Origin of the sequence: Streptomyces pyxinicus (assembly GCF_024753135.1) — a bacterium.
Lineage (GTDB): Bacteria > Actinomycetota > Actinomycetes > Streptomycetales > Streptomycetaceae > Streptomyces > Streptomyces pyxinicus.
The window spans coordinates 226,933-283,443 of the sequence record NZ_JANUGP010000007.1 but is presented as its reverse complement, the minus strand read 5'-3'; the positions used below and the strand labels follow the sequence as shown (position 1 = coordinate 283,443).

At 73.7% G+C, this 56,511-nt stretch carries 49 protein-coding genes and 4 pseudogenes (2 of these 53 cut by a window edge); 31 read left to right on the top strand and 22 right to left on the bottom strand.

Annotated features, from left to right (window positions below):
- Positions 1-785: the 5' portion of a hypothetical protein gene (locus NX794_RS12735; protein ID WP_258778574.1), read on the bottom strand. 472 nt of this gene lie to the left of the window's left edge; the window shows 785 of its 1,257 coding nt (coding positions 1-785); the start codon lies at positions 783-785; its stop codon lies beyond the left edge, outside the window.
- Between the two features lie 260 nt (positions 786-1,045).
- On the opposite strand from NX794_RS12735, the gene NX794_RS12730 reads away from it, so the two are divergent.
- Both NX794_RS12730 and NX794_RS12725 read left to right on the top strand, forming a co-directional pair.
- Positions 1,046-2,671, top strand: a complete 1,626-nt coding sequence (locus tag NX794_RS12730; protein ID WP_258778573.1) for an MFS transporter — start codon at positions 1,046-1,048, stop codon at positions 2,669-2,671.
- Positions 2,672-2,804: 133 nt separating this feature from the next.
- A complete protein-coding gene (locus NX794_RS12725) occupies positions 2,805-3,995 on the top strand; it encodes an acyl-CoA dehydrogenase family protein (protein WP_258778572.1) in 1,191 nt (396 codons plus the stop codon).
- Between the two features lie 36 nt (positions 3,996-4,031).
- On the opposite strand, the gene NX794_RS12720 is transcribed toward NX794_RS12725, so the two are convergent.
- Positions 4,032-4,472 (bottom strand): cell division protein SepF, encoded by a 441-nt coding sequence (locus NX794_RS12720; RefSeq protein ID WP_258778571.1) that lies wholly within the window; start codon positions 4,470-4,472, stop codon positions 4,032-4,034.
- Between the two features lie 246 nt (positions 4,473-4,718).
- On the opposite strand from NX794_RS12720, the gene NX794_RS12715 reads away from it, so the two are divergent.
- Positions 4,719-5,867: a DUF5685 family protein gene (locus NX794_RS12715; protein ID WP_258778570.1), complete on the top strand. Its 1,149-nt coding sequence runs from the start codon at positions 4,719-4,721 to the stop codon at positions 5,865-5,867.
- A gap of 81 nt (positions 5,868-5,948) precedes the next feature.
- On the opposite strand, the gene NX794_RS12710 is transcribed toward NX794_RS12715, so the two are convergent.
- On the bottom strand, positions 5,949-6,896 hold the full coding sequence (locus NX794_RS12710; RefSeq protein WP_258778569.1) for an ABC transporter substrate-binding protein: 948 nt from the start codon (positions 6,894-6,896) through the stop codon (positions 5,949-5,951).
- A 421-nt stretch (positions 6,897-7,317) separates the two neighbouring features.
- Between NX794_RS12710 and NX794_RS12705 the strand changes: the two genes are divergently transcribed.
- The 10 genes from NX794_RS12705 (at position 7,318) to NX794_RS12660 (ending at position 21,279) form a co-directional block, all read left to right on the top strand.
- The gene (locus tag NX794_RS12705) at positions 7,318-8,175 is read left to right on the top strand and encodes an amino acid ABC transporter permease (protein WP_258778568.1); all 858 of its coding nucleotides are present in this window, start codon (positions 7,318-7,320) and stop codon (positions 8,173-8,175) included.
- A complete protein-coding gene (locus NX794_RS12700) occupies positions 8,172-9,929 on the top strand; it encodes an FAD/NAD(P)-binding protein (protein WP_258778567.1) in 1,758 nt (585 codons plus the stop codon). The genes NX794_RS12705 and NX794_RS12700 overlap by 4 nt, the downstream gene beginning before the upstream one ends.
- Positions 9,930-9,972: 43 nt before the next feature.
- On the top strand, positions 9,973-10,734 hold the full coding sequence (locus NX794_RS12695) for an amino acid ABC transporter ATP-binding protein (RefSeq protein ID WP_309505984.1): 762 nt from the start codon (positions 9,973-9,975) through the stop codon (positions 10,732-10,734).
- Between the two features lie 2 nt (positions 10,735-10,736).
- Positions 10,737-11,816, top strand: coding sequence for an LLM class flavin-dependent oxidoreductase (locus tag NX794_RS12690; protein ID WP_258778566.1), 1,080 nt, complete (start codon positions 10,737-10,739; stop codon positions 11,814-11,816).
- Complete coding sequence (locus NX794_RS12685; RefSeq protein ID WP_258778565.1) at positions 11,813-13,102, top strand: NtaA/DmoA family FMN-dependent monooxygenase; 1,290 nt, start codon at positions 11,813-11,815, stop codon at positions 13,100-13,102. The genes NX794_RS12690 and NX794_RS12685 overlap by 4 nt, the downstream gene beginning before the upstream one ends.
- On the top strand, positions 13,099-13,890 hold the full coding sequence (locus NX794_RS12680) for a DUF1684 domain-containing protein (protein WP_258778564.1): 792 nt from the start codon (positions 13,099-13,101) through the stop codon (positions 13,888-13,890). Before NX794_RS12685 ends, NX794_RS12680 begins: the two co-directional genes overlap by 4 nt.
- A 225-nt stretch (positions 13,891-14,115) precedes the next feature.
- Positions 14,116-15,018 carry a S1 family peptidase gene (locus tag NX794_RS12675; RefSeq protein WP_258778563.1) on the top strand — a complete coding sequence of 301 codons (903 nt, stop codon included), beginning with the start codon at positions 14,116-14,118 and terminating at the stop codon, positions 15,016-15,018.
- Positions 15,019-15,374: 356 nt separating this feature from the next.
- The gene (locus NX794_RS12670) at positions 15,375-16,457 is read left to right on the top strand and encodes a S1 family peptidase (RefSeq protein WP_258778562.1); all 1,083 of its coding nucleotides are present in this window, start codon (positions 15,375-15,377) and stop codon (positions 16,455-16,457) included.
- 209 nt (positions 16,458-16,666) lie between these two features.
- Positions 16,667-20,308 carry a DNA polymerase III subunit alpha gene (locus tag NX794_RS12665; protein ID WP_258778561.1) on the top strand — a complete coding sequence of 1,214 codons (3,642 nt, stop codon included), beginning with the start codon at positions 16,667-16,669 and terminating at the stop codon, positions 20,306-20,308.
- Positions 20,305-21,279 (top strand): DNA polymerase Y family protein, encoded by a 975-nt coding sequence (locus tag NX794_RS12660; protein ID WP_258778560.1) that lies wholly within the window; start codon positions 20,305-20,307, stop codon positions 21,277-21,279. The genes NX794_RS12665 and NX794_RS12660 overlap by 4 nt, the downstream gene beginning before the upstream one ends.
- A 16-nt stretch (positions 21,280-21,295) precedes the next feature.
- On the opposite strand, the pseudogene NX794_RS12655 reads toward NX794_RS12660, so the two are convergent.
- Positions 21,296-21,463, bottom strand: a pseudogene (locus NX794_RS12655) (cupin domain-containing protein); the annotation flags it as partial.
- On the opposite strand from NX794_RS12655, the gene NX794_RS12650 reads away from it, so the two are divergent.
- Positions 21,423-21,842: a MarR family winged helix-turn-helix transcriptional regulator gene (locus NX794_RS12650; protein WP_428985892.1), complete on the top strand. Its 420-nt coding sequence runs from the start codon at positions 21,423-21,425 to the stop codon at positions 21,840-21,842. The pseudogene NX794_RS12655 and the gene NX794_RS12650 overlap by 41 nt on opposite strands.
- Positions 21,843-22,012: 170 nt before the next feature.
- Positions 22,013-22,873, top strand: a complete 861-nt coding sequence (locus tag NX794_RS12645; protein WP_258778558.1) for an esterase/lipase family protein — start codon at positions 22,013-22,015, stop codon at positions 22,871-22,873.
- A 50-nt stretch (positions 22,874-22,923) separates the two neighbouring features.
- Here NX794_RS12645 and NX794_RS12640 read toward each other — a convergent pair whose 3' ends face one another.
- Both NX794_RS12640 and NX794_RS12635 read right to left on the bottom strand, forming a co-directional pair.
- A complete protein-coding gene (locus NX794_RS12640; RefSeq protein WP_309505983.1) occupies positions 22,924-23,892 on the bottom strand; it encodes a lytic polysaccharide monooxygenase auxiliary activity family 9 protein in 969 nt (322 codons plus the stop codon).
- Between the two features lie 168 nt (positions 23,893-24,060).
- Positions 24,061-24,195, bottom strand: coding sequence for a hypothetical protein (locus tag NX794_RS12635; protein ID WP_258778557.1), 135 nt, complete (start codon positions 24,193-24,195; stop codon positions 24,061-24,063).
- Between the two features lie 138 nt (positions 24,196-24,333).
- Here NX794_RS12635 and NX794_RS12630 point away from each other — a divergent pair, with 138 nt between their 5' ends.
- Positions 24,334-24,972 (top strand): class I SAM-dependent methyltransferase, encoded by a 639-nt coding sequence (locus NX794_RS12630; protein ID WP_258778556.1) that lies wholly within the window; start codon positions 24,334-24,336, stop codon positions 24,970-24,972.
- 1 nt (position 24,973) lies between these two features.
- Here NX794_RS12630 and NX794_RS12625 read toward each other — a convergent pair whose 3' ends face one another.
- Together NX794_RS12625 and NX794_RS12620 are read right to left on the bottom strand one after the other, a co-directional pair.
- Positions 24,974-25,474 carry a ribonuclease FAU-1 family protein gene (locus NX794_RS12625; protein WP_258778555.1) on the bottom strand — a complete coding sequence of 167 codons (501 nt, stop codon included), beginning with the start codon at positions 25,472-25,474 and terminating at the stop codon, positions 24,974-24,976.
- On the bottom strand, positions 25,455-26,387 hold the full coding sequence (locus NX794_RS12620) for a GNAT family N-acetyltransferase (protein WP_258778554.1): 933 nt from the start codon (positions 26,385-26,387) through the stop codon (positions 25,455-25,457). The genes NX794_RS12625 and NX794_RS12620 overlap by 20 nt, the downstream gene beginning before the upstream one ends.
- Positions 26,388-26,458: 71 nt before the next feature.
- Between NX794_RS12620 and NX794_RS12615 the strand changes: the two genes are divergently transcribed.
- Positions 26,459-26,827, top strand: coding sequence for a GntR family transcriptional regulator (locus NX794_RS12615; RefSeq protein WP_258778553.1), 369 nt, complete (start codon positions 26,459-26,461; stop codon positions 26,825-26,827).
- A 108-nt stretch (positions 26,828-26,935) separates the two neighbouring features.
- Here NX794_RS12615 and NX794_RS12610 read toward each other — a convergent pair whose 3' ends face one another.
- Positions 26,936-27,709 carry a DUF72 domain-containing protein gene (locus NX794_RS12610; protein ID WP_258778552.1) on the bottom strand — a complete coding sequence of 258 codons (774 nt, stop codon included), beginning with the start codon at positions 27,707-27,709 and terminating at the stop codon, positions 26,936-26,938.
- Between the two features lie 23 nt (positions 27,710-27,732).
- Positions 27,733-28,827 carry a DUF5925 domain-containing protein gene (locus NX794_RS12605; RefSeq protein WP_258778551.1) on the bottom strand — a complete coding sequence of 365 codons (1,095 nt, stop codon included), beginning with the start codon at positions 28,825-28,827 and terminating at the stop codon, positions 27,733-27,735.
- Between the two features lie 129 nt (positions 28,828-28,956).
- On the opposite strand from NX794_RS12605, the gene NX794_RS12600 reads away from it, so the two are divergent.
- Positions 28,957-30,366 carry a GH39 family glycosyl hydrolase gene (locus tag NX794_RS12600; protein WP_258778550.1) on the top strand — a complete coding sequence of 470 codons (1,410 nt, stop codon included), beginning with the start codon at positions 28,957-28,959 and terminating at the stop codon, positions 30,364-30,366.
- A 15-nt stretch (positions 30,367-30,381) separates the two neighbouring features.
- Here NX794_RS12600 and NX794_RS12595 read toward each other — a convergent pair whose 3' ends face one another.
- From NX794_RS12595 to NX794_RS12570, 6 genes are all read right to left on the bottom strand, one after another.
- Positions 30,382-34,026, bottom strand: coding sequence for a lipopolysaccharide biosynthesis protein (locus NX794_RS12595; RefSeq protein ID WP_258778549.1), 3,645 nt, complete (start codon positions 34,024-34,026; stop codon positions 30,382-30,384).
- Positions 34,019-34,819, bottom strand: coding sequence for a polysaccharide deacetylase family protein (locus NX794_RS12590; protein WP_258778548.1), 801 nt, complete (start codon positions 34,817-34,819; stop codon positions 34,019-34,021). Before NX794_RS12590 ends, NX794_RS12595 begins: the two co-directional genes overlap by 8 nt.
- Positions 34,816-35,889: a glycosyltransferase family 2 protein gene (locus NX794_RS12585; protein ID WP_258778547.1), complete on the bottom strand. Its 1,074-nt coding sequence runs from the start codon at positions 35,887-35,889 to the stop codon at positions 34,816-34,818. The genes NX794_RS12590 and NX794_RS12585 overlap by 4 nt, the downstream gene beginning before the upstream one ends.
- Positions 35,886-36,767 carry a glycosyltransferase family 2 protein gene (locus tag NX794_RS12580; protein ID WP_258778546.1) on the bottom strand — a complete coding sequence of 294 codons (882 nt, stop codon included), beginning with the start codon at positions 36,765-36,767 and terminating at the stop codon, positions 35,886-35,888. Before NX794_RS12580 ends, NX794_RS12585 begins: the two co-directional genes overlap by 4 nt.
- A 393-nt stretch (positions 36,768-37,160) precedes the next feature.
- Complete coding sequence (locus tag NX794_RS12575) at positions 37,161-37,532, bottom strand: hypothetical protein (RefSeq protein ID WP_258778545.1); 372 nt, start codon at positions 37,530-37,532, stop codon at positions 37,161-37,163.
- A gap of 164 nt (positions 37,533-37,696) precedes the next feature.
- Positions 37,697-38,905, bottom strand: coding sequence for a S8 family peptidase (locus NX794_RS12570; protein ID WP_258778544.1), 1,209 nt, complete (start codon positions 38,903-38,905; stop codon positions 37,697-37,699).
- A 314-nt stretch (positions 38,906-39,219) separates the two neighbouring features.
- Between NX794_RS12570 and NX794_RS12565 the strand changes: the two genes are divergently transcribed.
- A complete protein-coding gene (locus tag NX794_RS12565) occupies positions 39,220-40,026 on the top strand; it encodes an SGNH/GDSL hydrolase family protein (protein ID WP_258778543.1) in 807 nt (268 codons plus the stop codon).
- Here the strand turns inward: NX794_RS12565 and NX794_RS12560 are convergent.
- Positions 40,010-41,112 (bottom strand): annotated as a pseudogene (locus NX794_RS12560) (protein kinase domain-containing protein); the annotation flags it as partial. The gene NX794_RS12565 and the pseudogene NX794_RS12560 sit on opposite strands and share 17 nt — an antisense overlap.
- 191 nt (positions 41,113-41,303) lie before the next feature.
- On the opposite strand from NX794_RS12560, the gene NX794_RS12555 reads away from it, so the two are divergent.
- From NX794_RS12555 to NX794_RS12545, 3 genes are all read left to right on the top strand, one after another.
- Positions 41,304-41,846: a sigma-70 family RNA polymerase sigma factor gene (locus NX794_RS12555; protein WP_258778542.1), complete on the top strand. Its 543-nt coding sequence runs from the start codon at positions 41,304-41,306 to the stop codon at positions 41,844-41,846.
- Positions 41,843-42,652: an anti-sigma factor gene (locus NX794_RS12550; RefSeq protein WP_258778541.1), complete on the top strand. Its 810-nt coding sequence runs from the start codon at positions 41,843-41,845 to the stop codon at positions 42,650-42,652. The genes NX794_RS12555 and NX794_RS12550 overlap by 4 nt, the downstream gene beginning before the upstream one ends.
- Before the next feature lie 126 nt (positions 42,653-42,778).
- On the top strand, positions 42,779-43,045 hold the full coding sequence (locus NX794_RS12545) for a hypothetical protein (RefSeq protein ID WP_258778540.1): 267 nt from the start codon (positions 42,779-42,781) through the stop codon (positions 43,043-43,045).
- Positions 43,046-43,203: 158 nt separating this feature from the next.
- Here the strand turns inward: NX794_RS12545 and NX794_RS12540 are convergent, their stop codons facing one another.
- Both NX794_RS12540 and NX794_RS12535 read right to left on the bottom strand, forming a co-directional pair.
- On the bottom strand, positions 43,204-44,400 hold the full coding sequence (locus tag NX794_RS12540) for a CaiB/BaiF CoA transferase family protein (RefSeq protein WP_258778539.1): 1,197 nt from the start codon (positions 44,398-44,400) through the stop codon (positions 43,204-43,206).
- A 47-nt stretch (positions 44,401-44,447) separates the two neighbouring features.
- Positions 44,448-44,705: pseudogene (locus tag NX794_RS12535) on the bottom strand (ABC transporter permease); the annotation flags it as partial.
- 1 nt (position 44,706) lies between these two features.
- Between NX794_RS12535 and NX794_RS12530 the strand changes: the two are divergent.
- Positions 44,707-44,970 (top strand): annotated as a pseudogene (locus NX794_RS12530) (TetR/AcrR family transcriptional regulator); the annotation flags it as partial.
- Between the two features lie 14 nt (positions 44,971-44,984).
- Here the strand turns inward: NX794_RS12530 and NX794_RS12525 are convergent.
- From NX794_RS12525 to hmgA, 3 genes are read right to left on the bottom strand one after another with little or no spacing between them, the layout of a single operon-like run.
- A complete protein-coding gene (locus NX794_RS12525; RefSeq protein WP_258778538.1) occupies positions 44,985-46,139 on the bottom strand; it encodes a type ISP restriction/modification enzyme in 1,155 nt (384 codons plus the stop codon).
- A gap of 26 nt (positions 46,140-46,165) precedes the next feature.
- A complete protein-coding gene (locus NX794_RS12520) occupies positions 46,166-46,915 on the bottom strand; it encodes a GntR family transcriptional regulator (RefSeq protein WP_258778537.1) in 750 nt (249 codons plus the stop codon).
- Between the two features lie 28 nt (positions 46,916-46,943).
- Complete coding sequence (gene hmgA / locus NX794_RS12515; protein ID WP_258778536.1) at positions 46,944-48,260, bottom strand: homogentisate 1,2-dioxygenase; 1,317 nt, start codon at positions 48,258-48,260, stop codon at positions 46,944-46,946.
- 151 nt (positions 48,261-48,411) lie between these two features.
- Here hmgA and NX794_RS12510 point away from each other — a divergent pair, with 151 nt between their 5' ends.
- The 8 genes from NX794_RS12510 to NX794_RS12475 form a co-directional block, all read left to right on the top strand.
- Positions 48,412-49,011: a hypothetical protein gene (locus tag NX794_RS12510; RefSeq protein ID WP_258778535.1), complete on the top strand. Its 600-nt coding sequence runs from the start codon at positions 48,412-48,414 to the stop codon at positions 49,009-49,011.
- Between the two features lie 64 nt (positions 49,012-49,075).
- Complete coding sequence (locus NX794_RS12505) at positions 49,076-49,693, top strand: TetR/AcrR family transcriptional regulator (protein ID WP_258778534.1); 618 nt, start codon at positions 49,076-49,078, stop codon at positions 49,691-49,693.
- Positions 49,694-49,845: 152 nt separating this feature from the next.
- Positions 49,846-51,360 (top strand): CitMHS family transporter, encoded by a 1,515-nt coding sequence (locus NX794_RS12500; RefSeq protein ID WP_258778533.1) that lies wholly within the window; start codon positions 49,846-49,848, stop codon positions 51,358-51,360.
- Between the two features lie 80 nt (positions 51,361-51,440).
- Positions 51,441-52,787: an MFS transporter gene (locus NX794_RS12495; RefSeq protein ID WP_258778532.1), complete on the top strand. Its 1,347-nt coding sequence runs from the start codon at positions 51,441-51,443 to the stop codon at positions 52,785-52,787.
- Between the two features lie 102 nt (positions 52,788-52,889).
- Entirely contained in the window at positions 52,890-53,549 is a 660-nt protein-coding gene (locus NX794_RS12490; protein WP_258778531.1) for a hypothetical protein, read from the top strand.
- Positions 53,536-54,204, top strand: a complete 669-nt coding sequence (locus NX794_RS12485) for a class F sortase (protein ID WP_258778530.1) — start codon at positions 53,536-53,538, stop codon at positions 54,202-54,204. Before NX794_RS12490 ends, NX794_RS12485 begins: the two co-directional genes overlap by 14 nt.
- A gap of 169 nt (positions 54,205-54,373) precedes the next feature.
- Positions 54,374-55,762, top strand: a complete 1,389-nt coding sequence (locus NX794_RS12480; protein ID WP_258778529.1) for an aldehyde dehydrogenase family protein — start codon at positions 54,374-54,376, stop codon at positions 55,760-55,762.
- Positions 55,763-55,799: 37 nt separating this feature from the next.
- Positions 55,800-56,511, top strand: the 5' portion of a protein-coding gene (locus tag NX794_RS12475) for a Zn-dependent alcohol dehydrogenase (protein ID WP_258778528.1). Its footprint extends 371 nt past the window's final position; 712 of the gene's 1,083 nt are visible here — the first part of the coding sequence; it begins with the start codon at positions 55,800-55,802; its stop codon lies beyond the right edge, outside the window.

Genomic DNA, 56,511 nt, shown 5'->3' with positions numbered 1-56,511 from the left:
GTCATGCCGAGCGCCCGGCGCCAATGGGGGGCGCCCGGCCGCTCGGCCGCGCCCCACGGCCCCGGTGCGCTCCCGGCGCGCGCGCATCGCTCCCGCGCCGGGGCGTGACCGTCGATCCGTGCGCCGTGCGCGGTGGGCGCGCTGCGCGCTCGCCCGAAGGAGACCGCGCCCGCGACCCACACCGCCGCGACCACCGCCGCCCCGACCGGCCGGGTCAGCCCCGCGAGCGCCGCCAGCGCACCCGCGCTCACCCAGCGCCCGGTCAGCACCGCGTACAGCGCCCACGCCGCGAGCGCCGTGAACAAGGACTCGCTGTACGCCATCGACTGCACGATCCCGACCGGCAGCACGGCCCACAGCAGCACCGCGCACACCCCGGCCCGGGACCCGTACACGTGCTCGGCGACCGCGAAGATCCCCGCGGCGGCGGCCAGGGAGGCGAGCAGGGCGACGGCGAACCCGGCGTCCGCGTACGACAGCGGCGTCAGGGCGTGCAGCCCCCGCTCCAGCCACGGCAGCAGCGGGAAGAACGCGAGGTTGGAGTGGACGTCGCCGTTCGGCAGCCGCACCTCGTAGCCGTACCCCAGCTCGGCGACCCGGGTGTACCAGAGCGCGTCCCAGCGCGCGGTCAGCAGCGTGTGCGCGCTCTTGCCGTGCGCGGCGCTCCAGACCACCAGCACCAGCAGCCCCAGCGCCCGCACCGCCGCATAGCCCAGCAGGGCCGGTGCCGCCCGGCGTACGAGGGGGGCGCGGGCGCCGGGCGCGCGCGTGTCGAGATCCGTCACCTGCCCGATTATCGACACCACCCGGAACCGGACCGACCGCCGGGTCGTGGTCAAGAGGGGACGGCGTGGCGTACGCCACACGGGTTCCGTCACGCGTGTGAGAGGTCCGCCACGTGACCGCGCGGTGAACTCGCGTACGCTGACGAGTCACCCGCGAGGGTTCGCGCGGGCCGGGGACACCGCTCCTCCCCGGCCGTACGACAGGGAGTCCCCACCCCGTCGCTCCGCCCTCCGCGAGGGATCATCTGGGAGGTACGTACATGTCCGGGACGACCACGGCTGCCGCTCGGCCTGGCCGTCGGGCGGCCGGGGCCGGTGCGAGCCGCTGGGTCGTGCTCGTCGTCCTCTGTGTCAGCCTGCTGCTCGTCGCCCTCGACGCGACCGTGCTGCACGTGGCGGTCCCCGCCGTCACCGAGGACCTCAGGCCCGGCGCCATCGAACTGCTCTGGATCGTCGACGTCTACCCGCTGGTCTGCGCCTCGCTGCTGATCCTCTTCGGCACGCTCGGCGACCGCGTCGGCCGCAGACGCGTCCTGCTGCTCGGCTACGCCCTCTTCGGCGTCGCCTCTGCCGTGGCCGCCTTCGCGCCCAGCGCCCAGACGCTCATCATGGCCCGCGCGCTGCTCGGCGTCGGCGGCGCCATGATCATGCCCGCGACCCTGTCGATCCTGCGCCAGGTCTTCCCCGACCGGCGCGAACGCGCCCTCGCCATCGGCATCTGGAGCGCGGTCGCCGCCGTCGGCGCGGCGGTCGGCCCGCTGCTCGGCGGCTTCCTGCTGGAGCACTTCTGGTGGGGCTCGGTCTTCCTGGTCAACATCCCGCTGATGCTGGTCAGTCTGCCCGTCGGCCGGATGCTGCTGCCCGAGTCCCGGGGCGACACCGCCGGCCCCTGGGACGTGACCGGCGCCCTGATGGCCGCCGCCGGGCTCTTCGGCGTGGTCCTCGGCGTGAAGCGCCTCGGCGGCGGCGAGGCGGTGGCGAGCCCCTTCACCGTGCTGCCGCTGCTGGCCGGCGCCGCCCTGCTCGTCCTCTTCGTCCGGCGCCAGCGCGGTCTGGCCCACCCGCTGGTGGACCTGCGCATGTTCCGCCGGCCCGCGTTCAGCACCTCCGTGGGCTGCATCGTGCTGGCCATGCTCGCGCTGGTCGGCCTGGAGCTGATCGCCGCCCAGTACCTGCAACTGGTGCTCGGGCTCTCGCCGCTCCAGACCGGCCTGCGGCTGCTGCCGCTGACCGTCGCCGCGATGGCGGCCGGCCTCGCGGGCGCCCGGCTGCTGCGCCGGTTCGGGCCGCGCCGGATGGTGTGCGCCGGCTTCTGTCTGACGGCCGTCGCGGTGCTGATCCTGACCGCGATGGGCGGCACCGACGACACCGGCCTGCTGCTGGGCGGCTTCGTGCTGCTCGGCTTCGGCCTGGAGACCACGCTCTTCGGCGCCTACGAGTCGATGCTCAGCGAGGCCCCGGAGGGCCAGGCCGGCGGCGCGGCGGCGATCGGCGAGACCTCGTACCAGCTCGGCGCCGGCATCGGCATCGCCCTGCTGGGCAGCGTGATGAACGCGGCCTACACCCCCGGACTGCGCGCGGTGCCCGGCGTCCCGCACCCCGCCTCGGACGCGGCGGGCCACTCGCTCGGCGAGGCCTACGAGGTCGCGGCCCGGCTCGGCGGCTCCACCGGGGCCGCGCTGCGCCGGGCGGCCCGGGACTCCTTCGTGCACGGGCTGCATGTGACGCTGCTGGTCAGCGCCGGCCTGCTGCTGCTCGGCGCGGTCATGGCGCTGCGCCTGCCGCGGATCATGCAGTGCGGCCCGGAGCCGGCGGCCGCCGAGGTGGAGCTGCCCGCGCCGCGCGGGGCGGAGACACCGGCCGGCCAGCCGAGGGTCACCGCCTGACCTCCTCTGGACGTACGGGACACTGCACCGTAACGTCGGCGTCGGCGTCGTAACTAGCGCTGCTAGTTTTGCCTGGCCGAGGCCGTGTCCGCGCCCGTGCCTGTGTCCGTGTCTGTGTTCGGAGGGTGTCCCCATGTCCGCGTCCGCGAAGCCGCCCCCGTTCGATGCCGCCGACCCGCTCGGGATTGACGACTTGCTGGACGCCGAGGACCTGGCGATCCGGGCCACCGTGCGCGGCTGGGCGGCCGACCGGGTGCTGCCGTACGTCGCCGACTGGTACGAGAAGGGGGAGCTGCCGGGGATCAGGGAACTCGCCCGGGAACTCGGGTCGATCGGCGCCCTCGGCATGTCCCTGACCGGGTACGGCTGCGCCGGCGCGAGCGCGGTGCAGTACGGGCTGGCCTGCCTGGAGCTGGAGGCGGCCGACTCCGGCATCCGCTCCCTGGTCTCCGTGCAGGGCTCCCTCGCCATGTACGCGATTCACCGGTTCGGCAGCGAGGAGCAGAAGCGGGAGTGGCTGCCGCGCATGGCCGCCGGCGAGGTGATCGGCTGCTTCGGCCTGACCGAGCCCGACCACGGCTCCGACCCCGCCGCCATGCGCACGTACGCCAAGCGGGACGGCGGCGACTGGGTGCTGAACGGCCGCAAGATGTGGATCACCAACGGCTCGGTCGCCGGGGTCGCCGTCGTCTGGGCGCGGACGGAGGAGGGCATCCGGGGCTTCGCCGTACCCACCGGCACCCCGGGTTTCTCGGCGCCGGAGATCAAGCACAAGTGGTCCCTGCGCGCCTCCGTCACCAGCGAACTGGTCCTGGACGACGTACGGCTGCCGGCGGACGCCGTCCTGCCGGAGGTCACCGGGCTGCGCGGGCCGCTCAGCTGTCTGTCCCACGCCCGCTACGGCATCGTCTGGGGCGCGATGGGCGCCGCGCGCAGCAGCTTCGAGGCGGCGGTGGAGTACGCGAAGACGCGGGAGCAGTTCGGCCGGCCCATCGGGGGCTTCCAGCTCACCCAGGCCAAGCTCGCCGACATGGCGGTGGAACTGCACAAGGGGATCCTGCTCGCCCACCATCTGGGGCGGCGGATGGACGCCGGCCGCCTGCGTCCCGAGCAGGTCAGCTTCGGCAAGCTCAACAACGTCCGCGAGGCCATCGAGATCTGCCGTACGGCGCGCACGATCCTCGGCGCCAACGGGATCTCCCTCGAATACCCCGTCATGCGGCACGCGACCAACCTGGAGTCGGTGCTCACCTACGAGGGCACCGTCGAGATGCACCAACTGGTGCTGGGCAAGGCGCTCACCGGTCTCGACGCCTTCCGGTGAGCCCCCGGGCGGGCAGGGCCGGCATGCGGCCCTGCCTCAGCTCTGGTTGAAGAAACCGTCCTCGCGGCGCGCGGCCGGCTCCCCGCTGATGATCTCCGTGTTCGCGGGCGTGAGCAGGAAGACCCGGTTGGCGACCCGCTCGATGGTGCCCCGCAGGCCGAAGGTGAGCCCGGCCGCGAAGTCCACCACGCGCTTGGCGTCGGCGGGCTCCATCGCGGTCAGGTTCACCACCACCGGGACGCCGTCCCGGAACAGCTCGCCGATGGCGCGGGCGTCCCGGAAGCTGTCCGGGGTGACCGTGCCGATCCGGCGGCCCTTGTCCTCGGCCGTGTCCGTGGCCACCTTGACCCGGGGGTCCGTGACCCAGGCGGCCTCCCTGGACTCGGTGCCCTCGGAGTAGTCGTCGTCGTAGTAGCGCTCGTCATCGTTGTCGTCGACGAGGCCGAGCCACGCACTCGCCTTGCGTACCGATCCCATGGACGCCTCCTCTCACAGCTGTCCTTCTTGCTTTCCGCATCCCTATGGTCATCCATGATGCGGACGGCGTGCCAAGTGGATAGACGCCGTGCGGGGGGTTTGTGACGGTACTGGTGCACAGCGGATGCGTCGAGAGTCCTTGTGCCCCAAGGGTCGTGATCCATACGGCTGCTGACTGTGAGTGAAATATGATTGTCGGCGGCAGACGGGTGACGCACGGTGCGTCCGGGTGTACGGGGGATCACCTTGTTCGGAATCGTCAGACCATGTTCCCACCGCCTGGGAGGGCGGCTCAAGGCCCAGTGGATGGCGCATTTGTGCGGGCTGTGCCTCGCGCTGCGGCACGACCACGGACAGTTCGCTCGTATCGTGACGAACTACGACGGCCTGCTCATATCGGTTCTGACGGAGGCTCAGGCCGGCGTGGTCGCCGGGTCCCGGCGCACCGCCGGGCCGTGCGCGCTGCGTGGTCTGCGGACCGCGTCCGTCGCGCAGGGTGAGGGCGCCCGGCTGGCCGCCGCCGTCTCGCTGGTGCTCGCCTCGGCGAAGGTGCGTGACCATGTCGCCGACCGGGACGGCCTGCTGGCCCGCCGGCCGGTCGCCGCGGCGGCGCGCCGGGTGGCGGCGGGCTGGGGCCGCGCGGGGGCGCACGGCGGCGCGGCGGTCGGCTTCGACACCGGGGTGCTGGTGGACGCCGTGGACCGGCAGCTCGGCATCGAGACGCTCGCCGGGCCCGGCACCCCGCTCCTGACGGTCACCGAACCGACCGAGACCGCGACCGGCGCCGCCTTCGCGCACACCGCGGTGCTGGCCGGGCGGCCGGGCAACGCGGAGCCGCTGGCGGAGGCGGGGCGGCTGTTCGGGCGGCTCGCGCATCTGCTGGACGCCGTGGAGGACCAGCACGCCGACGGTCTGTCGGGCGCCTGGAACCCGCTCACCGCGACCGGTACGTCCCGCGCGGAGGCCCGCCGGCTCGCCGACGACGCCCTGCGCGGGATCCGATTGGCGCTGCGGGAGGCCGAGTTCACCGACGGGCGGCTCGCGCATCTGCTGCTCGCGCACGAGCTGGGGCGGTCGGTGGACCGGGCGTTCGGGCAGGGGCCGGCCTGCGCGGCACACCAGCCGGGGCCTGGCGGGCGCCCTGGTGCCGACCAGCCGCTCTTCCCGCCCGCCATGCCCGGCCCCAAGCCCCTTTCGCCGCGCGGCTTCCTGGCCGGCTGCGGGATGTTCGCCCTGCTGTGCTGCAGCTGCCAGATGTGCTGCGCGGGGGAGTACGAGGGTCCCTGGTCCCGGAAGAAGCGGGAGGGCTGCTGCCGGGACTGCGACTGCGACTGCCCGTGCGACGGGTGCGACGGGTGCGGGTGCGACTGCTGTTGCCCGTGTGACGGGTGCTGATTCGGGGGCGCCCGGTGCGTGGCCGGGTGCGGGTGCGTCGTGGCCGGTCGCGCAGTTCCCCGCGTCCCTTCGGGGCTCGGGCTAGTTCTTCAGTTCGGGTGGGCTGATACGGGACTTCTTGATGGCCGAGCCCTTGGTGCCCCACTTTTCGAGGATCTTGTCGTAGGTGCCGTCGGTGAGGAGTTTGTTGACCGCCGCCTGGAAGGCGGGGGCCAGCTTGGTGCCCTTCTTGAAGGCGAAGCCGACGTCGAGGCGGTGGAACTCGTTGAGGAACTTCAGGCCCTGCTGCTGGGCGACGGCGTACCGCAGGCCGTTGATCGTGGACATCACGATGTCGCTGCGGCCCTGCTGGAGCGAGGACCAGATGGCGCCGGGCTCCGCGTAGGTCTGCACCTGGTACGCCTTCTCGCCCGCGTCCGTGCACAGGTGCTTGCCGGCCTCCAGCGTGGCCTCGAAGGTCGTGCCGGCGCCGGTCGCCACGTTCAGACCGCACAGCTGCTTCAGGTCGGTGACCTTGGAGAGCTTGCTGTCCTCGCGGGTGGCGAAGCCCTGGCCGTCGTTGATGTAGGTGACGAAGTCGATGGTCTTGCGGCGCTCGTCGGTGACACCGAAGTTGCTCGCGCCGAAGTCGTACTTGCCGCTGTCCAGGGCCGGCAGGATCGCCTCGAAGCTCGCCTGCTCCACCTTCAGCTTCAGCCCGAGGACGTTGGCGACCGCCTTGGTGAAGTCGACGTCCTGGCCGGTCAGCGTGGTGCCGTCGGCGAGGTAGGTGGTGCCGGGCGGCGTGCCGCCGACACTGATGGCGACGGTCAGGCGCGAGGTGCCGGCGGGCAGCAGCCTCGCGATCGACGCGTCCTCCTTCTCGGCGGAGACGACGTCCGTGGTGGGCACGTCGTCCGACGTGGCCGCCACACCGGAGGCGTGCGTCCCGCCCGTACCACCCGAGCCGGAGCCGCAGGCGGTCAGGAGCAGCGCGGCCGAAGTGATCACGGCATAGGGCATGAAATGGCGAAAGGCAGGCGTACGCATCGGGTGGCGGTCTCCTGAAGCGGGAAAGGGCAACGCGGGGCGCGAGGGGAGGGGTGCGCGTGTGAAGGCCTGGCGAGGAAGGCCGAGAAAGAAGGAGAACGCGGGGGCGCCTGCCTGTCGGCGGGCGCGCGCAGGGGGTCAGCTCAACAGGAAGAGGACCACACGCGACCGAAGTCGATGTGGGAGCGGGTGACCAGCCACTGCTGTGGACGCATGGGCCAAGTGGAACAGGCATCCGGTTCCCCGTCAACCGACCTGAGACGTACCGCTCACAGTATGGACAGCCTTGACAGTGGAGGTGAGCGCACCCGTACTCTCGGTGTACGGCCCTGCTGAGGGGCTCGGCCGTGTCCGCGCCGCAGAGCGCGCCCCGTGTGAAGGCACCACCCGCTTTTGACGCTCGACGTCACGGAGCCTTCGCATGTCATCCGACACCCTTGCCAAGATCCCCACCGCGGCGGACACGCCCGAGCCCGCGGACGCCCCGCGGATCGTGCCGCAGCGCCGGTACGGGCAGTGGGCCGCCGCCGTCGTGGTCCTCGTCCTGCTCGGCCTCGCCGTCAATTCCGTCCTGCGCAACAAGGCGTTCCAGTGGGACGTCGTCGCCGACTACTTCACCACCGACTCCGTGCTGCGCGGCCTGTGGCTCACCCTGTGGCTGACCGCGGTCGTGATGGTCCTCGGCTTCGCCCTCGGCACCCTGCTCGCCGCCTTCCGGCTCTCCGCCAACCCGGTGCTGCGCGCGGTCGGTTGGGGGTACGTCTGGCTGTTCCGGTCGATCCCGATCCTGGTGCAGCTGCTGCTGTGGTTCAACATCGGAGCGCTCTACCCGCAGGTGCTCGGCGTCAAGACGGTCGACCTGCTCAGCCCGGTCGCCGTCGCCATCGTCGGCCTCACCCTGCACGAGGCCGCCTACGCCGCCGAGGTCGTGCGCGGCGGCATCCTCTCCGTGGACCGCGGCCAGATCGAGGCCGCCCAGGCGCTGGGCCTGAGCCGGTGGCGGCGGTGGCGGCGGATCGTGCTGCCGCAGGCGATGCGCGCCATCGTGCCGCCGGCCGCCAACATGCTGATCGGCACCCTCAAGGGCACCTCGATCGTCAGCGTCATCGCCGTCAACGACCTGCTGTTCTCCGCCCAGTTGATCTACCACCGCACCTACCAGGTGATCCCGTTGCTGATGGTGGCCACCCTTTGGTACGCGGTCGTCACCTCGGTCCTGGGCATCGGCCAGTACTACGTCGAGAAGCACTACGCGCGCGGCACGGAGAACGCCCGATGAGACCACAGCTGGTGATCGTCGGAGCCGGGCCGCGGGGGACCGGCGTCCTGGAGCGCATCGCCGCCAACGCCCCCGAGCTGTACGCCGGGACGGGCCTGGACATCCACTTCGTCGACCCCCACCCGCCCGGCGGCGGACGCATCTGGCGCGAGGAACAGTCGCCGCTGCTGTGGATGAACTCGCACGCCGAGGACGTCACCATGTTCACCGACGAGACGGTGCCCATGGACGGCCCGGTACGTGAGGGCCCCACCCTGCACGAGTGGGCCGCGCTGGCCGGCCGCACCTTCGCCGACCGGCAGCTCCAGGGCCGCTATCTGCGCTGGGTGTACGACCGGGCCCGCGCCGACCTGCCGCCCGGCGTCACCGTCCACCACCACCGGCGGCGCGCCCTGCGGATCAGCGGCCCCCGCGAGGGCCGCCAGCAGGTCTGGCTGGAGGGCGGGACGCGTCCGCTCCTCGCCGACCTGGTCATCCTGGCCCTCGGTCACCTCGACGCCGAACTCGACACCGACCAGGCCGCGTTGGCCGCGTACGCCGCCGAGCACGACCTGCTGCACCTGCCGCCCGACTTCACCGCCGACAGCGACCTGTCCGCGCTGCGGCCCGGCGAGCCCGTGCTGGTACGGGGCTTCGGGCTGGCCTTCGTGGACCTGATGGTGCTGCTCACCGAGGGCCGCGGCGGACGGTACGACGGCGACACCTACCTCCCCTCGGGCCGGGAGCCGGTGCTGTACGTCGGCTCGCGGCGCGGGGTGCCGTACCACGCGAAGATCGGGTACGACTGGACCGGCGAGCGGCCCCCGCTGCCCCGCTTCCTCGGGCCCGCCGAGATCGAGGAACTGCGCGCCCGGCCGGGCGGGTTCGAGTTCCGGCGCGACGTGTGGCCGCTGGTGGAGAAGGAGCTGGGCTTCGCCCACTACCACCGGCTGTTCACCGCCCACCCGGAGCGCACGGCCATGGCCTGGGCCGACTTCGAGGAGAAGTACGCGCTCGCCGCCGGCCCCGCCGAGACCCGGGCGCTGGTCGCCGCCGCCGTACCCGACCCGGCCGACCGGCTCGACCTCGCCGCGCTCGACCACCCCCTCGACGGCACGTGCTACCCCTCCCACGAGGCCTTCCAGGAGGGACTGCGCCAGTACGTCGAGGACGATTTGAGCCGACGGCACGACCCCGCGCACAGCGCCGACCTGGGCGTCTTCCTCGGGCTGCTCTCCGTCTACGGGCAGTTGGTCCGGCTCGGGAACACCGGGCCCTGGTGGCACGGGTTCTTCAGCTACCTCGCCTCCGGGCCGCCCGGACCCCGGCTGCGGCAGCTGCTCGCGCTGTCCCGGGCCGGGCTGCTCCGCTTCGTCGGCGCCGGCATGACGGTCACCGCCGCGGACGGGGTGTTCCGGGCCGGGAGCCCCACCGTGCCCGGCTTCGCCGTCGAGGCGCGGGCGCTGGTCGAGGCCCGGCTGCCCGAGCCCACCCTCGGCCGGGCCCGTGACAGCCTGCTGCGCGAACTGCACGCCGACGGCGCCGCCGAGACCCCCGACGGCCTGCTGCGGGTCGACCCCGTCGACGGCCGGATCCTGGACGGCGCCGGCCGCCCGCACCCCCGGCGCTTCGCCCTCGGCCCCTACACCGACGCCCGCACCCCCGGCGCCTTCACCCGCCCGCGCACCGGCGGGGCCGCCTTCCGGCAGAACGACGCCACCGCCAGGACGGTGCTGGCCCTCCTGCGCGACCTGGCCGGCCGCGCCGCCGCCTGACCGCCCGCCCGTCTCCCCGCGAATCCGCAAAGGAACCCATGCGATGACCGTCATGGTCGACATCAGGTCCGTGCACAAGAGCTTCGGAGCGCTCCAGGTCCTCAACGGCATCGACCTCCAGGTGCGGGCCGGCGAGGTCACCGTCGTGCTCGGGCCCTCCGGCTCCGGCAAGTCCACCCTGCTGCGCACCATCAACCACCTGGAGAAGGTGGACCGGGGCCGGATCAGCGTGGACGGGGCGCTGGTGGGCTACCGGCGCGCCGGTAACAGGCTGTACGAGCTGCCCGAGCGGGAGGTGCTGCGCCGGCGCACCCGGATCGGGTTCGTCTTCCAGAACTTCCACCTCTTCCCGCACCTCACCGTCGTGGAGAACGTCATCGAGGCACCGGTCTCCGCGCTGAAGCGGCCCCGGAAGGAAGCGGTGGAGAGCGCCCACCGGCTGCTGGAGCGGGTCGGCCTCGCCGACAAGGCCACGGCGTACCCGAGGCAGTTGTCCGGCGGGCAGCAGCAACGTGTCGCGATCGCGCGGGCGCTCGCCCTGGAGCCCCGGCTGCTGCTGTTCGACGAGCCGACCTCCGCGCTCGACCCCGAACTGGTCGGCGAGGTCCTCGACGTCATCCGGGACCTGGCCGGGCAGGGCACCACGATGATCGTCGTCACGCACGAGATCGCCTTCGCCCGGGAGGTGGCCGACACCGTCGTCTTCATGGCCGACGGCCGGATCGTGGAACAGGGGCCGCCCGGCGAGGTACTGGAACGGCCGCGGCACGAGCGCACCCGGGCCTTCCTGTCCAAGGTGCTGTGAGGGTGGCCGCCGCCCACGGCCGCGGACTGCTGCACCTCGCCGCCGCCGTCGACCTGCCGGGCGCCCTGGACGCCGGCCCCTACGCCGAACTGGTCAAGCTGGCCGAACACGGCGGCCTGGACTTCGTGACGCTGGACGACTCCTTCGCGCGCCCCGGGCCCGACGCGCTCGGCGTGCTGTCCCGGGTGGCGCCCGGCACCCGGCGGATCGGGCTGGTGCCCACCGTGACCACCACCCACACCGAGCCCTTCCAGGTGCAGGCCGCCGTGGCCACCCTGGACTGGGTCAGCCGGGGCCGGGCCGGCTGGCGGATCGAGGTGTCCACCACCGAGGGCGAGGCCCGCCTGTTCGGACGCCGGCACGCGGCCCCGGCCGAGACGGTGTGGCAGGAGGCCGGCGAGGTCGCCGACGTCGCCGCACGGCTGTGGGACAGCTGGGAGGACGACGCCGTGTACCGGGAGCCGGCCGGCGGCCGGTACCTGGACCGGGACCGGCTGCACCACGTCGGCTTCACCGGGAGCGCCTTCTCGGTACGAGGCCCCTCGACCCTGCCCCGGCCGCCCCAAGGTCACCCCGTCCGCGTGGTCGACGCCACCGACGGTCCCGCCCGCGCCGTCGCCGCCCGGTACGCCGACGTCGCCCTGGTCCGCGCCGCGAGCCCCGACCGGGCCGCCGCCGCGCGCGAGCAACTGCGCGACGCGGCGGCGGGGTTCGGGCGCCGGCCGGAATCGCTGCTGGTGCTGGTGAGCCTGCTGGTCGACCTCGGCGACGGCGAGCACGCGGCCGAACCCGGGCACGGCGGCGGCGGCCCGCGGCCCACCGTGCAGGGCCCGCTGTACCGGGGCGGCCCCGTCGACCTCGCGGAACTCATCGCCGGCTGGCACGCCGACGGCGCCACCGACGGCTTCCACCTGGTCCCGGTCGCTCCGCGCCGCGACCTGGAGCGACTGGTCAACGGCACGGTGGCGCTGCTCCAGCACCGCGGCCTGTTCCGCACCTTCTACCCGGGCAGCACCCTGCGCGAGCACCTGGGCCTGGCCCGCCCCGCAGGCCGGTACACGGTGACCGGGGGAACGTCATGACCGTACGACGGCGGATGCATCTCGCGGCCGTGTTCCCAGGCACCGACGACACCACCGGATGGCCGGGGCCGCCCGGTGACGCGCGGCTCGCCTTCCCGGCCCTGGAACGGCTCGCCCGGATCGCCGAGCGCGGCCTGTTCGACTTCCTGCTGCTGGACGAGGGGCAGCGGCTGCCCGAGCACCGGGGCCGCGTCCACGACCTGGAGCCGGCGGGCCGGCCCGAACCGGTGGCCGCGCTCAACGCCCTCGCCGACGTCACCACCCGGCTCGGGCTGGCCGCCACCGTGGGCGCCGGCTTCGCCGAGCCGTACGAACTCGCCCGCCGGATCGCCACCCTCGACCAGCTCAGCGCGGGCCGGGCGGCCTGGCGGGTGGCGACCGGGGGCGATCCGCGGGCCGGCGAGAACTTCCGGGGCGGCGCCCGTCCCGAACACCCCGCGCGCACCGCCGAACTCGTCGCCGCCGTCCGGCTGCTGTGGGACTCCTGGTCGCCCGAGGGGACACCCCGGCCGTTCGCCCACCAGGGCCGGCACTTCGACATCGCGGGCGAGTTCGGGCTGCCCCGCTCACCGCAGGGGCGTCCGGTGCTGATCCAGGCGGGGGAGTCGGAGGCGGCGCGGGAGCTGGCCGCGGCCTCGGCCGACGTGTTCCTCACCCGGCACGGCTCACCGGAGGCGGCCCGCTTCCGCTACCGCTACGTCACCCAGCGGCTCGCCGCGTACGGCAGGACGCCGGCCGACCTGAGGATCATGCCCACCGTCACCGTCGTCCTCGGCGACACCGACGCCGAGGCGCAGGAGCGGGCCGCCGACATCCGACGGCAGCGGGTCACCCCGCACTACACGCGGTACGCGCTGGAGCGCCTGTGGGGGCGGGACCTGTCCGGGCACGATCCCGACGGCCCGCTCCCCGAGGCCGCGCCGCGCGGCCGGGACGGCGAGACCCTGGCGCTCGTCGAACGCTGGCGGGCGCTGGCGGCCGAGAAGGGACTGTCCAGCCGGGAGACCGTGATCGAGGCGAGCGGCCGGCAGTCCTTCGTCGGCAGCCCCGAGACGGTCGCCGCCGCCCTGCACACCCGGGTCCGCGAGGGCGCCGCCGACGGCTTCGTCCTCGCCGCCCGGCTCACCGCCGACGGACTCGCGGAGTTCGCGGACCGGGTGGTGCCGTTGCTCCAGGAACGCGGCGCGTTCCGCACGGAGTATGAAGGCACCACCCTTCGCTCCCACCTCGCGCTGTCCCACCGGGCGGCGGGAAGCCGACCGCACAGGAGAGGAAACACGGCATGACGACCGACGCACCCGACGCGTGGAAGCGCTGGCACGAGCGGCGCGAGGAGGCGGTCGCCGCCCCCTACGGGCCGCTCGCCCTGACCGCCACGCACTGGGTCGAGGACCATCCGGACGGACGGCTTCCGGACATTCCCGGGAACTGGGTGGCGGACGACACGGGAGTCGTCCTCACCGCGGGCGGGGAGGACGGCCTGAGCGTGGACGGCCGGCCGTTCACCGGGGAGGTCCACCTCACCGCCGACCCCGGCCCGGAAGCCGAGGCGCGCGTCGCGCTCGGCGCGAAGCGGCTGTTCGTCCTGGTCCGCGAGGGCGTCTGGGGCGTACGGGTCTACGACCCCGACGCCCCGGCCCGGTCCGCCTTCCGGGGCATCGGGGCGACCCCCTACGGGGCGCGCTGGTCGGTGCCGGGGCGCTTCACGCCGTACGACGGCACGCGCACCGTGCGGGTCGGCAACGCGGACGGCCGGGAACGCGGGCTCGCCCTCGCCGGGGAACTCGCCTTCACGCTGGCCGGACGGGAGCGGACCCTCCAGGTCGCGCGGCAGGGCGACGGGCGGCTGTGGGCGGTGTTCGCCGACGCCACCAGCGGCGACACCAGCTTCCGGTTCCGCTTCCTGTACCCGCCGGAGCCGGACACCGAGGGCCGGACCACCGTCGATCTCAACCGCGCCCAGCTCCCGCCCTGCGCCTTCGCCGACCACTTCGTCTGCCCCTTCCCGCCGCCCGGCAACACGCTGGACGTGGCGGTCGAGGCGGGGGAGCGTGCGCTGAACCGACGTCAGTAGGGTTACCCGGTGCGCGCGTCGGGGGCGCGCGCAACCGCGGGGATGTAAAGGTGGTTCAAAATCCAACGGCCGAAAGGCACCCTTGTGCCGACCGGCCGTTCGGCCGAATACTCCCCCACAGCGCTTGTCAGGGGCATGAGGTTCGGAATCCGGCCAGCCCCCTGGCTGCGACTCACGGGCCCCGACCCCACGCGGGCCCCCGAATTCCCTTGGAGGGAACGAAACGTGAGCTTCAAGCGCACCACTCCCCGCAGCGGTATCGCCAGACGGACCCGGCTGACCGCCGTGGCCACCGGTTTCCTGGCCGCGGCCGCGTTCGCCGTCCCCACCGCGAACGCCGTCGACACCCCCCAGTTCAGCGCCGCCCAGCTCACCCAGGCGAGCGACTCCATCCGCCAGGCCGACATCCCCGGCACGGCCTGGTCGGTGGACAGCAAGTCGAACCGCGTCGCCCTCACCGTCGACAGCAGGGTCTCCGAGGCCCAGATCGCCAAGATCAAGGAGCGGGCCGGCGGCACCGCGGACGCCCTCGTCGTCAAGCACACCGCCGGCAGGTTCAGCAAGCTGATCTCGGGCGGCGACGCCATCTACGCCAGCGGCTGGCGCTGCTCGCTGGGCTTCAACGTCCAGGACAACAGCGGCAACTACTACTTCCTGACCGCCGGCCACTGCACCGACGGCGCGGGCACCTGGTGGTCGAACTCCGGGCACACCACCACCCTCGGCACCACGGCCGGCTCCAGCTTCCCGGGCAACGACTACGGCCTCGTGCGCTACACCAACAGCTCGGTGACCAAGTCGGGCTCGGTGGGCAGCCAGGACATCGCCGGCGCGGCCACGCCCTCCGTGGGCACGACCGTCTACCGCCGCGGCTCCACCACCGGTACGCACAGCGGCCGGGTCACCGCGCTCAACGCGACGGTCAACTACGGCGGCGGTGACGTCGTCTCCGGTCTGATCCAGACCACCGTCTGCGCCGAGCCCGGCGACTCCGGCGGCCCGCTGTACGGCGGCAGTACGGCCTACGGGCTGACCTCGGGCGGCAGCGGCGACTGCTCCTCCGGCGGTACGACGTTCTTCCAGCCGGTCACCGAGGCGCTGAGCGCCTACGGGGTGCACGTCTTCTGACGGCCCCTCCCCTCCGCTCCACCGCTGCACCCTTCCGCTCCACCGAGCCCCCGTACGCCACGGCGCGTGCGGGGGCTCTTGGTGTGCCCGGGGCGCAAGAGACGGTTTTCGGCCAGGGCGGACGGTGACGGTCCGCTTACCGGTTACTCGCACGTAGTGTTTGCTGAGCGAATTCCCCCCCTGGAGGAGGCGCGTTGCCGGCGGCCGGGGCGCGCGGACCCGCTCCGTGCGCGCGTCCTGAAGTCGACCTTGTGTGCTCCCTGTGCGGTTCGGAAGAGTGGGCGCCCGTCAACCAGCCTTCCGGCCCGTCAGGTCCCCACAACCTGCCCGGCCGACCCCCCACAGGAGGACGTGAGTTGAAGCACCGACGGATAGCAGGGCGGCGTACCGCCCTGGCCGGAGCGGGCGTTGCCGCCCTGCTCGCAGCGGGCGTCACCTTGCAGAACGCGAACGCCAGCGAACCCGTGAAGTCCACCCCCGAGCCCCGGACCCTGTCCGCCCCGGCGGCCGGAAAGCTCGCCTCCCGGCTCGGCGACGACCTGGGCGCCGGCACGGCGGGCAGCTACTACGACGCCAAGGCCCGGCGCCTCGTCGTCAACGTGCTCGACAAGGCCGCGGCCAGGACCGTCGAGGCGGCCGGGGCCAAGGCCAGAATCGTCGCCCACTCCCTCGCCGACCTCGGCTCCGCGCGGGCGACGCTGAAGAAGGACGCGACCATCCCGGGCACCTCCTGGGCGATCGACCCGGTCGGCGACAGGGTCGTGGTCACCGCCGACCGGACCGTCTCCGGCGCCGCCTTGGCCAAGCTGGGCAAGGTGGTCGAGGGGCTCGGCGGCAAGGCCGAGCTGAAGCGGTCGAAGGGGGAGTTCAAGCCCTTCATCGCCGGCGGCGACGCGATCAACGGCTCGGGCGGGCGCTGCTCGCTCGGCTTCAACGTGGTCAAGGGCGGGCAGCCGTACTTCCTGACCGCGGGCCACTGCACGGCGGACATCTCCACCTGGACGGACTCCGACGGCAAGGAGATCGGGCGGAACGCGGAGTCCCACTTCCCGGGCACCGACTACGGCCTGGTGAAGTACACGGCCGAGGTGGACCACCCGAGCGAGGTCGACCTGTACAACGGCTCCGCCCAGCAGATCACCGGCGCCGCCGAGGCCACCGTGGGCATGAAGGTGACCCGCAGCGGCTCGACCACCCAGGTGCACGACGGCACGGTCACCGGTCTGAACGCCACCGTGAACTACTCCGAGGGCACGGTCAGCGGACTGATCCAGACCGACGTGTGCGCCGAGCCCGGCGACAGCGGCGGTCCGCTCTTCTCCGGGGACAAGGCGATCGGCCTGACCTCCGGCGGCAGCGGGGACTGCACCTCCGGCGGGGAGACCTTCTTCCAGCCGGTCACCGCGGCCCTGTCGGGGACGGGCACCGAGATCGGCTGACCCGGCGGCGTCCTTCCGGCGCGGCCTCTCACTCCGGGTTTCCGGGGTGAGAGGCCGCGCTTTCCGGTGTTTGCGCAGGTGGGAGGCGCCCGAACGCTAGTCGTACACACGTTCGAGAATGAGGGTATGGTGGGTGAGGAAGTAGGGAACTGATGTTCGAAGAGTGATGTTCGAGAGCTGTTCGGGGCTCACGAGTGCGGGAGGTGGGTGTGCCGGGGTTCGCGCATCTGCACACCGCCTCCGGGTTCTCCCTGAGGTACGGGGCCTCCCACCCGGAGCGGCTGGCCGAGCGCGCCTTCGAGCGGGGCATGGACGCCCTCGCCCTCACCGACCGCGACACCCTCGCCGGCACGGTCCGCTTCGCCAAGGCCTGCGCCGCGGCGGGCGTCCGCCCGCTGTTCGGGGTGGACCTGGCGGTCGGGACGGCGGAGGCCGCCCGAGGCCGGGGCCGGCTCGGGGGTCTGCCCGCCGGACGGCCGGAAGTGGTCGGTCAGGCCGGGCGGGTCGCCCAGGCCGGCTCCGTCACCGGGCCCGGCGCCTGGGAGCGGCGGCGCACTCCGGTGCGGGGCGGCGCCTTCCTCGACGAGTCGGCGCCCCGGGTCACCTTCCTCGCCCGGGACGGCGCCCGGGGCTGGGCCGGTCTGTGCCGGCTCGTCACCGCCGCCCACGCGGACGGCGCCGGCACCCCGCTGCTGCCCTGGTCCGCCCAGCCGGGCGAGGGCCTGATCGTCCTGCTCGGCCCCGCCTCCGACGTGGGCCGCGCGCTCGCCGAGGGCCGACCCGACCGGGCCGCCACCCTGCTCGCCCCCTGGCGCGAGGTCTACGGCGACGCGCTGCGCCTGGAGGCTGTCTGGCACGGCCGCACCGGCACCGGGTCCGGCTCCCTGCGGCTCGCCGCCCGCACCGTCGGCTTCGCCGCCGAGCAGCGGATACGGCCCGTGCTGAGCAACGCCGTCCGCTACGCCGACCCCGGCCAGGGCCCGGTCGCCGACGTGCTGGACGCCGCCCGGCGCCTGGTGCCGATCGACCCGCGCCGGGAGCCGGACCCGGGCGAGGCCTGGCTGAAGGACGCGCGGACCATGCTCCGGGCGGCCGAACGGGTGGTGGAGGCGGCCGGCTACCGGCGCGACACCGCCCTCCGGCTGCTGGAGCAGACCGGGGCCACCGCGGCCGAGTGCCGGGTCGACCCCGAGGACGACCTCGGCATCGGCACCGTCCACTTCCCCGAACCGCACCTCGTCGGCGCCGGCCGGCGCACCGCCCAGCGCGCCCTCGCCTCGCGGGCGGCGGCGGGCATGGTCCGGCTCGGCCTCGGCGGCCGGCGCGCCTACTGGGAGCGGATGCACGACGAACTGGACGTCATCGCCTTCCACGGTTTCGCCTCCTACTTCCTCACCGTCGCCCAAGTGGTGGACGACGTACGGGAGATGGGCATCCGGGTGGCGGCGCGCGGTTCCGGCGCCGGGTCGCTCGTCAACCATCTGCTCGGGATCGCGCACGCCGACCCCGTCGAGCACGGGCTGCTGATGGAGCGCTTCCTGTCCAAGGAGCGGGTGGTGCTGCCCGACATCGACATCGACGTGGAGTCCGCGCGCCGCCTGGAGGTGTACCGGGCGATCATCGCCAGGTTCGGCGAGGAGCGGGTCGCCACCGTCGCCATGCCGGAGACCTACCGGGTCCGGCACGCGATCCGGGACGTGGGCGCCGCCCTGTCCATGGACCCGGCCGAGATCGACCGGGTCGCCAAGTCCTTCCCGCACATCCGGGCCCGCGACGCCCGCGCGGCCCTCGGTGAACTGCCCGAGCTGAAGCGGCTGGCGGGGGAGCGGGAGCGGTACGGCAGGCTCTGGGAACTGGTCGAGGCGCTGGACGCGCTGCCGCGCGGGGTCGCCATGCACCCGTGCGGGGTGCTGCTCTCCGACGCCTCCCTGCTCGCCCGGACGCCGGTGGTGCCGACCAGCGGCGAGGGGCTGCCGATGGCGCAGTTCGACAAGGAGGACGTGGAGGACCTCGGGCTGCTCAAGCTGGACGTGCTGGGCGTGCGGATGCAGTCGGCGATGGCGCACGCGGTCGCCGAGGTGCGGCGGGCGATGGGTGAGCGGATCGACCTGGACGCGCTCACGCCGGACGACCCGGCGACGTACGGGCTGGTGCGCTCCACCGAGACGCTCGGCTGCTTCCAGATCGAGTCGCCGGGCCAGCGGGACCTGATCGGGCGGCTCCAGCCGAGCACCTTCGACGACCTGGTGGTCGACATCTCGCTGTTCCGGCCCGGTCCGGTCGCCGCCGACATGGTGCGGCCGTTCATCGAGGCCCGGCACGGGCGGGCGCCGGTGCGCTATCCGCACCCCGACCTGGAGGGGCCGCTGAAGGGGACGTACGGGGTCGTCGTCTTCCACGAGCAGATCATCGACATCGTCGCGATCATGACCGGCTGCGGCCGGGGCGAGGCCGACCGGGTCCGGCGCGGGCTGTCCGACCCGGAGTCGCAGGCCCGTATCAAGGTCTGGTTCGCCCAGCACACGGCGGCCCGGGGATACGGCGCGGAGACGATCCAGCGGACCTGGGAGATCGTGGAGGCCTTCGGCTCCTACGGCTTCTGCAAGGCGCACGCGGTCGCCTTCGCGGTGCCGACCTACCAGTCGGCGTGGCTGAAGACGCACCACCCCGCCGCCTTCTACGCCGGACTGCTCACGCACGACCCCGGGATGTACCCCAAGCGGCTGCTGCTGGCGGACGCCCGGCGGCGCGGGGTGCCCATCCTGCCGCTGGACGTCAACGCCTCCGGGGTCGCACACAGGGTCGAACTGGTGTCTGAATCACCCCGGGTGTGGGGGCTCCGGCTCGCCCTCTCCGACGTGCACGACATCAGCGAGGCCGAGGCGGCGCGGATCGAGGCCGGCCGGCCCTACTCCTCCCTGCTGGACTTCTGGGAGCGGGCCCGGCCGAGCCGCCCGCTCGCCGGCCGGCTGGCCCAGGTGGGCGCGCTGGACGCGTTCGGCGCCAACCGGCGCGACCTGCAACTGCACCTGACCGAGCTGCACCGGGGCGCCCGGGGCGGCGGCGGGGGCCAACTCCCGCTGGCCGGAGGGCGGAAGACGGCACCGGCCGGACTGCCCGACCTGTCGCCGGCGGAACGGCTCAGCGCCGAGCTGGGCGTGCTCTCCATGGACGCCTCGCGCAATCTGATGGACGACCACCGGGAGTTCCTCCGGGAGCTGGGCGTGGTCTCGGCGCGCCGGCTGCGCGAGACGCGGCACGGCGAGACCGTGCTGGTGGCGGGCGCCAAGGCGGCCACCCAGACGCCGCCGATCCGTTCCGGCAAGCGGGTCATCTTCTCCACGCTGGACGACGGGAGCGGCCTGGTCGACCTGGCCTTCTTCGACGACTCCCACGACGCCTGCGCGCACACCGTCTTCCACTCCTGGCTGCTGCTGGTGCGCGGTGTGGTGCAGCGGCGCGGCCCGCGCAGCCTGAGTGTGGTGGGCTCCGCCGCCTGGAACCTCGCCGATCTGGCCGAACTGCGCGCCGAGGGCGGCCTCGACCAGGTCGCCGCCCGGCTCGCCGAACCGCTCGGCGGCGCGGGGGACACCGGCGACACCGGGGGTGCCGGGGGCGGACCGCCGGCGGACGGCGACGGCCCGGCCCGGGCCCGGCTCGCCGGCTCCGAGGGACGGCCCGCCCCGGCCGGCTCCGCGGCCCGGGACCCGATGGCGGACCGGACGATCCGCATGCCCACGGGCTACGAGATGCACCCCTGGGCCGATCTGCGCCCGGCGGGACAGGAGGCCGCGCAAGGGCCCGCGGCGATGAGGAAGTTGTGGCACCAGAGTCCGGGGAGTGCGGGATGACCATCCTCTGCGTATGTTTCCAGCTGCCGTCGGCGCACGAGGCGGCCCTGCCGGGGCTGCTCGGGCTGCTGGAGGAGTTCACACCGGTGGTGGAGGCGCTGCCGCCCGACGGAGCGCTGGCCGATCTCCGGGGCGCCGAGCGGTACTTCGGGCGCACCGCCGGGGAACTGGCCTCGGTGATCCGGGTCCGGGCCCTCGCCCGGTACGGCGTCGACTGCGCGATCGGCGCCGGCCCGGGCCCGATGTCGGCCCGCGTGGCCCTGCGCGACGCCCGGCCCGGGGTGACCCGCGCCGCGCCCGAAGCACCCGACGCCCTCGCGGAGTTCCTCGCCGGCCGGCCGGTGGCCGTCCTGCCCGGCGTCGGGGCGGCGACCGCCCGCACCCTGGGCGAGTACGGCCTGGACACCCTCGGCCTGGTCGCCGCCGCGCCGCTGTCCACGCTCCAGCGGCTGATCGGCGCGCGGGCGGGCCGCGACCTGCGCGAGAAGGCCGCCGGAATCGACCGGAGCCGGGTCGTCCCGAACGGCGTCTCCCGCTCCCTGCTCGCCGAACGCGTCTTCGACGTGGACGAGTTGGACCCCGAACGGCATCGCAGGGCGCTGCTGTCGGCCGCCGAGGAGATCGGCGCCCGGCTGCGCGCGATCGGGAAGGTCTGCCGCACCCTGACCCTCACCGTGCGCTACGCCGACCGTTCCTCGACCGTGCGCACCCGCACCCTGAAGGAGCCGACCGCGCGCTCGGCGGCCCTGACCGAGGCGGCCTACGGCGGTTACGGGGCGCTCGGCCTCCAGCGCGCCCGGGTCCGCGCGCTCACCCTGCGCGCCGAGGGCCTGACCCCCGCCGACCAGGCCTCCCACCAGCTCACCTTCGACCCCGTGGACGAGAAGGTCCGCCGCATCGAGGAGGTCGCGGACCGCGCGCGAGCGAAGTTCGGGCCACGAGCGGTGATGCCGGGGACACTCGCGGCCTGATCCCTTCCCGCACCGCTCAGTTGGCCCACGGCGGGGTGAGCCGGGTGCCGTCGGCCAGCTCCGCCGCCAGGCCGACGGAGGTGGTGACCCAGGAGATCGCGGTGTGGTCGGCGGTGTTCTCCACGCCCAGCGTGGCACCGGCGTTGACGATCACCGTGTCCCCGGCCGGCGACCTGACGCAGCGCATCCAGGACGGGGTGGTGGCGCGCGGCTTCGCGGATGTGCGGCCCGCCCACGGCTTCGCCTTCGCCCGGCTCGCCCCCGACGGGGCCGGTGTCACCGAACTCGCCGCGCACCTCGGTGTCACCAAACAGGCGGCGAGCCAGTTGGTGGACGAGATCGTACGCAAGGGGTACGCCGAGCGGCGGCCGCGTCCCGGGGACGCGCGGGCCAAGTTGATCGTGCTGACCGAGCGGGGGCGGGCCTGCACCCGGGCGGCGGAAGCGGCTGCCGCCGAGGTGGTCGGGGGATGGGTCGAACTGCTGGGCGAGGGTGAGGTGCGCGCGTTGCGGGAACGTCTGGCGCGCCTCGCGCCCTACGGTCCGATCAGGCCCGCTTGGTGACGGATCGTCAGCCGGCATGGTGCGCGATGGTTGACGCCGGAAGTTTTTACTGACGCGTAACTTCACACCTGCGCTACTCGCCCGTAACTTGACGAGTGAACAGCATCCTCGTGATCCGGATCACAGGGTTAGGCCGTCGTACCTCCCTTGAGCCGCAAGGAGATCACCCGATGCTGCCCTGGAAGCGAGTGCTCAGACCCCTCGCCGCGCTGCTCCTCACCGCCGCCGTCGCCACCCTCCCCGCCGCCACCGCCCACGCCGCCACCGCGCCGAGCAGCGGCTGGAACGACTTCTCCTGCAAGCCCTCCACCGCCCACCCCCACCCCGTCGTCCTGGTCCACGGCACCCTGGGCAACTCGGTCGACAACTGGATCTCGCTGGCCCCCTACCTCAAGGACCGCGGGTACTGCGTCTACTCCCTCGACTACGGGCAGTTGACCGGCGTACCGCTCTTCCACGGACTCGGCCCCATCGACACGTCGGCCGAGCAGCTCTCCGCCTACGTCGACAAGGTGCTCGCCGCCACCGGCGCCACGGAGACCGACCTCGTCGGGCACTCCCAGGGCGGCATGATGCCCCGCTACTACCTGAAGTTCCTCGGCGGCGCCGCCAAGGTGAACGCGCTCGTCGGCATCGCCCCCGACAACCACGGCGCCACCCTCAGCGGCCTGACCAACCTGCTGCCGTACTTCCCCGGCGCCGAGGACCTGGTCAAGGCCACCACCCCGGGCCTCGCCGACCAGATCCCCGGTTCCGCCTTCCTCACCAAGCTCAACGCGGGCGGCGACACCGTCCCCGGCGTGCGCTACACCGTGATCGCCACCAAGTACGACGAGGTGGCCACACCCTGGCAGAGCCAATACCTCAGCGGCTCCGGCGTCCGCAACGTCCTGCTCCAGGACCTGTGCCCGCTCGACCTCTCCGAACACGTGGCGATCGGACTCTTCGACCGCATCGCCTTCCACGAGGTCGCCAACGCGCTCGACCCGGCCCACGCCACCGCCACCACCTGCGCGTCGGCCTTCAGCTGACCCGCGCCGGGTCCTGTCCGGCCTGAGCCGCCGGACAGGACCCGGAACCCTCAGCGGCGGTGCGTGCCGGCCGCGCGCCGCCGCACCGACAGGAACAGCGCCGCCGAACCCACCGCCAGCGCCGCCGCGCCGCCGACCGCGAGGTACGACGTGCTCGCGGACCCGCCGGTCTCGGCGAGGTCCGCCGCGGCACCGGCCGCCTTCGGCTGGTTGGCGGCGGCGGGGACGGCCGGTGCGGACGGCTCGGCGGAGGTGCTCGCGTCGTCGTCGCCGTGCCCGTGGTGCTCGATCGTCGACTTGCCGGCACCGGCGGCGATCTGCGCGTCGGAGGGCGCCGAGGCGGTCGGGGCGGGCGCCGCGCCCGCACCGGAGGCACCCCCGCCGAAGTCCACGTCCGAGCAGGAGTAGAACGCCTCCGGGCTGTCCGAGCGCTGCCAGACCGCGTACAGCAGCTGCCGGCCCGAGCGCTTGGGGAGCGATCCGGAGAACGTGTAGAAACCGCCCGACGCGACCGGGTCGGTGACCGTCGCCACCGGGTGCTCCAGGTCCAGCTCGGACCAGGCGAGCGGCTTGGCGGGATCGTACCCGGGCTTGGTCAGGTACACCTTGAAGGTGCCCTTGTGCGGGGCGGTGACCCGGTACCGGAAGGTGTACGCGCCGCTGCGCACCGTCGTCGCCGGCCAGTCGGCGCGCGCCAGGTCGAGGCCCTTGAACTCCTCGCTGTTCGCGCTGCACAGCTTGCCGTCCGGGATCAGCTGCCGGTGCCGCCCGGCCGCGTCACCGATCCGGATGCCGTTCCAGTCGTACAGCGCCTGCGCGCCGCCCGCCGCCACGGCCGCCCGGCACGCGGCCGAGTCGGGGCTCTCGGGCCCCTCGGCATAGCACTGCGAGACCCGGCTGACCGGGTCGCCCATGGTGCCGTGCGCGGCGGCGGGGGCGGTGGCGAGCGCGGTCAGGGCGAGCGGCGCCAGACCGAGCACGGCGACGGCGGCGGCCTTCTGGCGGGCGCGAGCGGGCATGGGAATTCCTCCGAGCGGTCCGTGGGGGTTGCTGATCCCGTGAGGGTGGATCCGAAGCTAGCCCCGGAAGACCGGGAAATCGCCTGCTGAAGGCGGGTGGAGGTGATCCTTAGGCTCCCCTTAAGGGGGCGCTCAGGCTGCGCTCAGACAGCCGGGGTGCGGGACTCGTCAGCCGTCCGGCCACCAGGTGCGGGCGATGTCCTCGCGCACCTCGGGACGGCCCGCGGGGCGGTCCTCCGCCTCGTCGCGGACCCGGCGGCCGTCCGTCCTCTTCAGGGGCTTCTGCACGGTGGTGCGGCGCATGGCTGCCTCCTTCAGTGCCCACCGGGTTCCGCGTTGTCACGGAGGTAGACGCTTTCGGCGAGGGTTCCTCATCGGTGCCGGTCTGTCAGTGGCGGCTGTCACGTCCGCGTTGTCAGTGGCGGGTGTCACTCTGGGGGCATGACGGGCATGACGGGCATGACGAGCGAGGGCGACCCCGGAGTTGCTTCTGTCCCGAACGTGGACTGGGATGCACAAGCCGCCGATTTCGACGCGGAACCGGACCACGGACTGCTCGACCCCGAGGTCCGGGCGGCCTGGGCGGCGAGACTCCGGGCCTGGCTGCCCGAGCACCCCGCCGACCTGCTCGACCTCGGCTGCGGCACCGGCAGCCTGTCGCTCCTCGCCGCCGAGCAGGGACACCGTGTGACCGGTGTCGACCTGTCCCCGGCGATGGTCGAGCGGGCCCGCGCCAAGCTGGCCGGGTCCGGGGCGCGGGTGCTGTGCGGTCCCGCCGACGCCCCGCCGGTCGGCGCCGAGCGCTTCGACGTGCTGCTCGTCCGCCATGTGCTGTGGGCGCTCCCCGACCCGGCCCGGGTGCTGCGGAACTGGCGGGAGCTGCTGCGTCCCGGTGGCCGGTTCGTGCTATTCGAGGGCGTCTGGGGCACCCTGCACCCCGTCGGGGTCCCCGCTGCCCGGCTCGCCGGCCTGCTGGCGCCGCTGGCGGCCGGGGTGCGCGTGGAGCATCTGTCCGGTGACTCCCCGCTGTGGGGCAAGGACGTGACCGATGAGCGGTACGCGGTCGTCGCCACCGTGTGAGTCAGCCCAGCAGCTCCGCGAAGCCGCCCCCGCGGGCCAGCCTCTCCAGCTCGTCGAGGGCGGCCACGGCGGCAGCGGCGGCCTCGGGGTCCCGCTCCACGAGGCCGCTCGCGGCGAACTCGTCCTCGTCCAGCCGCCGTACGTCGATGCCGTCGGCGGAGCGCCACAGGTCCAGGTCGAGATCCTCCACGACCAGCTCCGCCCCCGAGATCATCGCGGGCCGCGTGACATCGCAGTACCAGCCCTTGAGGGCGCCGTCCGCCGCGCGGACCTCCTTGACGGCGTACCAGCGGTCCCGCCAGTAGTACTCCGTGAACACATCACCCCGCTCGAAGCGGACGAAGCCGAAGTCACGGGCCTCGTCACCCGCCCAGGGCGCGCGTACGACGACCCGGGTGCCGTCGTCGCCGAGCAGCGCGGCCCGGTAACGGATCTTCGTGCGGCCCGCCTTGACCAGGAGGACCTCCCAGCGGGCGGCCTCGTCAGCCGAGTTCGCGGACATGGCGCACCTCCGTGGCACAGATCTCGTATCCGAGCCTCTTGTTGATCGCGATCATCGGTTCGTTGCCGGTGTCGTTGCCCGTGAACGCCTCGGCGAAGCCGGCCGCGCGGGCCCGGTGCAGCGAGTGCGTCTTCGCCAGCTTGGCGAGGCCGCGACCCCGGAACGCACGCGCGGTGCCGGTCATCGCGGTGCTGTAGCGCCGGGTGCCGGGGTCGGTGTAGGCCACGCTGAAGGCGACCGGACGGCCCGCCACACACGCGGCCACCGTCAGGTCGAGGTCCAGCAGCGGATGCCGCCAGGACTGCTCCAGCCAGGCCTCGTAGTCCGTGAGCGTGAAGTCGACGTCGCCCGGTTCGTCCCGCGTCGTCTCCGCGTCCAGATCGAACAGCGGGCGCGGGTCGGCCGCGAAGTCCCGGCCCGTGCGCAGCTCGACGTCCGCCGGGACCTCCGGCACCGGCGGCAGGGTGCCGTGCGCCAGGTCGAGACGGAGGAAGTGGGCCGAGCGGCTGCCCCGATAGCCGTGCCGCTCGGCGAAGGCGCGGTTGCCCGGCTCGTCCAGCACCCAGCTCAGCAGCCGGGTCGTCCCCAGCGCGGCGAGGCGCTCCTCGGCCGTCCGCACCAGCAGCCCGCCGGCGCCGCGCCCGGTCCGGTCCGGCCGCACATAGACGTTGACCAGGCCCTGCCCCGGCTCGGTGCTGTCATGGGCCAGGTGCACCTGGGCCGTGCCGATCACCTCGCCGTCCTCCTCCGCGACCAGCGGGCGGTAGTGCGCGTCGGGATGCGTGTGCAGCGCGTTGTGCCGCACCGAGTCCGAGGTGAAGAGGATGTACGGAAGGGCGAGCCGGCGGACCCGGGCGAAGCCCTCGGCGTCGGCCGGCACATCGGGGCGCAGGTCGCGCACGATCACTGTCATGGGGAGGAACCGTACGGCGGGAGGTGCCGGGGATGCCCCTCATTTTCCGGCGGGTGCGGGAGAATCGCCCCGTGAGCCTGAAGATCCGCATCGATGACAGCGCGCCTCCGTACGAGCAGGTACGGGCGCGGATTTCCGAGCAGGCGCGGTCCGGGGCCCTGCCCGTGGGCTACCGGCTGCCGACCGTGCGGGGGCTGGCCGAGTCCCTGGGGCTCGCGGTGAACACCGTCGCCAAGGCCTACCGCGCGCTGGAGGTCGACGGGGTGATCGAGACGCGGGGGCGCAACGGCACCTTCGTGGCCGCCGCCGGCTCGGCCGCGGAACGGGAGGCGTCGCTGGCCGCGCAGGTGTACGCCGAGCGGGTACGCCGGCTCGGACTGCCGGAGGCGGCGGCCCTCACCGCCGTACGGGACGCCCTGCGGGCCACCTACGGGAACTAGCAAGCCCCCTACGGGCACCAGCCGGCCCCCTACGGGACCTGATCGCCCCCTACGGGATCTGGTCGGCCCCTTACGGGAGCTAGCCGGCCCCCTACGGGAACCAGGGGATCACCCGTGGGTGGTCACCGCCCCCGGGGTCCGTGTCACCCTCAGGCCCGCCCGGCGTGCCGCTCGTGCGAAGGTCACCGCGTCCGCCACCGCCGCCCCGCCGGGGTCGTTGTTGAAGTAGGCGTACACGTCCGCCGCGTCCGGCCAGGTGGTGGCGATGCGGTCGGTCCAGGTCTCCAGGCAGCGGCGGCCGTAGCGCGGCCAGGGCCGGGCGCGCCCCTGGTGGAAGCGGACGTACCCCCAGTCGGCGGTCCGCCACAGCGGGGTGACCGGGCGGGCCAGGACGTCCGCCCAGCACAGCGCGGCGCCCCGGGACTCCAGGACCCGCCGGACCTCCGCCGTCCACCAGGACGCGTGCCGGGGCTCCACCGCCACCCGGGTGCCGGCCGGGAAGCGGGCCAGGCAGGCGTCCAGCAGGGGCGGGTCCGCGCGCAGGGTGGGCGGGAGCTGGAGCAGGACCGGGCCGAGCCGGTCGCCGAGGCCCGCCGCGTGGCTCATCAGCCGGTAGACCGGCTCCCCGGGGTCCTTCAGCCGCTTGATGTGGGTGAGGAAACGGCTCGCCTTCACCGCCACCACGAAGCCCGCCGGCACCCGCTCCCGCCAGGCCGCGAAGTTCTCGCGCGTGGGCAGCCGGTAGAACGCGTTGTTCAGCTCCACCGTCGCGAACAGCCGCGTGTACTCCTCCAGCCACAGCCGCGCCGGCACACCGGCCGGATAGACGAGGTCCCGCCAGTCCTTGTACTGCCAGCCCGAGGTGCCGACGAACACGGTCATGCCACCATCAGAACACCGGACGCCTACAGATACAGTCCGGCGTCCGCGCCCTCCCGCGCGCCCGGCACGGACGTCGGTGTCGTGCCCCGGCGCAGCGCGTACAGCTCGGCCAGGGTGGCGCCCTCCCGGCCGACGCCCTCCTCGGTGCCCAGCCAGTTCACCGCCTCGGCGCGGGTCAGCGGGCCGACCTCGATCCGGGCCAGGCAGCGGCCGGGGCGGACCACGGCCGGGTGCAGCCGCTCCAAGTCCTCGTTGGTGGTGACGCCCACCAGGACGTTGCGGCCCTGGCCGAGCAGGCCGTCGGTGAGGTTCAGCAGCCGGGACAGGGCCTGGCCGGCGGTGTGCCGGGCCTCGCCGCGGATCAGCTCGTCGCAGTCCTCCAGCAGCAGCAGCCGCCAGCGGCCCTTGCCGGCACCGTCGTCCTCGCCGATCGCGATGTCCATCAGATAGCCGACGTCGGAGAACAGCCGTTCGGGGTCGAGCACGCAGTCCACCTGGCACCAGTCCCGCCAGGACCGGGCCAGGGTGCGCAGCGCGGAGGTCTTGCCGGTGCCCGGCGGACCGTGCAGAAGCAGCAGCCGGCCCGCGATGTCCTCCGGGGTCGTCTTCATCAGCCGGTCCATCGCGTCCGCCACCGGCCCGGTGTAGTTGGGCCGCACCTCCTCCCAGGTGCCCGCGGAGATCTGCCGGGTGGTGCGGTGCGGACCGCGCCTGGGGGAGACGTACCAGAAGCCCATCGCCACGTTCTCGGGCTGGGGTTCGGGCTCGTCGGCGGCGCCGTCCGTCGCCTGGTCCAGAATCCGCTGGGCCAGTTCGGCGCTGGTCGCCGTCACGGTGACGTCCGCGCCCCGGCTCCAGCGGGAGACCAGCAGCGTCCAGCCCTCGCCCTCGGCCAGGGTCGCGCTGCGGTCCTCGTCGCGGGCGACCCGGAGCACCTGGGCGCCGTCCGGCAGCAGCGTCGCACCGGAGCGCACCCGGTCGATGTTCACCGCGTGCGAGTACGGCTGCTCGCCCGTCGCGAAGCGGCCGAGGAACAGCGCGTCGACGACGTCGGACGGCGAGTCGGAGTCGTCGACGTGGAGCCGGATCGGCAGAGCGTCGTGCGGGTTGGCAGACATGCCGCCATGATCCGGCACGGATGCCCTCCGCGCACGGCATTTCCGCCGCTTGTTCCGCATGTTCCCCAACGGTTCCGGGTCTCGCCGAGTGCCGCCCGCCGCCGGGCGCGCGCCGTTACTGTGTCCCCGATGCGACGTCATGGGTGGGACGTGTGGCCCCGGCGGTGGCGGCTGACCGCCCTGCTCGGGGTGGCCGCGGTCGCGCTGGCGCTGGCCGTGACCCTGCTCGCGGCGCCGTCCGGGGGCCCCGGCACGGCCGGCACCACCCGCGACGGCGACAAGGTGCACGGCACCCCCGCCGCGCCCACCGGGGCCCCGCGGCCCGACGTCGGCTGGGGCTTCACGCACACCCAGTACAGCGCCGACCAGGGCGGGGCGGCCGCCACCCGGCGGGCCGAGCGGCTGCTCGGACAGGGCGGCGGGCTGGCGCAGAACCAGCACATCATGGGCTGGGGCGCCGACAACCCCGAACCGGTGCGGGGACACTACGACTTCGGCGCCCTGGACCGCCGTATCGACTTCATGCGCGCCTCCGGGGCCACCCCGGTCATCACCCTGTGCTGCTCCCCGGACTGGATGAAGGGCGGGGAGGCAGGCGCCACCGACTGGTCGGGGAGCGCCCTGGAGACCGCGCCCACCCCCGCCCACTACCAGGACTTCGCTGACCTCGCCGCGACCGTCGCCCGGCGCTACCCGGACGTCCGGCACTTCGTCGTCTGGAACGAGTTCAAGGGCTTCTGGAACGACGCCCGCTCCCGCTGGGACTACGAGGGCTACACCCGGATGTACAACCTCGTCTACCGGGCGCTGAAGAAGGTCGACAAGGACATCATGGTCGGCGGCCCCTACCTCTCCATGGACAGCGTCGACCCGCGCGACCCGGACGCCTCCGGCGAACTGCGCGGCCCCTGGGGCGCCATGGACCAGCGGGTCCTGGACGCCTTCGGCTACTGGAACGCCCACAAGGCGGGCGCCGACTTCACCGTGGTCGACGGCTCCAGCTACACCCGCGACGACGACCTGCTCCCGGACGAGTTCGCGGCCACCGGCAAGTTCACCGCCGTCGGCGCGTGGGTGCGGCGCCGGACCCACGGCCTGCCGCTGTGGTGGGCCGAGTACTACGTCGAACCCGGCGACGGCGACGACGAGCGCACCGGCTGGTCCGAGCCGCACCGGCTGGCCGTCCAGGCCGCCGGGATGATCGCCATGGCCGAGGGCGGCGCCTCCTCCGGCTTCTACTGGAACCCGGAGAAGAGGACCGGCACCTGCCCCGGCTGCCTGTGGACGCCGACCGAGAACCCGGACGGCGGCCGGGAACTGCCCCTGTACGGCCTGGTCTCGCACTTCGCCCGGGCCTTCCCGCCCGGCACCGCCCGCACCTCCGTGCCCGTCGCCCCGGAGGACCGCGCCGACGTCCGCGTCCTGGCCACCGCCCGCACGGTCCTGGTGGTCAACACCCGCGATCACGCGGTCAGCGCGCGGGTCGACGGCAGACGGCTCGACCTGCGCGCCTACGACGTGCGCTGGCTCGACCGCTGAGCCGGCCCCCGACCCTCACTTCATCGTCAGGAACCGCAGCACCAGCGAGGCCAGCACCACCGCCAGCAGCGGCAGCGAGAACCAGAACCCGCCCTGCACCAGCCGCAGTCGGCGGACGCTCGGCCGCCCCGCCACCCGCACCACCTCGCGCGCGCCCAGCAGCACGATCAGCGCGACGGCGGCCAGCGCGCCCACCACCGACCACGGCGTCCACGTCACCCGCGGCCCGGCCGGCCCCGGATCGGGCTCCGGCACCGCCCCCGCCGGCCGCTCCCGCAGCGCGTACACGGCGACGTCCGCGTTGGCGTAGGCCTTCGTCAGCTCCCGCCTGCGGTCCAGGTTCGCGAGCAGCCGGGGACCCCAGTCCGCCGGATAACCCGCGTCCAGTCGCAGATACGTCTCCTGGCTCCGGTTGACCATCAGGTACGCGTTCGGGCCGGCGTCCCGGAGCGCCTTCACCAGCCCGGACACCAGCGCCGGGTCGGGCGGCGCGAGCGTCGGCACGTAGCCGACCCGCTCCATGTCCCGCCCGCCCCACGGCAGCGCCGGAGTCACGTCGTTCACCGTGTCATCGCTCAGCCACAGCAGCCGTACGGTCGGCCGGTCGTGGGCGTACACCCAGTCCATGGCCGCGACCTCGCCCGGCCGGACCCGCTCGAACGGCTCGTTGCCCCAGCGGGCCACCAGGAAGCCGCCCATCAGCAGCAGCCCGGCGAGCAGCGCGGCCACCGGAGCCGCGGTCAGCCGCCGGCCCGCCGCGCGGGCATGGGTGCGCGGGAACAGCGCGAGCCCGCCGAGCAGGGCCGCGCCCGGCACCGCGAACATGAATACGCGCAGCGCCATCTCACCGCCGTACGACTGCATGCCGAACCCGAGGAACGGCACGAAGGCGAGGATCAGCAGGGAGCGCTCGCGGTACCCGGCGCGGCGCCGCCGCCACCAGCCCCAGCAGGCCAGGCCCAGGACCGAGCCGGCCAGCAGCACCCGGGTGTAGAGCACCAGCTTGTGCGTCGGACTCCCGCCCTGGATACGGCCGGAGACCGAGGAGGAGACGTTGCCGCCGATCCCGCCGACCCCGCCGAAGAGGTCGTCGAAGTGCCCCGACCAGTACGGCTCGGCCATGAAGCCCAGCCACACCGCGACCAGCACCGCGAACAGCAGTGGCAGACCGCGCAGTTCGCACCGGCCGCACAGCACCAGGGCGGCCAGCACGCCGAGCATCACGAACGGGGTCAGCTGGTGCGCCGGGACGCTCGCCGCGTACAAGCCCATCAACACGAGGAGCAGTACGACGCGTTGCCGCCGATCGGCGGGGAGCACCTCGGCCTCGCCGGGGCGCCGGGCGCCCCACAGCACGCGCGGCGGGCGGAACCAGACCAGCAGGATCGCCGCGAACGCCAGGTACAGCAGATAGGTGAAGCCCTGCGGGGAGAAGTAGTCCTGGCCGACCCAGCCGCTCAGCGCGAAGATCCAGACGCCGGTCCACTTCGCCCGCCAGCTCGCCCGCAGCGACCGGGTGAGCAGCAATACCGGCGCCAGATAGGCGAGTTGGATGGCGGTCGGCCACCAGCGGATGACCTCCGTGAAGTCGGTGACCCCGCAGGCCCGGCCGGCGAACGCGGCCACCGCGAAGAAGCCGGGCCAGCTCCAGCGGGCGTCCAGGTCCGGTACGGCCGAGCCGGTGCGGTCGATGTAGTCGAGGAACCCCAGGTGCTGCCAGGCCGTCGGGAACCTGGGCACGGTCTCGATCACCGCGGGCAGCGCGTGCAGCGACACCACCGTCGCCAGCATGGTGACCAGCAGCAGCGCCCGGTGCTCGCGGCGCCGCCGGAGCAGCGCGGCGAACACGGTGACCAGCAGCGCGGCACCCACCAGCGTCGGCACCGGCAGCACGGACACCAGACCGAGCCCGCCCATCCGGTCCAGGTCGGCCTCGCCGAGCCGCAGGGCGGGCACCCAGTACAGCAGCAGCGCGGCGGCCAGCAGACAGGCGAGGGCGACACCGGAACGGGAGGGCGCGAGCCACCTCCCGGGCGGGCGCGGGGCCGGCGGGTCGGGATCCGCGGGGGCGACCGGGCCCGGCGAGACCTCCACCGACGGCCCCGGGACGCCCGGCCCCGGGCGGATGTCCGGGCGGCGCTCGACATGGTCGAAGTCGATCCGCACCCCGAGGGCCAGGGTGTCGGAGTCCCGCGCCCAGGACGGCCGCCGCCCCCCGCCCGGGGACGCGACCGGCATCTCACGGGTCGCCCCGAGGTCGGCGAGGTCCCCGTCCGGCGCCGCCGCGTCGGGGCCGGGGGGCGGCGCCGAGCGCAGGGTCCGCCACAGCTTCGGCGCGGCGATCGCCACGATCACCGCGAGACTGGAGATCTCGGCGACGCCCGCGCCGGTCAGCCCCATCCGGGGCAGGAGCAGCAGCGTCAGGCCCAGCACCAGCACGCACAACAGGCCCTGCATCCAAGCGAGTCCGGCGGTCCGGGACTGCGCGCGCAGCACCGCGAAACAGGTCTCCATCACCACGCGCAGCACCGCGCCGGCCGCGAACCAGCGCAGCAGCGGGGTCGCCGCGTCCGCGTAGCCGTCCCCGAAGACGCCCAGGATCCAGGGCGCGCCGACGAACAGCACGGCCGCGACCGGCAGCATGATCCGGGCCATCCGTTTCAGCGCCGCGCGGGTGTTGGCGGCCAGCCGCGCCGGGTCGTGCGAGCCCTCGACGGTCAGGGAGGCGCCCATGTTGATGGCGAGCAGGTTGGTGGTGCCGCCGATGGTGGTGGTGATGTAGAAGTAGGCGTTCTCCTCGGAGCTGACCTGCGCGGCGATGATCACCGGCACCAGGTAGACCACGGCCAGCGAGAACAGCGAGCCGGTGTAGTCGCCGGCCAGGAACCTGCCGATCTCCCTCGGCGAGGCCGGCCGGGCACGGCCCGCGGTCGCCGCGATGTGCCGGGGCACCAGCCGGCGGAACACCAGCCAGCCCAGCGGCAGCACCGAGGTGGCGATCGCCGCCACCCAGGACACGAAGACACCGGCCACCGGGACGGCGACGGCGAGCGCGACGAGCAGCGCCAGCTTCACCGCCGAGAACACGGTGTTGCCGACCGGCACCCAGGGCGCGCTGCGCAGTCCGGTCAGCACCCCGTCCTGGAGGGTGAGCAGGTTCCAGCCGACGACGGCCACGACGAAGCCGAGCCCGGGCAGCGGCCCGTGCAGGAACCGGTACGACGGCCCCCACACGTCCAGCGTCAGCAGGAACACCCCGGCGGCCACCGCCACGATCAGCGAACTGCCCGCGTAGGTACGCAGGATGAGCCGCCCGGTGCGCTCCCCGGAGACCGGGATGAAGCGGGCCAGGGCGCCGGTCAGGGTCACCGCGGTCAGCCCGGCGAGCAGCTTCATCGCGGCGATGGCGGCCGAGCCCTGGCCGACCGCCGACTCGGAGTAGTACCGCGCGGCGGCCAGCCAGAAGCCGAGTCCCAGGACGGCGGAGATGCCGGTGTTGAGCATCAGCGCGTAGGCGTTGCGGAACAGCGGGCTGCCGCCGGCGGACCCGGCGGCGCCCGGCAGCCGCAGCCGGCGCCGGCTCGTCGCGGGCGCCTCGGCCGCAGGTGCGGCGGATGCGGCGGGCTCGGTCGTGGTGGTCGTGGTGGTCGTGTCAGACACGGGAACGGCTGGCCTTCCGGCGGACCTGGCGGGCTCTGCGGACGAGGGCGTACCCCTGGGTCAGGGCACGGTCCCGGGCGAAGACGCGGGCGACGGCGCGGCCCTGGAGCAGCCGCGCGAACTCCTCGGCGCCGGTGCCGCGGCGGACGGTGACCCGGCGCAGCGCGTACGGCCCCTGGCAGCGCCGGGCCAGGGCGTTGCCGACGGCGAGCGCCTGGCCGTACCCGGCGCCGCGCACGGCCTGACGGACCCGACGGCTGGAGTACCCGTACGGATAGGCGAAAGACCGTGGGCGGGACCCGACTTCACCGGTGACGATCTCCGTGCAGCGCTCCAGCTCGGCGCGCAGCGCGTCGTCGCCGAGTTGGTCGAGCTGCGGGTGGGTGTGGCTGTGGCCGCCGATCTCCACGCCGGCCGCGGCCAGTTCGCGCACCTGCGCCCAGTCGAGCATGGCGTCGAGGCCGCCGCCGGTGTCGTACCCGCCGCGGATCCAGCCGGTGGTGACGAACAGCGTGGCCGGGAAGCCGTGTTCGGCGAGCACGGGCAGCGCGTACCGGTGCACGCCCTCGTAACCGTCGTCGAAGGTGATCAGCACCGGCCGCTCCGGCAACGGCCGGCCCGAGCGCCAGCACGCGGCGAGCACGGCGGTGGTGACCGGGGTCAGCCCCAGCTCACCGATGAGCGCCAACTGCCGGGCGAACGCCTCCGGCGCGACCGACAGAGCCCGGGTGGCGTGGCTGGGCACGGCCGCGACGGAGTGGTACATCAGGACGGGCACGGGCGACTCGGTCACGGGCGTTCCCCTCGCTCCGGGCGGTCTCCTCCGTCCGAACGCCCTCCTCCCTCCGAACGCCCCCTGTTGTCCGGACTCTCCCCGCGATCCGCGCGAGTCCCGGCCCACCCGGCCGCGAACCCGGTAGCCCCCCGCCGAACCCGGGCGCTGCCCACCAGGTAGCCGCCCGCCGCCGTGAGGACCCCGGCGACGATCGCGCCCGCGCGGCCGGCCCCGCCCGGGCGGCCGAGCAGGCTGTCCCTGAGGCCCCGGGCGATGCCGGCCGGCAACACCCGGGTGGTGTAGCGGCGTTCGGACTCCAGGCCCTTGGCGGCACCGACGCTGTGGGCGACCAGGGCCTTGGAGAGGCCCTCCGCGTAGGCGCGGGTGCGGAAGTAGGCGAAGTGCTCGCGTGGGGCCGGGACCCGGTGGTGGATGACCGCGCGGTCGTCGATGAGCAGCACGGCGTCGGGGCGGGCCCGGGTGAGGCGGATGCACAGTTCCGTCTCCTCGCAGCCCAGCGGGCGCCGGTCGCCGTCGCGGCCGATGCCGGTGGCGAAGCCGCCCGCCGCCTCGAACGCGGCCCGCCGGAAGGAGGCGTTGCCGCCCAGCACGTTGCGCACCCGCACCCGGCCCGGCGGCAGCCCCCGGTAGGTGCAGCCCACCACCCAGTCGAACTCCTCGGGGAACCAGACGGGCCGCCGGCCGGACGCCCAGACCGGCTCGGTCCGGCCGCCGACCGCCCAGACGCGCGGGTCGGCGTACCCCTCGGCGAAGCGGCGCAGCCAGTCCCGCTCGGCCACGGCGTCGTCGTCCAGGAAGGCGATCACCTCGCCGCGCGAGGCGGCGATGCCGGTGTTGCGCCCGGCCGACAGACCGCGCGGACCCGCGTTGGCCAGCACCCGGACGCCTTCGGTCTCCTCGAACTCGCGGTCCAGCCGGTCCCGCAGCGCCGGATTGTGGTCCACGACCAGGAGCGTCTCCAGCGCCGGGTACGACTGCGCGCGCACCGAGGCGACCGCCGCGAGGACGTCCGCCCAGCGTTCCCCGGTGTACGCGCAGATCACGACGGAGATGCCGGGATCGGTCACGACACCTCTCCCGGTCCGGTGGGCGCCAGCGGCGAGCGCCGCGGGCGCGGACGTCTGCGCAGCTCCCGCCGGTTGGAGCGCTCCCGCAGGATCACCCGGAGCACCCGCAGCCCGTCCCGTACGGCCCGCAGGTTGCTGGTGCCGTGGATGCGCAGGTACTCGTGGCTCGGGATCTCCTGGACCTTCAGCCCCGCCTTGACCACTCTGATGTTCATCAGCGTCTCGACCTCGAAGCCGGTGCAGTCCAGCTCGATCTTGTCCAGGCAGCGCCGCCAGAAGGCGTTGTAGCCGTAGCACAGGTCCGTGTACCGGGCGCCGAACTTGCGGTTGACCACCGTGCACAGCGCCCAGTTGCCGAGCTTGCGGACGAACGTCATGTCGTCGGTGCCACCGCCGTTGGCGAAGCGCGACCCCTTGGCGAAGTCGGCGCCGGAGACCAGCGCGGAGACGTAGGACACGATCTCGTCGCCGTCCGCCGAGCCGTCCGCGTCGACCATCACGATGATGTCGCCGGCGCACGCCTCGAACCCGGTGATCAGCGCGTCCCCCTTGCCCTTGCCGCGCTGTTCGACGACCTTGACGTCCGGCCGCAGCGACCGGGCCACCTCGACCGTGTCGTCCGTGGAGTTGCCGTCCACGAGCACGACCTCGTGGATCCAGTCGGGAAGCGTCTTGAAGACGTAGGGCAGGTTCGCCGCCTCGTTCATGGCGGGGATCACCACGCTCACCGGCGGTGTGATCGCCAGATGCGAGGAGATGAACCGGAAGTCCGCGGCGATCGAAGGCGCCTGGGCGACCAAAGGTTCCTGGGTGACCAAAGGTTCCTGGGCGACCGAAGGATCTTGGCCCGCACCGGGCGGGCGCAGAACGGAACTCATGGGCTTTCTTTCCCTCTCGTCCGGTGGGCCGCCCGCCCCCGGGCGGCCCGGCTGAGTGTCCGGTTCGAAAGGGGGGTATCCCGTCCCCACGGCACGGCGGATCGCCCTCCGTGCGTGTGGACGAGCTGGCAAAGCTGGCCGGACCGCCGGAACAGACGGCGGCCGGTCGCGCGGCACGGCCCGGAGACGCTCATGGTCACCGGGCACGACACCCCCCTACCGCGCCCCACGCCGGAGACACCGCGGCCCTGAACCCTCCCCTGGAGCCGTCTTCGGCGCCCCGGCGCGAGTGAGATGTAGACGGTATTGACGGTGGAACCCGAAAGGCAAGACCTGGAAGGCTGCCCCACTTTTTCGTTGGTTTGGGCGTTAGACAACTTTGGCCTACGTTGGTCACTCCTGTGGGTGTTTTCCGGAAATTCCCTCCCGGATCAGGACCGGCAGCGCGAGAGCCGCGCTGAGCACGCCGACCGCCACCACGCCGCCGGTGACCGACCAGCGGTGCACGGCCAGCATCCCCTGGGCGACCAGCATGTCGAGGGCCACCGCGCCCGCGAGGGCGGACAGCACCCGGCCGAGGGGGTCGAGGCCGCGCAGCGCGGCACCGATCGCCGTGGCCGGCGCGGCGAGCAGGAAGAACAGCGCGGCCGGTCCGCGCAGGGCGGTGCCGGTGTCGGTGAGCGCGAGCAGCGCGCCGACCGCCGCGACGGCGGTGGCGGCGCCCGCGAGCAGCGCCGAAGGTGCCTTGGTGTGCGAGCTCCGCATGGCCGACTTTGCCCCCCGACGCGCCGGATGCCGGGCTTCAATGTGGCGCAGCCGGTGCGGGACCGTCAAGACGACGATGCCGCGTCGCACACCTGTGCCCCCGAAGACGCGGAGGCCTTCGGGGGCACGGGTACGGGCGCCGGTCGCGCCACCGGTCGCCGTCCTTACGGGACGATCTTCAGGAGCTTGTTCGGGGAGCCGCTGCCCGGACCGGTGACCTTGCCGGAGGTGGCGCCGTTCACCAGAGCCGTGGCCACCTGGGCCGGGGTGGCCGAGGTGTGGCCCGCCAGATAGACCGCCGCCGCGCCCGCCACGTGCGGGGTCGCCATCGAGGTGCCGGAGATGGTGTTGGTCGCGGTGTCGCTGGTGTTCCAGCCGGCCGTGATCGAGGAGCCGGGCGCGAACAGGTCGAGCGCGGGGCCGTAGTTGGAGTAGCTCGCCCGGGCGTCGGCGTTGGTGGTGGCGCCGACCGTGATGGCCTCGGTGACCCGGGCGGGGGAGTAGGAGGAGGCGTTGGCGTTGCTGTTGCCGGCCGCGATGGCGTAGGTGACACCGCTGGCTATGGAGTTGCGCACGGCGGTGTCCAGTGTGCTGGAGGCGCCGCCGCCGAGCGAGAGGTTGGCGACCGAGGGGCCGCTGTGGTGGGCGGTCACCCAGTCCACGCCGGCGATGACCCCGGCCGTCGTACCGGAACCGTTGTTGTCGAGCACGCGGACGGCGACGATCTTCGCCTTCTTGGCCACCCCGTAGGTGGAGCCGGCGATGGTGGTGGCCACATGGGTGCCGTGGCCGTTGCCGTCCTGGGCGGTGGTGTCGTTGTCCACCTCGTCGTAGCCGTAGGAGGCACGGCCGCTGATCTGGGTATGGGTGATGCGCACGCCCGTGTCGATGACGTACGCCGTCACCCCGCCGCCCGCGCTGTCCGGGTAGGTGTAGGTACCGGACAGCGGCAGGTTGGCCTGGTCGATGCGGTCCAGGCCCCAGGGGGCGTTGGACTGCGTGGTGTCGGTCAGGTGGACGCGCTGGTCCTGCTCGACCGAGGCCACCGCGGGGTCGGCGGCGAGTCTCGCGGCCTGGCGCTCGGTCAGCTGGGCGGTGTAGCCGTCCAGGGCGGCGTGGAAGGTCTTCCTCACCGTGCCGCCGTACCGCTTGACCAGGTCCTTGCCGGTGGTGGAGGCGGCCGTGAAGCCGGCCGTCTTCTTCAGGGTGACGAGGTAGCTGCCGTCGACGGCGGTGGGGGAGCCCGCGGCCAGTACCGTGCCGGTGGCCTGGGCGGCCTGGGCGGGCAGGGCGGTGAGCCCGCCGACGAGGGCGGCGGCGGCGACGGCGGTGGCCGCGGCGGTGCGCGACTTCTTCGAACGCAGGTGTGCCATTGCGGGGGAGTCCTCCTCCTGGCGACGCGCGCCCAGGGTGCGGCGCGCACGTGGGGGGTGCGCGCGGGACCGCGCACACGGCCCTGGAGCCTCGCGTTCCACTCCGGGGTCGGGTAAAGGCTCGGTGCGACTCGGGCCAGGAACAAGGCAATTGGTGAGGCGTCAACACATCTGACATGCACACGCAATACATGAGCAGTGAACGTCTCGGGTTGATCCTGTTCAGACCACAAAAGTCTCGGCGTGAGCACTTCCCGTCAACACGCGTAGTTGCTACGAAAGTTGGGGCAGAGATCCTGCTAAAGGGAGGTTCCATGAGACGTTCCCGACTTACCGGATTCGTGACCTCATTCCTTCTCGCCGCCGGCCTCGGTCTCACCGGGGCCGCATCGGCGCAGGCCGGCACCACGGCCGCGGCCGGCGGCTATGTGGCCCTCGGCGACTCCTACTCCTCCGGCGTGGGCTCCGGCAGCTACATCAGCTCCAGCGGCGACTGCGACCGCAGCACCAAGGCGTACCCGTACCTGTGGAACGCCGCCCACAGCCCCTCCTCGTTCGCCTTCAACGCCTGCTCGGGCGCGAAGACGGACGACGTGCTCGCGGGCCAGCTCGGCTCGCTGAACTCCGCCACCTCGCTGGTCTCCATCACCATCGGCGGCAACGACGCCGGGTTCGCAGACGTCATGACGACCTGTGTGCTCCAGTCCGACAGCGCCTGCATCTCCAAGATCAACACGGCGCGGTCGTACGTCGCCAACACGCTCCCCGGCAAGCTGGACACCGTCTACGACGCGATCCGCGCCAAGGCCCCGTCCGCCAAGGTCGTCGTCATCGGCTACCCCCGCTTCTACCTGCTCGGCCAGACCTGCCTGGGCCTGTCCGAGACCAAGCGGTCCGCCATCAACGACGCCTCCGACTACCTCAACGCCACCGTCAAGACCCGCGCCGGCGCCCACAGCTTCGTCTTCGGCGATGTCCGCACCACGTTCTCCGGCCACGAGATCTGCTCCGCCAACTCGTGGCTGCACAGCGTCAACTGGCTCGACATCGGCGAGTCCTACCACCCCACCGCGGCCGGCCAGTCCGGCGGCTACCTCCCCGTGCTCACGAACGCGGCCTGACCCCGAACGGGCTCGCCCGTCGGGGTGAACTCCCCGGCGAAGCCGCACCCGAACCGGAACCCGGCGCCGAGCCCGAGGCCGATGCGGAGGCCCCGTCCGACGGGGTCTCCGCCGTCGTGCACGTCACCGAGAACGGCACCGGGTCCGAGATGACCCGCACCGGTGACCGCACCTCCACACCGACCGTGTTCCCGGCCGTGTCCGAACGGGCCGTCACGGCCACCCGCGCCTGCTTCTTCCGGCCGCCGCCCGCCGGGAAGGACAGGGTGCGCCACCCCGGGCCCGGCACCGAACCGTGCGCCAGGATTCACCGGTAGCGCACCTCGGCGGGCAGCCGCCCCACCGTGAACGTCGCCGTGAACACCGGGGCCCGCGCGGCCGGCGGCGGACACGTCCCGGCGTACGCCGTGTGCGCGCCGGTCAGCGTGACGTGTACGGACTGCGCGGGCGCACCACTCGACGGGGTGCCGGTGTCCCGCGTCCCGCTCGAAGGCGCCCCGCTCCCGCCGTCCCGGGCCGAGGGGTGCGCCCCGCCGGTCGCCGCCGCCGAACTCGCCCCGCCGTCGCTCCCGTCACCGCCCCGGCTCTGGTTCACCAGCGCGTACGTCAGCGCCGCGAGCGCCACCACGACCGCCAGCACCCCCGCGCCCAGGACCAGGCCGGCCCGCCGGTCGCGCTCCGGGCGCGGGCCCGGTTCGGCGGCCGTCGTCGCCGGGTCCGGATACCCGATGGCCTCACCCGCGGGCGGCATGGTCGTCGGGGCGTACGACGAGCGGGCCGGGCCGCTGTCGTCCCGTACCGTGCCGCCCGCCGCGACCAGTCGCAGCTCCCGCTCCGCGCGCTCGGTGGGCAGCCGCTCGGCCGGGTCCTTGCGCAGCAGCCCGGCGATCACCGGCGCCAGCGGCCCGGCCCGGGGGCGGCAACTCCTCGTCCACCACGGCCCGCAGGGTGCTCAGCGGGGTGTCCTGCCGGAACGGCGAGGCCCCCCTCCACCGCCGCGTACAGCAGCACGCCCAGCGACCACAGGTCCGACTCCGGACCCAGGACGCGCCCCAACGCCCGCTCCGGGGCGAGGAATTCGGGAGAGTGGGCGGGGCGGGCGGATTGGTCCGGCGTGAAGAAACGGGAAGAAGACTTCGCGTCCCCTGTGACCCGCGTTTCCGGCCCGCCGATCCGTACCTCCTCGGGGAGGTCCTTACCTCCTCGGGGAGGTGTGTGCGGTGCGGATACGCGGTGCGCGAGGGAGAACCGGCTGTGGCCACGGAGACGGCGCCCGGGTGGCGGCCGACGAGCTGATGGCGCTCGTGGCGGGCGGCGACCACCGGGCGTTCGAGGAGCTGTACCGGCTGGTGTCCGAGCCGGTCTTCGGGCTGGTACGCCGGGTGGTGCGCGACCCCGCCCAGTCCGAGGAGGTCACCCAGGAGGTGCTGCTCGAACTGTGGCGCTCCGCCGCCCGCTTCGACCCCGCCCGGGGCAGCGCCCTGTCCTGGATCCTCACCGTGGCGCACCGCCGCGCCGTCGACCGGGTGCGCAGCGCCCGCGCGGCCGGCGAGCGCGAGCAGCGGGAGGCGCTGCGGGCCGGGGAACGCGACTTCGACCAGGTCGCCGAGGAGGTGGAGGCCGGTCTCGAACGCGAGTGGGTGCGCCGCTGCCTGCACCGGCTCACCGCGCTCCAGCGCCAGTCGGTGACCCTCGCCTACTACGACGGGTACACCTACCGCGAGGTCGCCGAGCGGCTGTCGCTGCCGCTCGGCACCGTCAAGACACGGATGCGCGACGGGCTCACCCGGCTGCGCGACTGCCTGGGAGGGGCCGCATGAGCATCCTCCGGGGACTCCTGCGGCGCACGGACCCGCACTCCCTGGCCGCCCCCTACGCGCTGGACGCTCTGGTACCCGGCGAGCGGCGCCGCTTCGAGAAGCACCTGCGGGGCTGCGCGCGCTGCGCCGCCGAGACGCGGGACCTGGCCGAGGACGCGGTACGGCTCGCCTGGTCCACGGCGGCCCCGGCGCCCGCCGCCCTGCGGGAACGGGTGCTGGCCGCCGTCCGCACCACCCCGCAGGAGCAGGCGCCCGGGCAGGAGCGCGCCACCCGGCTGCCGCCGCACGTCTGGGGCACCCAACCGCCGCCCGGCCGCGCCCGCGCGCCCCGGCGCCCCCTGTTCGCGCCGTTCGCCACGGCCACCGCCACCGCGGCCCTGGTGGTCGCCTCCCTCTTCGCGGTCCAGGCGCACCGCACCGCGGACCGGCTCGCCGCCGAGCAGGCCGGGGCACGTGAGATCGCCCACGTTCTCGCCGCGCCCGACGCCCGCGCCGCCGGTGCCGAGGACGCCCGGGGCCGCCGTATCGGAGTGATCGCTTCCGCGTCGCGCGGGGAGGCCGTCGTCACCCTGCGCGGGTACGGCACCCCGTCCGGCGGGCGGGTTCACCAGCTCTGGCTCGTGCGCCCCGGGGCGCGAGCGCGCTCCCTGGGCCTCCTCGCGGGTGACACGCCCTTGCTCACGAAGGGCCTGGAGAAGTCCTCGTCGTCACTCGCAGTGACCGTCGAGCCTGGCGGCGGATCAGTGCGACCCACCAGCCAGCCGGTTGTTCAACTCACCCTGAAATCGGTTGGATTCGGAGAGTAGTCAACGAGGAATGGTCAACCGCCTTACGGGGAAGGTGAATCCTGTGGCCGGGATACACGCGTGCCTCACTGGGGCGATAGGGTTAGCCTGCCCGGGCCGGGTGGACTCGTACGGGTGGGGAGTGACATGGAGCAGATAGCAGTGCGCAGCAGGGCCAGGGTCCCTGCGATCACCTGCGGGAGCAGCGCGACCAGTTCGCGTCTGGACCGCCATCTCTCGGTACTGGGAGGCCCCGCCATACCGCAGCGGGAGACGGTCGAGGCAACGTCGCTGATGCGTGAGCTGACCGCGCGGAACGCGCACCAGCGCAGTGACCGGGGCCGCCGGGTCAGCCGGGTCTCGCTCTTCGCGCCGCTGCGCCGGCTGCGCCGCTCGCTGTTCGGCGGCCACTAGGGCCGACCGGCCGGGCGCGCACCCAGCGCTCGGCGAGCCCCGCACCGGCCGTCGCTCCCGAGCGAACCGGCACCGAACCGGCACCCCCGGGAAACCCGCCCGGGGTGTCCGCGCCCGGACGCCTCAGGGCGCCCACCGCCTCGGAGCGCCACACCGCCTCAGACCGCCACGCCGTCCCGGCGCAGCGCCGCGATCTCCGCGTCCGTCATCCCCACGGCACGCAGCAGCGTCTCGGTGTGCTGCCCGAGGGCGGGCACCTCACCCATCCGCGCCTCGTCCCCGCCCGGCAGCGTGATCGGTGGCAGCAGCGCCCGCAGCGGCCCGACCGGCGAGCCCACCTCGCGCCACCGGTCCCGGGCCGCGAGCTGCGGATGCTCCGCCAGCTCGTGCAGGTCCCGCAGCCGGGCGCACGCGATGCCCGCCTTCTCCAGCCGGGCCAGCGCCTCGTCCGCGTCCAGCGCCCCGAGCGCCCGGGCCACCAGCGCGTCCGTCCGCCCCCGGTGCGCGACCCGCGCCGCGTTCGTCGCATAGTCCGGGTCGGCCCCCAACTCCGGTCGCCCTATGACCTGTTCGGCCAGCCGCCGCCACTCCCGGTCGTTCTGCACCGACAGCAGCACCTGCCCGCCGTCCGCCGTCGGATAGGCGTCGTAGGGCGCGATGACGGCGTGCGCGAGGCCGGTGCGCGCCGGGGGCTCACCTCCGTGCAGCGCGTGGTGCAGCGGATGCCCCAGCCACTCGGCCAGCGCCTCCAGCATGGACACCTCCACCGGACCGCCTCGCCCGGTCGTCCCGCGCCGCACCAGCGCCGCGAGCACGCCCGAGAACGCGTACATCGCCGCCGCGATGTCGGCCGCCGGGATCCCGGCCTTCACCGGCTGCTCCGGCGTCCCGGTCACCGACACCAGCCCCGCCTCGCACTGCACGAGCATGTCGTACGCCCGCTTGTCCGCGTACGGCCCCGAGCCGCCGTACCCCGAGATGTCCACGGCGATCAGCCGGGGGTGCGCGGCGCACAGCGTGGCCGCGTCCAGACCGAGCCGGGCCGCCGCCCCGTGGGCGAGGTTCTGCACGAACACGTCGGCGTCCGCGATCAGCCGCCGTACGACGTCCAGGCCGCGCGGGTCCTTCAGATCCACGGCCAGGGACTCCTTGCCCCGGTTGCACCACACGAAGTGCGAGGCGAGACCGCGCGCCGCCGTGTCGTACCCGCGGGCGAAGTCACCGCCGTCGACCCGCTCCACCTTGACGACCCGGGCACCCAGGTCGGCGAGCTGCCGAGTCGCGAAGGGCGCGGAGACGGCCTGTTCGACGGCGACGACGGTGATGCCCTCCAGGGGCAGCGGCTGCTGGTCCATGCCCCGGATCATGACCCCTGGACGGCGGCCTTGTCAGCAGGCCGCCATCACTCCCCGCGCGCATACCGGCGCACGGCGAGCGGCAGGAAGAGGGCGGTCAGGGCGAGGCTCCAGCCGAGCGCCCCCGCGACCGGGTGGGCCACCGGCCAGGCGGCGCCCTCCGGCACCGGCGCGTTGCCGAAGAGGTCCCGCGGGGCCGTCGTCACCGCGCTGACCGGGTTCCACTCGGCGAGCGTGCGCAGCCGGCCCGGCATGCCGTCCGTCGGGATGTACGCGTTCGACAGCAGCGGCAGCACGCAGGAGGCCAAGCTGGAGCTGGTCGCCCTGCTGAACGGCGTCGTGACCATCTACGTCCGCAACGAACTCGACACGGCCGAGCGGGCCCGCGCCCTGCCCTGATCGGAGGACGAGGGGAACGCCGTGCGCATCGTCTGCCTCGGCGGTCGGATCGTCTCCGGCGCCTACCCGAGGATGGCGGCGGCGTTCCAGGAGGACGCCGGCCCGATCGACCTGGAGACGGTGTTATCACGGGCGCTGGCCCGCGTGCTGGACGGGTTCGGCCCCGGGTAGCCAGGGGGCCCTGCTCAGAGCAGGGCGAACTGTCCCTCCGGGCCCTCCTCGGGGTGGTCGAGGACCGTGGCGGGGTGGCGGGCCCAGGCCGGAGGCGGCAGGACGCCCGCCGCGCGCAGGCCGGTCGCCGTGACCGTGGCGGTGATCCTCAACCCGGCCCGCAACGGGCGCAGTTCGGCCAGCAGGGACAGCACCGTCACCAGCTCAAGCAGCTCCGAGGTCCAGGCCTGCGGCCAGACCGGCGGGCGGATCGCGGCGAGGGTGCCCGGTTCCGCCGGGGCCGTGCGTGCCGCGAACCAGGCCTCCAGGACCGGGACTCCGGCCACCTGGTGGTCCCAGGCACCCGGCGGGACCGGGGAGACCCGGCCCTCGTCCAGGTGCAGGGTCTCCTCCTCGCGGTCGTAGCGCAGGGCCCCCGGGCGGCTCGGCAGGGGAGCGCGCACGTAGGGGCGGCGGCCGCCCGGCAGTTTGGGGCGCTCCCCGTCGCGGCGCATCAGCCACAGCGCCCGGCGGCCGACGTCGACACCGGCCGCCCACTCGCCGGGGTCGTCGGTGAGCGGCACGGTGTGGTCCGGGCGGACCGCCGCCAGGATCCAGGCCAGCACATCCGGTGCCGTGGGCCGCTCGCCGAGCCGGTCCGCGAGGTGGTCCACCAGGCCGGGCGCCAGGTTCGGCTCCGCGCCGCCCGGGCGCCGGTACAGCGGGCGGACCCGGCCGGTGCGCAGCAGGGGGACGTGGGACGTCGCCAGCAGCGGGGTGTCGTCGTCGGGCGTCTCCACCGTGAACACCTGGTGCGCGTCCGCCACCCGCCACAGCTCCGGCCGGGCCGCGTCCAGCAGCCGGTGGTCGGGGATCAGCCACTGCTCGTCGAAGGGCGCCGCCAGCACCCGTACGGGTTCCGCGCACGGCCCCTCGGCGCGCGCCAGCCGCTCGGTGCCGGCGGCCCGGCCCGGCAGCTGGCCGACGGCCGAGTGCACCGTCCGGGCCCGGGTCGGCTCGAACAGGGCCTCCCGGCCCGGTCCCTCGGCCTTCAGCAGGGCGTCCCAACGGGCCCTGAGACAGGCCGGGTCGGGTGCCGTCGGCCAGGCGCGGCCCGGCCGCGGCGGTGCGACGGACCACGGCATGAGGTCCGCCAGCGGCGGAGCGTCGTCGTGCGGCACGCAGGGCATCGTACGACCTGACCGGCGCCCGGGGATCAGGTCGCGTCCAGCGTGACCGTGAACGAGAAGCGGTCGCCCCGGTAGTGGATCACCGCCACGTCCAGCACCCGCCCCGCCGCGTCGTACGTCACCCCCGTGTAGTGCAGGATCGGGCTGAGCAGCGGCACCCGCAGCAGCCGCGCGGTCTCCGGGTCCGCGAGCCGCGCCTCCACGGTGTCCGTGATCCGGCTGATGTCCGCCTTGACGACGTCCCGCAGCACCTTCGTCATCGGCCAGCGCACCAGGTCGTCCGGGTCGATCCGCGCGGCCAGTTCGGGACGCACGTGGTTGACGGCGTGGTTGGTCGGCTCACCGGTCTTCTCGTCACCGCGCAGCCGGTGGTACGTCGCCACCTCCGCGAGGTCCGGGAAGTACTCGGCGACCGCCGCCGGCACCGGCCCGCGCCCGCTTTCCAGCAGCTCGGTCGTCATCCCGGACTGCTGGGCCACGATCGCGTCGACCGAGCCCAGCAGCCGCACCGGGCTGCCGCGCCGTGCCCCGGGCTCGATGAAGGTGCCGCGCCGCCGGTGCCGGCTGATCAGCCCCTCGTCCTCCAGCTCCTTCAGCGCCTGCCGCATGGTCAGCACGCTGACGCCGTAGTGCCCGGCGAGCTGCTCCTCGGTGGGCAGGCGCAACGGGTCCCGGGGCGAGCGGCCGAGTATCGAGGCGCGCAGCGACTGCGAGACCTGATACCAGAGCGGCAGCTTGCGGTTCAGGACGATCGAGTCCGGGGCGAAGGAGGTCACACCGCTATCCGTACCGTTCGCGGCCCGGTCAGCGCAACGGACGGAAGTGCCGCTCCAGGCCCTGCCACACGTCGTCGTAGCGGTGCTGGAGATGGCCGGCGCCGGCCGCGTCCGGGGTGAGCGTCAGCGGCCAGCGGGTCTCGAACATGAACGCCAGCCCGTCGTCGATCTTCTGCGGCCGCAGTTCGGCGGCGCTCGCCCGGTCGAAGGTCTCCCGGTCCGGGCCGTGCGCGGACATCATGTTGTGCAGGGAGCCGCCGCCGGGCACGAAGCCCTCCGCCTTGGCGTCGTAGGCGCCCTCGATCAGGCCCATGTACTCGCTCATCACGTTCCGGTGGAAGTACGGCGGCCGGAAGGTGTCCTCGCCCACCAGCCAGCGCGGCGCGAACACCACGAAGTCCACCCCGGCCAGCCCCGGCGTGTCCGAGGGGGAGGTCAGCACGGTGAACACGGACGGGTCGGGGTGGTCGTAGGAGATGGTGCCGAGCACGTTGAACCGGCGCAGGTCGTAGACGTACGGCACGTGGTTGCCGTGCCAGGCGACCACGTCGAGCGGGGAGTGGTCGTAGGTCGCCGTCCAGAGGTTGCCGCAGAACTTGTTGACCACCTCCACCGGCCCCTCCACGTCTTCGTACGCGGCGACCGGCGCCCGGAAGTCCCGTGCGTTGGCGAGGCCGTTGGCGCCGATCGGGCCGAGGTCGGGCAGCTGGAGGGGCGCCCCGTAGTTCTCGCACACGTAACCCCGGGCGGACTCGTCCAGCAGCTCCACCCGGAAGCGCACCCCACGCGGGACGAGCGCCACATGCGCGGGCTCCACGTGCAGGCGCCCGAACTCGGTGTGCAGCAGCAGCCCGCCGTGCTCCGGCACGATCAGCAGCTCGCCGTCGGCGTCCGAGAAGACGCGCTCCATCGAGGCGTTGGCGTGGTACAGGTGCACGGCCATGCCGGCCCGCTGCGTCGCGTCGCCGTTGCCGCCCAGCGTCCACAGGCCCGCCAGGAAGTCGGTGCCGGCCGGCGGTGCGGGCAGCGGGTTCCAGCGCAGCCGGTTCGGGTCCGGCACGGTCTCGGTGAACGGGGCCGTGCGCAGCGCGCCGTTGCCGGTGCGGGTGAAGGCCGGGTGCGCGGCGGACGGCCTGATCCGGTACAGCCAGGAGCGGCGGTTGTGGGCGCGCGGCTCGGTGAACGCCGTACCGCTCAACTGCTCCGCGTACAGCCCGAGCGGTGCGCGCTGGGGCGAGTTGCGGCCCTCGGGCAGGGCGCCCGGCAGTGCCTCGGAGGCATGTTCGTTGCCGAACCCGGTCAGATACGACAGCCCCTCGGCGGTCTTGCGTACGTCCCCGCTCATGCGCGCTCCCTTGCGATCCCGATTCCTCTGTATCACCGTAGGAATCGGGAGGGCGGCGCGCAAGGGGGAGCCGCGTCATACGTCCGAGGGACGAGGAGAACCAGACTTCAGGGGGATCCGGTCGCCGAAGCCGTGGCCTAGTCTCCGAACCATGCCCAGGACACCCAGGAAGCGCAGAGCGCTCGTCGCCCTCGCGGCCTGCGTGCTGCTGCCGTTCACGGCGGCCGGCTGCCAGTCAGGCGAGGCGCAGGAGCGCGGCGGCACACCCTCCGCCACCCCCTCCCCGGCCGGCACGATCCTCGACGGCACGGACGACACCGGCCGCAATCTGCGCGAGGTCGCCGCCAAGGGCGCGCCCCGGGTCGCCGTCGAGGTCACCCCGGACACCGCCGGCGGCTGGGACGTCCGGCTGACCTTCCACCGCTTCCGCTGCTCAGCGCCCGGCACCGGGCAGCGGGTCGTGCCCGGCCGCGGACTCGCCCACCTCTTCGTCGACGGCCACCAGGTCGCCCGGCTGCGCACGACCGCCTTCCACCTGCCCGACCGGCTGGTGCCCCGCGGCACGCACCACGTCACCGCCCGCCTGTACGCCGACGACGGCACGGTGTGGGCGGTACGCGGCAGACCCGTGCAGAGCACCGCCGACATCACGGTGTCCGGCGCGGATGCCGGGCCGGCGGAGGGCACCGGCCAGGCCGGCAGTACGCGGGAACCCACGGAGACCACCACCACGGTCGTCGTCCGGGACTGAACACCGGGCCCGCCGCATCCCGTACCGATGGGCGAGGTTCACCCGACGGCGGCGGAGAGGCATCATGAAACCCGTGCCCCACGCGACCCCCCTCCGCCGCACCCCCGTACAGCGACGCAGCGCCGAACGGCTCACCCGCATCCTCGACGCCTGCGCCCAACTGCTGGACGAGGTCGGCTACGAAGCGCTGAGCACCCGCGCGGTCGCCCTGCGCGCCGGCGTGCCCATCGGCTCGGTCTACCGGTTCTTCGGCAACAAGCGGCAGATGGCCGACGCCCTCGCCCAGCGCAACCTGGAGCGGTACACCGCCAGCGTCACCGAACGCCTGAAGGGCGTCCACCAGGGCGACTGGCGGGCGGCGATGGACGCCGTACTGGACGAGTACCTGGCCATGAAGCGCACCGCTCCCGGTTTCTCCCTGGTCGACTTCGGCAACCAGATACCGGTCGGTGTCCGCCAGACCGAGCCCAACACCCTGGTCGCCGACCGGCTCACCGCGATGGTCTCGGGCTACCTCGACCGGGCCCCCGACGACGAACTGCGCCGCGCCTTCCTGGTCGCCGTGGAGAGCGCCGACACCCTCGTCCAACTCGCCTTCCGGCTGGACCCGCAGGGTGACGAGGCGATCATCGCCGAGACGCGGACGCTGCTGCGCGCCTACCTCGGACGCCTGCTGGACTGACCGCCCACCGACCGGCGGCCCGCCGTTGACCTGGACTTTCGCGCTTATTGCTCGCACGTCGACATCTTGTTAACGCCGGACGACGGCACCTAACGTCAACGCACCGCCGACCCCCAGGTGGATGTTCAAGGGCGAACGTTAGGTGTCCACTCATGCTGACCATCCTCGGCTTCGCCATGATCGCGACCTTCCTGGTCCTGATCATGCTGAAGAAGATGTCGCCGATCGCGGCGCTCGTGCTGATCCCCGCGCTGTTCTGCGTGTTCGTCGGCAAGGGTGCCCACCTCGGTGACTACGTCCTCGACGGCGTCACCGACCTCGCGCCCACCGCGGCGATGCTCATGTTCGCGATCGTCTACTTCGGCGTGATGATCGACGTCGGCCTGTTCGACCCGGTCGTGCGGGGCATCCTGCGGTTCTGCCGGGCCGACCCGCTGCGCATCGTCGTCGGCACCGCGGTCCTCGCCGCCATCGTCTCCCTGGACGGCGACGGCTCCACCACCTTCATGATCACCGTCTCGGCGATGTACCCGCTGTACAAGCGGCTGAAGATGAGCCTGGTCGTGATGACCGGCGTCGCCGCCATGGCCAACGGCGTGATGAACACCCTGCCCTGGGGCGGCCCGACCGCCCGCGCCGCGACCGCGCTGAAACTGGACGCCTCCGACGTCTTCGTCCCGATGATCCCGGCACTGGCGGCCGGCCTGGTGTTCGTCCTCGCCCTCTCCTATGTCCTCGGCCGCCGTGAGCGGCGGCGGCTCGGCGTGCTCACGCTGGACGAGGTGCTGGTGGAGGAGAAGGAGACCACCCTGGTCGGCGCCGGTTCCGGGGGCCCGGACGCCGTGACGGCCCCCGCGGGTTCCGGCGGCCCGGGCGGCGGGGCGGAGCCGTCGTCCGAGGAGCCCGCCGGGGAGCGCTTGCCGCACGACCTCGCCGGGGAGCGCTTGCCGCAGGAGCCCGCCGCCGAGCGCTTGCCGCAGGAGTCCGCCGGGGAGCGCTTGCCGCGGGAGCCCGCCGAGGAGGGCTTCCAGGGTCTCGCCCCCGACCGCCCCACCCTGCGCCCCCGGCTGTACTGGTTCAACGCGCTGCTCACCGTCGTCCTGCTGACCGCCATGATCATGGAGTGGCTGCCGATCCCGGTGCTGTTCCTGCTCGGCGCCGCGCTCGTGCTCACCGTCAACTTCCCGCACATGCCGGACCAGAAGGCCCGGATCGCCGCCCACGCCGACAACGTCCTGAACGTCTCCGGCATGGTCTTCGCCGCGGCCGTCTTCACCGGCGTCCTCCAGGGCACCGGCATGGTCGACCACATGGCCGACTGGCTGGTCACCAACATCCCCGACGGCATGGGCCCGCACATGGCCCTGGTCACCGGCGTGCTGAGCATCCCGCTCACGTACTTCATGTCCAACGACGGCTTCTACTTCGGCATCCTGCCGGTGCTCGCCGAGGCCGGCCACGCGCACGGCGTCTCCTCGCTGGAGATCGCCCGCGCCTCGATCGTCGGCCAGCCGCTGCACATGTCGAGCCCGCTGGTCCCGGCCGTGTACGTGCTGGTCGGCATGGCCAAGGTGGAGTTCGGCGACCACACCCGGTTCGTGGTCAAGTGGGCCGCGCTGACCTCCCTGGTGGTGCTCGGCGCGGGCGTCCTGTTCGGCGTCATCTGAAACCTCGTCAAGCTCATCAACCTCGTCAACTCCGTCAACCTCGTCGTCCGAAACCCTCGTCGCGAAGGAGACCCGGCCTCATGACGCCCGGTGGGAACCGCGGCTGGCTGCTCCGCCTCGTCATCGCCTTCGGCTGCGCGCAGGGGGCGGTGTCGATGGCCCGGCCCGCCGTCTCCTACCGGGCGCTCGCGCTGGGCGCCGACGAGCGCGCGGTCGGGGTCATCGCCGGTGTCTACGCGCTGCTGCCCCTGTTCGCCGCCGTCCCCCTCGGCCGCCGTACCGACCACGGCCGCTGCGCGCCCCTACTGCCCGTGGGTGTGGTGCTCCTCTCCGGGGGCTGTGCGCTCAGCGGGGTGGCCGACTCCCTCGCGGCGATGGCCCTGTGGAGCGGTGTGATGGGCCTCGGCCACCTCTGCTTCGTGATCGGCGCCCAGTCCCTGGTGGCCCGCCAGTCCGCGCCGCGCGAACAGGACCGCAACTTCGGCCACTTCACCATCGGCGCCTCCCTCGGCCAACTGGTCGGCCCGATCGCCGCCGGTGCCCTGATCGGCCGTCCCGACCTGGCCGGCAGCAGCGCGCTCGCCCTCGTGGTGGCGGGCGCGGGCGGGGCGGTCGCCCTCACCTCCCTGTGGCGGATCGAGGACCGCCAGGCCGTCAACTCCCCTCGAAGCGAGGGCGCTCGGGTGCCGGTCGGCGGCATCCTGCGCGCCCGGGGTGTACCGGCGGGCATGCTGATCAGCCTGTCCGTGCTGTCCGCCACCGACATCCTCACCGCCTACCTCCCGGTGGTCGGCGACCACCGCGGCATCTCCCCGTCGGCGGTCGGCGTCCTGCTCAGCCTGCGCGCCGGGGCCACCATCGCCTGCCGGCTGGTCCTCACCCCGCTGCTGCGGCTGCTCGGCCGTCCGGTACTGCTCACCGTGACCTGCCTGCCGGCCGCCGTGCTCTGCGCGGGCGTCGCCCTCCCGGTGCCGGTGTGGGCGCTCGGCCTGATGCTGGTCGTCCTCGGCTTCTGCCTCGGGGTCGGGCAGCCGCTGTCGATGACGACCGTCGTGCAGGCGGCGCCCGCGAACGCCCGTTCGACCGCGCTGGCCCTGCGGCTGACGGGCAACCGGCTCGGACAGGTCGCCGCCCCGGCCACCGCCGGCCTGGTCGCCGGTGTGGCGGGCGTGGCCGCGCCGTTCGTCCTGCTCGGGGTCCTGTTGCTGCTGTCGTCGGGGGTGGCGCTGCGCTCGCCCGGGCGGCCCGGGCGGCCCGGGGGTGCCTCGCGGGAGGCGGCCGGGGATGCCCCGGAGGAGGCCAAGGGAGATGCCCCGAGGGAGGCCATGGGAGATGCCCCAGAGGCGGCCATGGGGGATGCCCCCGAGGAGGCCGTCCGGGAGCGGTCAGGACCGCCGCCCGGATTGCGCCGCACGAGCGATATCTGACGGCGCGCCGGGCGTCGCTGCCGGGGGTCGCGCGACTGATGACGCACAGTCCAGGCGAAAGAGCGATTTGTATGAAAATCGTCTGAACGCGGAGGATTGCTCATGCCCACCCTGACACTCCCACGTGCCGTCGGTGCCCGCGCGGGCGCCACCGTCGTCCTCACCGCCCTCGCCGCGGCGGGCGCGTCCTGGGTGGCTGCGCCGACCGCGGTGGCCCAAGGAGAGAACGGCGACATCCGCATCCACCGTGAGGGCGTGCCCTTCGGTGTCTCCAAGGACGACCCGGTGGTCTGCCGCTTCTACCTCGACGCGGTGAACTTCGACATCCTGCCGACCATCGCCTACACGATCACCCCGCAGCCCCCGCTGCCCACCGCGGCCACCGTGTCCGGCACCATCCAGCTCGCCGGCGGCGCCGGACACACCGACCCGCTCGGGCTCGCCGACGGCCAGTACCGGCTCACCTGGATCGTGGCCGGCGCGCCCAAGGAGAAGGTGTTCCGGATCAACTGCCACGACGGCAAGCAGGACGGCAACCCCGGACCCGGCGGCCAGATCGAGGACCACCAGCAGAACAACGGCGCCTGGGGGCAGAACGACCAGAACGGCCCGAAGGGCGGTGTGCACGCGGGCGGCGGCGGTCTCGTCGACACCGCGGCGGCCTACTCGCCGGTGGCCGCCGCCGCGGCGGTCGGACTCGTCGCCGTCTGCGGTGCCGTGTACTTCCGGCTGATCCGCCGCCGGCCCCATGGCGCCGCGTAGGCGCCGACGCAGGCCCTGGCACCGGACCCGCGCCTTCCGCCTCACCAGGACGGCCCTGCTCGTGGTCGTCCTGGTGACGATGGTGCACCGCTGCGGTCCGGACGGCACCCCGGCCGGCCAGGGCGCCGCGACGGCCGCCGGGGCGGACTCCGACCGCGCGGACGGCCGCGGTCGGTCCGGGCCCCCGCCCCGCCCGCTGCCCCGGTCCCGGCCCACGACCCTGCGCATCCCCTCCCTCGGGATCGACGCCCCGGTCATCGGCCTCCAGCTCGACCCCGACCGCCGGTTGGGCACCCCGCCCGTCGACAAGCCGAAGCTGGTCGGCTGGTACGAGGGCGGCGCCACCCCGGGCGAGAGCGGCACCGCCATCGCCGTCGGCCACCGGGACACCACCACCGGGCGCGCCGTGTTCGCCGGACTCGCCTCGGTCGAACCCGGCAAGGAGATCGAGGCCGGGCGGGTGGACGGCCGTACCGCCGTCTACACCGTGGACCGGGTGCAGGTCTTCGACAAGACCGGCTTCCCGGACAAGGAGGTCTACGGCACCTCCAAGCGCCCGGAGCTGCGGGTCATCACCTGCGGCGGCCTCTTCAGCCGGCGGACCGGCTACACCAGCAACGTGGTGGTCTTCGCCCATCTGACGGCGACCAGGTGACCGAGTGACGGCGCTGTCGCTGTGAGGGAGGGCGCGGGCCGGGTGCCCGCGCCCTCCCTCCCGGCATGCGCGGCTCGGCACTGTCCGGCCCGGCACGTCTGGCGCACGAAAACTGACATCGCTAGTTTGTGTGCCGGACGACGCGGCCCCGCCGGGAGGAAGCAGCAGCATGAAGGCATACGACGGCCTCTACATCGACGGTGCCTGGCGCCCCGCCGCGAGCACCGACACCATCGAGGTCGTGAACCCGGCCGACGAGCGGGTCATCGCGCGGGTCCCGGCGGCCGGCCCCGGGGACGTCGACACCGCCGTACGCGCCGCGCGCGCCGCCCTGCCCGGCTGGGCCGCCACGCCCCCGGCCGAGCGCGCCGCCCGGCTGGCCGCGCTGCGCGACGCCCTCGCGGCCCGCAAGGACGAGATCGCCGAGACGGTCACCGCCGAACTCGGCTCTCCGCTCGCCTTCTCCCAAGCCGTGCACGCCGCCGTCCCGATCGCGGTGGCCGGCTCCTACGCCGAACTCGCGGCCGGCCACGCCTTCGAGGAGAAGGTCGGCAACTCCACCGTCCTGCACGAGCCGGTGGGCGTGGTCGGCGCGATCACCCCCTGGAACTACCCGCTGCACCAGATCGTCGCCAAGGCCGCCCCCGCGCTCGCCGCCGGCTGCACCGTGGTCCTCAAGCCCGCCGAGAACACCCCGCTGACCGCCCGGCTGTTCGCGGAGGCCATACATGAAGTGGGCCTGCCGGCCGGGGTGTTCAACCTGGTCACCGGTCTCGGACCGGTCGCCGGGCAGGCCCTCGCCGAGCACCCGGACGTGGACCTCGTCTCCTTCACCGGCTCCACCGCCGTCGGCCGGCGCATCGGCGCGGTGGCGGGCGGCGCCGTGAAGAGGGTCGCCCTCGAACTGGGCGGCAAGTCCGCCAACGTCATCCTGCCGAGCGCCGACCTGGCTCACGCCGTGCACGTCGGCGTCGCCAACGTGATGTCCAACTCCGGCCAGACATGCAGCGCCTGGACCCGGATGCTGGTCCACCGCGACCGCTACGACGAGGCGGTGGACCTCGCCGCCGCTGCCGCCGCCAAGTACGCCGACCGCATCGGACCGTTGGTCAGCGCCGCGCAGCGGGACCGGGTGCGCGGCCACATCGAGAAGGGCCTCGCCGAGGGCGCCCGCCTGGTCGCCGGTGGCCCCGAATCCCCCCGCGCGCAGGGCTACTTCGTGTCGCCCACCGTCCTCGCCGACGTCACCCCCGAGATGACCGTCGCGCAGGAGGAGATCTTCGGCCCGGTCCTGTCCGTGCTGCGCTACGAGGACGAGGAGGACGCCCTGCGCATCGCCAACGGCACGGTCTACGGCCTCGCGGGCGCCGTCTGGGCCGGCGAGGAGGCCGAGGCGGTGGCCTTCGCCCGCCGGATGGACACCGGCCAGGTCGACATCAACGGCGGCCGGTTCAACCCCCGCGCGCCCTTCGGCGGCTACAAGCAGTCCGGCGTCGGCCGCGAACTCGGCGCGCACGGCCTCGCCGAGTACCTCCAGACCAAGTCCCTCCAGTTCTGAGACCATATCCGCCCGCTGCCAAGGGAGTTCCGCCCGCATGGCCGTACGAGCCGCCGTCCTGCCCGCCATCGGCGCCCCGCTGGAGATCCTCGCCGTCGAGCTGCCCGCACCGGGCCCCGGCCAGGTCCGGGTCCGCCTCGCCGCCGCCGGCGTCTGCCACTCCGACCTGTCCCTGTCCAACGGCACCATGCGCGTCCCGGTCCCCGCGATCCTCGGCCACGAGGGCGCCGGCACGGTCGTCGCGGTGGGCGAGGGCGTCACCCACGTCGCGCCCGGCGCCCCGGTCGTCCTCAACTGGGCGCCCTCTTGCGGCACTTGTCACGCCTGCGGGCTCGGTGAGGTCTGGCTGTGCGCCGACGCGCTCACCGGCGCAGCCCGCGTGCACGCCCGCACCGCCGACGGCACCGAACTGCACCCCGGGCTGAACGTCGCCGCGTTCGCCGAGGAGACGGTGATCCCCGCGTCCTGCGCGCTGCCGTTGCCGCCCGGCATCCCGCTCACCGATGCCGCCCTCCTCGGCTGCGCCGTCCTCACCGGCTACGGCGCGGTCCACCACGCCGCCCGGGTACGCGCCGGCGAGACGGTCGCCGTGTTCGGCGCGGGCGGCGTCGGCCTCGCCACCCTCCAGTCGGCGCGGATCGCGGGCGCCTCCCGGATCATCGCCGTGGACGTCTCACCGGAGAAGGAGGACCTCGCCCGCGCGGCCGGCGCCACGGACTACCTCCTCGCCTCCGACACCACCGCCCGCG

Excerpts from the sequence above, each read along its gene's own strand:
- NX794_RS12620 (WP_258778554.1), bottom strand. The coding sequence starts at position 26,387 with ATGACAGTGATCGTGCGCGACCTGCGCCCCGATGTGCCGGCCGACGCC.
- NX794_RS12500 (WP_258778533.1), top strand. The coding sequence starts at position 49,846 with ATGCTGACCATCCTCGGCTTCGCCATGATCGCGACCTTCCTGGTCCTG.
- NX794_RS12600 (WP_258778550.1), top strand. The coding sequence starts at position 28,957 with ATGCGACGTCATGGGTGGGACGTGTGGCCCCGGCGGTGGCGGCTGACC.
- NX794_RS12610 (WP_258778552.1), bottom strand. The coding sequence starts at position 27,709 with ATGACCGTGTTCGTCGGCACCTCGGGCTGGCAGTACAAGGACTGGCGG.
- NX794_RS12680 (WP_258778564.1), top strand. The coding sequence starts at position 13,099 with ATGACGACCGACGCACCCGACGCGTGGAAGCGCTGGCACGAGCGGCGC.
- NX794_RS12630 (WP_258778556.1), top strand. The coding sequence starts at position 24,334 with ATGACGGGCATGACGGGCATGACGAGCGAGGGCGACCCCGGAGTTGCT.
- NX794_RS12505 (WP_258778534.1), top strand. The coding sequence starts at position 49,076 with ATGAAACCCGTGCCCCACGCGACCCCCCTCCGCCGCACCCCCGTACAG.
- NX794_RS12730 (WP_258778573.1), top strand. The coding sequence starts at position 1,046 with ATGTCCGGGACGACCACGGCTGCCGCTCGGCCTGGCCGTCGGGCGGCC.
- NX794_RS12490 (WP_258778531.1), top strand. The coding sequence starts at position 52,890 with ATGCCCACCCTGACACTCCCACGTGCCGTCGGTGCCCGCGCGGGCGCC.
- NX794_RS12605 (WP_258778551.1), bottom strand. The coding sequence starts at position 28,827 with ATGTCTGCCAACCCGCACGACGCTCTGCCGATCCGGCTCCACGTCGAC.
- NX794_RS12575 (WP_258778545.1), bottom strand. The coding sequence starts at position 37,532 with ATGCGGAGCTCGCACACCAAGGCACCTTCGGCGCTGCTCGCGGGCGCC.
- NX794_RS12720 (WP_258778571.1), bottom strand. The coding sequence starts at position 4,472 with ATGGGATCGGTACGCAAGGCGAGTGCGTGGCTCGGCCTCGTCGACGAC.
- NX794_RS12635 (WP_258778557.1), bottom strand. The coding sequence starts at position 24,195 with ATGCGCCGCACCACCGTGCAGAAGCCCCTGAAGAGGACGGACGGCCGC.
- NX794_RS12580 (WP_258778546.1), bottom strand. The coding sequence starts at position 36,767 with ATGAGTTCCGTTCTGCGCCCGCCCGGTGCGGGCCAAGATCCTTCGGTC.
- NX794_RS12550 (WP_258778541.1), top strand. The coding sequence starts at position 41,843 with ATGAGCATCCTCCGGGGACTCCTGCGGCGCACGGACCCGCACTCCCTG.
- NX794_RS12725 (WP_258778572.1), top strand. The coding sequence starts at position 2,805 with ATGTCCGCGTCCGCGAAGCCGCCCCCGTTCGATGCCGCCGACCCGCTC.
- NX794_RS12540 (WP_258778539.1), bottom strand. The coding sequence starts at position 44,400 with ATGGACCAGCAGCCGCTGCCCCTGGAGGGCATCACCGTCGTCGCCGTC.
- NX794_RS12660 (WP_258778560.1), top strand. The coding sequence starts at position 20,305 with ATGACCATCCTCTGCGTATGTTTCCAGCTGCCGTCGGCGCACGAGGCG.
- NX794_RS12625 (WP_258778555.1), bottom strand. The coding sequence starts at position 25,474 with ATGTCCGCGAACTCGGCTGACGAGGCCGCCCGCTGGGAGGTCCTCCTG.
- NX794_RS12645 (WP_258778558.1), top strand. The coding sequence starts at position 22,013 with ATGCTGCCCTGGAAGCGAGTGCTCAGACCCCTCGCCGCGCTGCTCCTC.
- NX794_RS12525 (WP_258778538.1), bottom strand. The coding sequence starts at position 46,139 with ATGCCCTGCGTGCCGCACGACGACGCTCCGCCGCTGGCGGACCTCATG.
- NX794_RS12545 (WP_258778540.1), top strand. The coding sequence starts at position 42,779 with ATGGAGCAGATAGCAGTGCGCAGCAGGGCCAGGGTCCCTGCGATCACC.
- NX794_RS12510 (WP_258778535.1), top strand. The coding sequence starts at position 48,412 with ATGCCCAGGACACCCAGGAAGCGCAGAGCGCTCGTCGCCCTCGCGGCC.
- NX794_RS12705 (WP_258778568.1), top strand. The coding sequence starts at position 7,318 with ATGTCATCCGACACCCTTGCCAAGATCCCCACCGCGGCGGACACGCCC.
- hmgA (WP_258778536.1), bottom strand. The coding sequence starts at position 48,260 with ATGAGCGGGGACGTACGCAAGACCGCCGAGGGGCTGTCGTATCTGACC.
- NX794_RS12685 (WP_258778565.1), top strand. The coding sequence starts at position 11,813 with ATGACCGTACGACGGCGGATGCATCTCGCGGCCGTGTTCCCAGGCACC.
- NX794_RS12640 (WP_309505983.1), bottom strand. The coding sequence starts at position 23,892 with ATGCCCGCTCGCGCCCGCCAGAAGGCCGCCGCCGTCGCCGTGCTCGGT.
- NX794_RS12480 (WP_258778529.1), top strand. The coding sequence starts at position 54,374 with ATGAAGGCATACGACGGCCTCTACATCGACGGTGCCTGGCGCCCCGCC.
- NX794_RS12695 (WP_309505984.1), top strand. The coding sequence starts at position 9,973 with ATGACCGTCATGGTCGACATCAGGTCCGTGCACAAGAGCTTCGGAGCG.
- NX794_RS12570 (WP_258778544.1), bottom strand. The coding sequence starts at position 38,905 with ATGGCACACCTGCGTTCGAAGAAGTCGCGCACCGCCGCGGCCACCGCC.
- NX794_RS12495 (WP_258778532.1), top strand. The coding sequence starts at position 51,441 with ATGACGCCCGGTGGGAACCGCGGCTGGCTGCTCCGCCTCGTCATCGCC.
- NX794_RS12710 (WP_258778569.1), bottom strand. The coding sequence starts at position 6,896 with ATGCGTACGCCTGCCTTTCGCCATTTCATGCCCTATGCCGTGATCACT.
- NX794_RS12565 (WP_258778543.1), top strand. The coding sequence starts at position 39,220 with ATGAGACGTTCCCGACTTACCGGATTCGTGACCTCATTCCTTCTCGCC.
- NX794_RS12485 (WP_258778530.1), top strand. The coding sequence starts at position 53,536 with ATGGCGCCGCGTAGGCGCCGACGCAGGCCCTGGCACCGGACCCGCGCC.
- NX794_RS12700 (WP_258778567.1), top strand. The coding sequence starts at position 8,172 with ATGAGACCACAGCTGGTGATCGTCGGAGCCGGGCCGCGGGGGACCGGC.